The organism is Streptomyces sp. NPDC049597, assembly GCF_040675505.1.
Taxonomy (GTDB): Bacteria; Actinomycetota; Actinomycetes; order Streptomycetales; family Streptomycetaceae; genus Streptomyces.
The window spans coordinates 1-54,864 of sequence record NZ_JBFAOY010000035.1 but is presented as its reverse complement, the minus strand read 5'-3'; the positions used below and the strand labels follow the sequence as shown (position 1 = coordinate 54,864).

Genomic DNA, 54,864 nt, shown 5'->3' with positions numbered 1-54,864 from the left:
GCATGAATGAAGACCTCTTCATGTGTTCCGCTATGGTGAGGGTGTCAGCCGAGACGGCTCCGCCGTTCCCGGAGCCCGGAGAAGAGGTGTCCCGATGGTTCCCCCGACCCCGCCGACCACCGCGCCCGTGCTCACGGCGCGACCGGCCGCGCCGCCCGCCGCACCGCCGGGCCGGCCGCGCACCCGGCTGTTCGCCCTGGCCGAGGTCCGCTGGGCCGCGCTGTCCGCCGTCGCGTTCCTGTGCGCCCTGCCGCTCGACCTCGCCGGCGCGCCCGCCTGGGCCTGGGGACCGCTCTACGCCCTGTGTTACGCGGCCGGCGGCTGGCAGCCCGGTCTCGCGGGCCTTCAGGCCCTGCGCGCACGGACGCTCGACGTCGACCTGCTGATGGTGGTCGCGGCGATCGGCGCGGCGGCCATCGGGCAGTACCTCGACGGCGGCCTCCTCATCGTCATCTTCGCCACCTCCGGCGCGCTGGAGGCCCTCGCGACCCGGCGCACCGCCGACTCCGTCCGCGGTCTGCTCGACCTCGCCCCGGCCCGTGCCGCACGCCTCGCCGGCGACGACCGGTCCGAGGCGTGGGAGACGGTCGACGTCGCCGACCTGCGGGTGGGGGACACCGTCCTCGTACGGCCGGGAGAGCGGCTGCCCGCCGACGGCACGGTCCTCGACGGCGCGAGCGAGGTCGACCAGGCCACGATCACCGGCGAACCCCTGCCCGTGGACCGCCGCGCCGGTGACACCGTCTACGCGGGCACCCTGAACGGCACCGGCTCCCTGCGCGTCCGCGTCGACAAGGACGCCGCCCGGTCGGTCATCGCCCGCATCGTCGCCATGGTCGAGGAGGCGAGCGCCACCAAGGCGCCCACACAGCTCTTCATCGAGAAGGTCGAACAGCGCTACTCGACCGGTGTCGTGGTCGCCACGCTCGCCCTGCTCACCGTGCCGCTCGCCTTCGGCGCCGACTTCACGAGCACCCTGCTGCGCGCCATGACCTTCATGATCGTCGCCTCGCCGTGCGCCGTCGTGCTCGCCACCATGCCGCCACTGCTTTCCGCCATCGCCAACGCCGGACGTCACGGGGTGCTCGTCAAGTCCGCCGTGGCGATGGAGCGTCTGGGGGAGATCGACCGCGCCGCGCTCGACAAGACCGGCACGCTGACGGAGGGTTCGCCGCGCGTCGCCGAGGTGCGGGTGCTGCCGGACGCGGGTCTGACGCAGGACCGTGCGCTGGCCCTCGCCGCGGCCGCCGAGGTCCACAGCGAGCACCCGCTCGGCCGCGCGATCGTCGCGGCCGCGCGGGAACGCGGACTGCGGCTGCCGGGGGCGAGGGAGTTCGCGTCGACGCCCGGACGCGGCGTCTCGGCGAGCGTCGACGGCAGCACGGTGCGCGTGGGAAGCCCCGCCGCCCTGCTCGCCGAGGAGTGCGCGGCGGCCGTCCAGGTGGAGGCCGAGGGCCGTACGGCCGTCCTCGTCGAGGCCGACGGGGTGCCGGTGGCCGTGCTCGCCGTCGACGACCGGCTCCGGTCCGGGGCGCCGCAGGCCGTCGCCGCGCTCGCCCGCCTCACGGGCCGTACGCCGACGCTGCTGACCGGTGACAACGCCCGCGCGGCCGGCCGGGTGGCCGGCGAGGCCGGCATCGAGGACGTACGGGCCGGGCTGCTGCCCGAGGAGAAGGTCGCCGCGGTGCGCGCGTGGCAGGACGCGGGGGACAAGGTGCTGATCGTCGGCGACGGCGTGAACGACGCGCCCGCGCTCGCCGCCGCCCACACCGGCGTCGCCATGGGCCGCGCGGGCTCCGACCTGGCCCTGGAGAGCGCGGACGCGGTGGTCGTACGGGACGAACTGGCCGCGGTCCCGGCCGTGGTGGCCCTCTCGCGCCGGGCCCGCAGGCTGGTGGCGCAGAACCTCGTGATCGCGTCGGTGTGCATCGGCGTGCTGGTGGTGTGGGACCTGGCCGGTCACCTCCCGCTGCCCCTGGGCGTGGCGGGGCACGAGGGCTCGACGGTCCTGGTCGCCCTCAACGGCCTGCGTCTGCTGCGGGAATCGTCCTGGCGCGAGGCGGGGGCGTGACACACGTGCGCGCGGCGCGGCGGGACTCCGGCATGGGGGCTCGCCGTGCGACGGCCCCCACGCCGGCCGGGACGGGCCCAGGACCTCCGGCCCGCCACGCGGCTCCGCGGGCCCGCCCCGAAGGCCCGCCCGGTAGCCCGGGCCTCTGTCCGTGTCCGGGGCCCGCGCCGTCCGGCTCGGCGGTCCTGGGGCCCCTGAGGCCCCCGCGCTCACCGGTTCTGCGTGCTCCACGCCCCGAAGGCCCGCCCGGTTGCCCGGGCCTCTGTCCGTGCCCGTGGCCCGCGCCGTCCGGCTCGGCGGGCCTGGGGCCCCTGAGGGCCCCCGCGCTCACCGGTTCTGCGTGCTCCACGCCCCGAAGGTGCCCGCCCATTGCCCGAGCCTCTGTCCGTGCCCGTGGCCCGCGCCGCCCTCGCTGCCCGCCCGCCCGCGTCGCCGGGCTCGCGGGCCTCAGGCCCGTGCCCGGCCCGCCGCCCAGTGGGACAGCTCCTCCGGCGTCCTCGGCCCCGCCTCGTCGTGGCCCAGCAGGCCGTGCGACCTCAGCAGTTCTGCCACCGCCGTTCCCCACGGCCTCCGCAGGCGCGCCGCGTCCAGCAGGGCCTGGTCCGCGAGCAGCTCCGCGACCAGGCCCGTGCGCAGACCCGTCGGCGCGAGGACGGCCGCGTCGTCCGCCCAGCGCAGGGCCAGGTCCACGTCGTGGGTCGCCATGACCACCGTCGTACCGGACGCACCCAGCGTGCCCAGCACCTCCAGCAGCCGCTCCTGGCCGTGCGGATCGAGCCCCGCCGTCGGCTCGTCGAGAATGAGCACGCGCGGCCGCATCGCCACCGCGCCCGCGATCGCCGCCCGCTTGCGCTGTCCGTACGAGAGAAGATGCGTCGGCCGGTCCCGCAGCGCCATGATGTCCATCGCCGCCAGCGCCTCGTCCACCCGGGCGCGTACCTGCTCCTCCGGCAGTCCGAGGTTCATCGGGCCGAACGACACGTCCTGTTCGACCGACGCCGCGAACAGCTGGTCGTCGGGGTCCTGCACCACCAGCTGCACGCTCGTCCGCAGGCGGGTCAGTCCGGCACGGTCGTACGTCACGGGCTCGCCGTCCAGCCGGAGGTGGCCCGTCGCCGGGCGCAGTCCGCCGCTCAACAGCCGCAGCAGGGTGGTCTTTCCGCTGCCGTTGCGCCCCAGCAGAGCCGTGGAGCGGCCCTCCTGCAGCGCGAGGCCGACGCCGCTCAGCACGGCCGGCCCGTCCTCGTACGCGAAACCGGCGTCGACGAGCTCAACGATCACAGGACGAACCTTTCCAGCAGATGGGTGAGCAGCACGATGCCCGCCAGCAGCGCGGCCACGGCGGCGAGGAAGCGGCGCGACACGGACGCGCGCGGCACGAGGACCCGCAACGCGCCGTCGTAACCGCGCCCGGCGAGCCCGGCCTGCAGCCGGCCGGCCCGGTCGAAGGCGCGGACGAACGCGGTCGCCCCCAGCCCCGCCAGCGAACGCCACGCCGCCGCCCGGCTCGTGTGGCCGAGACGGGCGGCCTGGGCCTGGCGGACCCGGCTCATCGCGTCCATCAGAAGGAAACTGATCCGGTACATCACCAGCGCCACGTCCACCACAGCCGGCGGCACGCCCGCCCGCACCAGCCGGGGCAGGACGTCCGAGACCGGCGTGGTGAACGCGAACAGCAGCACCCCGAGCGACGCCGCCGAGGTCCGCAGCAGCAACGCGGCAGCGTGCTCGGGACCGTCGGGCGCCAGCGCCACCGGCCCCGCGGCGCCACCCACGGCGAACAACAGCGGCAGCGCCCCGGTGACACAGAACCCGAGGGGGATGCGGAAGGCCCGCCACAGCTGCCGGGGGGCGACCCCGGCCGGGCCCAGCAGGACGGCGAGGGACGCGACGGCCACCAGAACGGCGCCGGGCCAGGGCGGCAGGCACACGGCCGTCACCGTCAGCCCCAGGCCGAGCACGGCCTTCTCACAGGGATGGCGGCGGCGCCAGCGACTGCTGTGCGCCGCCGCGTCGATCGGCAGCATCGGCGCCTACGGCAGCTTCGCGGTGGGGGCGTCCCCGCTGCCGGCCGACGCCTCGGGCGCCTCGTCGGCGGCCTCCTCCCGGAGGGCGCCCGTGCGCGCCGCGGCCCGCTCCTCACCCTGCCTGCGTCCTCTGCGCAGGCCGAAGTAGTACGCCAGCACCCCTGCGCCGATCGCGGCCTGGAGTGCGAACAGTGCCGACTCGATCTCGCCCGACGGCGGCTCGTAGAGAGGGGAGAACCACGGCTCGTAGTCCGGTTCGAGTTCCGAGATCGCCGTTTCCGCCTGTGCGTCGGCGCCCGTGAACGGCTCCTCCTTGTCGTCCCCGAGCCCCAGGACGAGCGGCAGGACGGCCAGTGCCGCCACGGCCAGCAACAGCAGCGTATTGATCCTCGCGTTGCGGCTCATCGGACCACGGCCTCCTTCTTCTTCCCCGGGAGCAGGACGCCGAGACGGGCCAGGTCGCCCTTGCTGGACTGGCTGAGCAGCCGCATCACCAGCACGGTGAGCAGCCCCTCGCTCACCGCGAGCGGGATCTGCGTGAGCGCGAAGATGCCGCCGAACTTGGCGAGCGCGCCCACGAATCCGCTGCTCGGGTCGGGGAAGGCCAGCGCGAGCTGCACGCTGGTGACGCAGTACGTCGACAGGTCGGCGACGAACGCGCCGAAGAACACCGCCACCATCAGCGGGACGCCCGACCGCCGCAGCAGCCGGTAGACGCCGTAACCGGTCCACGGACCGACGATCGCCAAGGAGAACACGTTGGCGCCGAGCGTGGTGAGGCCGCCGTGCGCCAGCAACAGCGCCTGGAACAGCAGGGTGATGGTGCCGAGCACCGCCATGATCGGCGGACGGAAGAGGATCGCGCCCAGCCCGGTGCCGGTCGGATGGGAGCAGCTGCCGGTCACCGACGGGATCTTCAGGGCGGAGAGCACGAACGTGAAGGCGCCGGAGGCGCCGAGCAGCAGGGTGGACTCGGGGTGGGCCTTGACCTCGCGGGTCAGGGCACGTACACCGTGGACGACGAACGGGGCCGCCGCGACGCCCCAGGCGGCGGCGTGCAACGGGGGCAGGTACCCCTCGGCTATATGCATGGTCGGGAGACCCTCTCCAGCACCTCGTGGATGGACAGCGCACCCTGGCCGGTCTCCTGGCTGACGGGTCATGCCGCCCGTGACTCCGCCTTCCCAGGCACCGCGGTCCCCCGCGGTGGCCCAGTGACTTCCCCTGAGGGGTGGAGCCGGACTTCCCGATCACAGTGGCGAGGGCCGCACCGGTACCGCACCGGTTTCCCGAACACCAAGGCCCCGTGACAGTAGTGCCCGGACCAGCGACATCACAAGCCGCGCACGGGTGCACCGGCCCGCGGCCGGGTGAGCCGTTCGCCACACCCGGCCGCGCGAACCCCTCCCGTCACGCCTCTACTCCTTGCGGTACCCGTACGCCTCCGAGGCCGCCGCCTCCACCGCGTCCAGGTCGCCCCCGGCCGACGCGGTCACCACGGCGGCCACCGCACCCTCCACGAACGGGGCGTCCACGAGCCGGGTGCCGTCGGGCAGTTCGTCGCCCTCGGCGAGGAGGGCCTTCACCGTGAGCACGGCGCTGCCCAGATCGACCAGCACGGCCACCCCCGCGCCGCGGTCCACCTCCGCCGCCGCGGCACAGACCAGCTCGGAGCTGGTGCCGAGACCGCCGTCCGGCGTGCCGCCCGCCGCGGCGACGGGCGCGAGCTCCCCGCCGCCCGCGAGCCCGCGCGCCAGCGCGGCGACCGAGCGCGCCACCTCCGCGCTGTGCGACACCAGCACGATCCCGACCCGCTGGGCGGCGTCGCTCATCCGGCCGCCTCCGCGGTCTCGGCGAGCGCGGCCACCAGCAGCGCCGACGACGTCGCCCCCGGGTCCTGGTGCCCGATGCTGCGCTCACCGAGATAACTGGCCCTGCCCTTGCGCGCCTGCAACGGCACCGTCGCCAGCGCCCCCTGCTCGGCCGCATCCCTGGCCGCGGCGAACGAGTCCGTGCTGTCGCCGAGCGCCGCCACCGCCGGCTCCAGGGCGTCCAGCATCGTCTTGTCGCCCGCCTTCGCCCCGCCCAGCTGCGCCACGGCCGCGACACCCGCCCGCAGCGCCTTGGCCAAGTGCCCCGCGCTCACCTCGGCGTCGTCGCCGAGTGCCTTGCCGGCACGCCGCAGCAGCGTCCCGTACAGCGGCCCGGAGGCCCCGCCGACCGTCGAGATCAACTGGCGTCCCGCCAGCACCAGTACGGCTCCGGGCGCGGCCGGCGGCTCCTTGTCCAGGGCCGCGACGACGGCCGCGAAGCCGCGCTGGAGATTGGTGCCGTGATCGGCGTCGCCGATCGCGGAATCCAGCTCGGTCAGACGGTCGGCCTCACGGTCCACGGCCGCGGCGGCGGCCGCGAGCCAGCGGCGGAAGAATGCGGCGTCGAGCACGAGAACTCCTCGGTTCGGAAGATCGGTTCGGCAGGGGGCGGGGCGCGGGCTCAGCGTCCCCACCGCAGGGCGGGCGTCTGCACCGGCGCGTCCCACAACCGCAGCAGCTCCTCGTCCACCTGGCACAGCGTCACCGAGCACCCGGCCATGTCGAGCGAGGTCACGTAGTTGCCGACGAGGGTGCGGGCCACCGCCACGTCGCGCTCGGTGAGCACCCGTTGCACCTCGGCGTTGAACCCGTACAGCTCCAGCAGGGGAGTGCCGCCCATCCCGTTGACGAGGGCGATGACCGGGCCGGTGGGGCGCAGGTCGTCGACGACCGCTCCCACGGCGAAGTCCGCGATCTCCCCCGCGGTCATCATGGCCCGCCGCTCGCGGCCCGGCTCGCCGTGGATGCCGACGCCCAACTCCAGCTCGCCCGGGGGCAGATCGAAGGTCGGACCGCCCTTGGCGGGAGTGCTGCAGGCGCTGAGCGCGACGCCGAAACTGCGGGAGGAGGCGTTCACCTGGCGGGCGAGGGACTCGACCCGCTCCAGCGGGGCGCCCTCCTCGGCGGCGGCGCCCGCGATCTTCTCCACGAAAAGGGTCGCACCGGTGCCGCGCCGGCCCGCCGTGTACAGGCTGTCCGTCACGGCGACGTCGTCGTCGACCAGCACGGTGGCGAGCCGCACGCCCTCGTCCTCGGCGAGTTCCGCGGCCATCTGGAAGTTGAGCACGTCGCCGGTGTAGTTCTTCACGACGAACAGCACCCCCGCGCCGCTCTCGACAGCGGCGGCGGCCCGCACCATCTGGTCCGGCACGGGACTGGTGAACACCTCACCCGGACAGGCCCCGTCCAGCATCCCGGGCCCGACGAACCCTCCGTGCAGCGGCTCGTGCCCCGACCCGCCTCCGGAGACGAGCGCGACCTTGCCCGCGACCGGTGCGTCCCGCCGGACGATCACGCGGTTGTCCACGTCGACATTGAGGTCGGGATACGCGGCGGCCATCCCGCGCAGCGCATCCGCGACAACGGTCTCGGGGACGTTGATGAGCATTCTCAACGGTTCCTCCTGGGGAAAGTACCAGCTAGGGCCCTGAGCAGGCTTTTACCTGGTCGGCAGGTAGGTGGGGGTCGGTGGCTCCTGGCAGCCAGCGGCGTCGGGCGGTGTCAGGCGGGGCTGCTGCTGACTCGGCGCTGCTCTCCTGACTGTGCGTCAGGCATGTTTCCGTCCTGTCGTCGCCGCTGTGGCTGCCGCACCCAGTATCGAAGAGACGCGCACGAACGGGAAACGACGCGTCGACCGGATCCATGGATCCGCCACTCGGGGAATCCGACCCGATCTTGAACGAGACCGACGTGCGCGCCCCCGTGCAGGAATCCGTGCGGACGTGTCCGCACGGAGCCGGACCAGCTCTGCTCGCTCGTGGTCTGCCTCGGCTGACTCACCTGCTCGGCCGGTCCGGCTTCGCAGGCCGGGATTCATCCGCGGTACGAGAAGCTCTCCCCGTGGGTCGGTGCCTGTTCCCTGGGGGCTCGGCCGCGGGCCTCGGTCACGGCCCGGTGAAGGAGCCGGGACAGGCGCTGGTCGGCGTCGGGGGCGGTGAGCAGGACGCGCAGGGCATGGTCGAAGTGGTGGTGGCCGGGCCCGTGCCACCACAGCATGTCGGCGAAGCGGGCCAGTGTCGTCGAGGTACGGGCTCGGGCGAGCCGGTGGGCCCGGGCGTGGCAGGCCGCGCTGCGGCGTTTCAGGCGCCGGGAGTCGGGCCGCACGTGGCGGGCGGCGTCCACGACCGTGCCCACCAGCAGCGGACCGTAGGCGCGGTCGGCGGGGTCCGCGTCGGCGAGATCGGCGGCCAGCGGCCACAGAGTCTGGCGGGTGGTGTCGTCGACGGCGTCGTTGACCGCACGGGCGAGCGCGGCGAGCACCGGATGGGTGCCGGGCGGTTCGTCGGTGAAGCGGCCGGTGGCCAGCAGGGAGGCCGCCTCCATGAGGCACGCGCCGTCGTCGGGGTGGAGATGGGCGAAGCGGCCTGGGAGGGGGAGGCCGTCGGGGAGTCCGCCGCGTGGTGGCCTGCCCGGCGAGGGAGTGGGTGGGCTGGGCATCGTGGGCCTCCGTCGAGGTCACAGACCAGTGATGGCCTGCAGGATCAGGTAGAGGGCGGCGGCGGGCAGCCCGGCTCCGGGGAAGGTGAGGATCCACGCGGTGCCGATGGAACGGGCCACCTGCCAGCGCACGGCCGAGATGCGCCGGGTCGCGCCGGCGCCCAGGATGGCCGCGGTGATCGTCTGGGTGGTGGAGATCGGGGCCTTGAAGACGAACGCGGTGGTGTAGAGGACGGCCGTGGCGGCGCTCTCGGCGGCGAAGCCGCGCGGCGGATCGAGGTGGACGATGCGCCGGCCGAGGGTGGTGATGATGCGGCGTCCGCCGCTGTAGGTGCCGGCGGCCATCGCCGCGGCCACGGCCGCGATCACCCAGAGGGGTACGGAGAAGTCGTCCTGCCATCCCGCCGTGACCATGGCGAGGACGATGACGCCCATGGTCTTCTGCGCGTCCTGCAGCCCGTGTCCGAGGCCCATGGCGGCGGCTGACAGGGTCTGCGCCATGCGGAAGCGGCGGGTGAGGGGGCGCGGGGCGGAGTGCCGGAACGTCCAGAGGATGATCGTGTGCAGCGTGTAGCCGAGGGCGACGCCGACCAGCGGAGACAGCAGCATGGGCAGCAGGACCTTGTCCACGATGCCGGTCCAGTGCACGGTGGCGGAGGCGGCGAGGGCGGCACCGACCAGTCCGCCGATCAGGGCGTGGGAGGACGAGGTCGGCAGCCCCCGCCACCAGGTGAAGATGTTCCAGCCGATCGCGCCGATGAGCGCGCACATCACCAGCAGCAGACCCGACAGTTCCTCAGGCGCACCGATGATGCCGCTGCCCACGGTCTTGGCCACCTCGGTGCCCAGGAAGGCGCCGAGGAAGTTCATCACGGCGGCCATGGCCAGGGCGATGCGGGGTGTGAGGGCCCGGGTGGAGATGGAGGTGGCAATCGCGTTCGCGGCGTCGTGGAAGCCGTTGGTGAAGTCGAACGTCAGCCCCACGACGATGATCAGCACCACCAGAGTGAGCTCCATGGCCGGATCACCTTTCGCCACGCACACGGCCCCGGACGGCCACAGGCACCCTCGCCCTGTCTCCATCCTGCCGCGAAACCCCCGCGGGTGCCGGGCACGGACACGCGACACGCACACGGCCGATGAACACCGCTCGGCACGGAACGAGGTGAGACGGGGCCGGGTCGGACCGGCCGGAGGGGAACTGCGCCCTCACCCGGGTCGGCCTGCTGCCCGCAACGGGCATCCCCGTCACCGCGGGATTCGCGACACCGTGGACGTACACGCTGGTGCACCGCGCGCTCTCCTCCTGGGGCGACGCACTCGGGTTGGGCGTCCTGCCCGAACCCGACCTCTGGCACACCCTGTACGCAAATCTGATGGGCTCGGTCGTGATCGTCTGGGCCGCTCTGCGCACCGTCCGGCCGCTGCCGGTGCACGGGCTGTTCGACGGCGTCGCGCGCATCCTGTTCTCGGCGTGGATGGCGTACGCGCTGGCCCACGGCGCCTCGCGGATACTGTGGCTGTTCCTCACGGTCGAGGTGGCCTGGGGCATCGTCCAGCTGGTGCCGTGGCGGCGGAAACGACACACCGACCTGGTGGACGATCACGCCGGCCCGGCCGATGGGTACTCAGTCAGCTGAGCAGCCCACGAGCGGGTCGCCGCCGCCGGCGACCGGCGAATGGCGGCCGGAGACCCCTGGGCCTCCGTGGGCGGCCGCATGGCCCGGTGGCGGTCGGGGAACCCGACAGGCCCGTGGATCGGCGCGTTGCTGCTCACGCGCCGCGAACGTCGGCGATCCTTGTGCGGTCATGTGGATGCTGCTGTGGGCCGTCGTGGTGCTCGCGGCCGCGAACACACTCAACACCCTGCTCGCACCCGGCTGGTACGTGCCGGTCTGTGTGGTCACGGCCGTACTGCTCGTTCTGATCGCCCGCCGGTCCGGCCTCACATGGGACGAACTGGGGCTCGGCAGGGCCGCGGCCCGCCGTGGTCTGCGCTGGGGCCTGGTCCTGGCCGGAGCCGTTCTCGTGGTCTACCTGGTGGGCCTGGCCCTGCCGTTCACCCACGAGGCATTCCAGGACGACCGGGCCGCGGGGCTGTCTCCCGGAGAACTGGTGTACCGGGTGCTGGTCCGCGTGCCGCTCGGCACGGTGCTGCTGGAGGAAATCGCCTTTCGCGGCGTGTTGTGGGCCATGCTCCGGCGACGCTGGGGGCCGGTATGGGCCACCGTCGCTTCCTCGGTGCTCTTCGGGCTCTGGCACGTACAGCCCTCACGCGGGCTCACGCATGCCAACGCGGCGGCCCAGGCGGTCTTCGGAGCCGGCCAGGTCGGCGTCGCCCTGTCCGTGACCGCGGCGGTCGCCGGCACCGCCCTCGCCGGTGTGCTCTTCTGCGAGCTCCGCCGCCGCTCCGGCAGCCTCATCCCACCGATGGCGCTGCACTGCGCCCTCAACAGTCTGGGCTACGCGCTCGCCTGGGCGGCGAGTCGCTGGTGGGCCTGATCGCCTTTCACCGAGCCAGCCGCCACCACACCGACGGAACCTTCACCGGGATCGATGACCGGATGCTGCCCCACCGATCAAGAACGGCCACGGAGGCGAGGTCGCCGATCCTCACCGGCGTACTCGATCATCTGCGAGATCGGCCCCGGAGTGGTACGAAAGAGAGCGGGAAAAGCGCATGTGGTGCCCTGCGGTCGTGGGTCGGAGGTGCCGTCCGTGGAAACCGTCGACTGGCTGCTGTCGGCCGGTGAGCGCGGCAATCCCGCAACACGCCTGGACCGCCGGCGCCCCGACGGGACGGCATGGTCGGTCGGCAACGACGTTCGCCCCCTGGTCCACGGCGCGACGTACTTCGCCGAGCTGCTCGCCGCCGTCCGCGCCATGCGGGCCGGAGACCTGCTGCTGTTCACCGACTGGCGCGGCGATCCCGACGAGCGGCTCGCGGGCCCGGGGACCGAGATCGGCACCGTGCTGCGCGAGGCAGCCGAGCGCAACGTGGTCGTCAAGGGGCTGGTGTGGCGCTCCCACCTGGACAGTTTCCAGTTCAGCGAGGAGGAGAACCGCCACCTCGGCGAGGAGATCCGGGCGGGGGGCGGAGAGTACCTTCTGGACATGCGGGTGCGTCCCGGCGGCACGCACCATCAGAAATGCGTCGTCCTGCGCCATCCCGGGCGCCCCGAACTCGACGTCGCGTACGTCGGTGGCATCGACCTGTCGCACAACCGCAACGACGACATCCACCACGGCGGCGACGACCGCTCCCAGCCCATCGCCCGCGCGTACGGCCCGCATCCACCCTGGCACGACATCCAGCTGGCGATCCGGGGCCCCGCGGTCGGCGACATCGAAACCGTATTCCGGGAGCGCTGGACGGATCCGGCGCCCCTCAGCCGCAGCCCGCTGTCCCGGCTGCGCGAACTGCTGCACGGGGAGGACGTCCACGCGAACCCACTGCCCCCTCAGCTGCCCGATCCCTCGCCCTGCGGCACGCACATGGTGCAGGTGCTGCGCACGTACCCCAACCGGCTGCTGCGCGGCTACGACTTCGCCCCCGACGGCGAGCGCAGCGTCGCCCGTGCCTACCTGAAGGCACTGCGCCGTGCCCGGGCACTCATCTATCTGGAGGACCAGTACCTGTGGTCCCCGCAGGTGGTGGAGCACTTCGCCCGGGCGCTCCGAGCGAATCCGGAGCTGCGCCTCATCGCAGTCATCCCCTCAGTCCCCGAACAGGACGGCCCGCTCACGCTGCCGATGAACATGATCGGCCGCATCACCGCTCTGGAGACACTGCGGCGGGCGGGTGGTGAGAGGGTCGCCGTGTACGGGGTGGAGAACCACGCCGGGACACCGGTGTACGTGCACGCCAAGGTGTGCGTGATCGACGACGTGTGGGCCGCGGTGGGCTCCGACAACATCAACCTGCGCTCTTGGACGCACGACTCCGAACTCAGCTGCGCCGTTCTGGACGAGACGAGGGACCCCCGGGAGCCGCAGGACCCCGCCGGCCTCGGCGACGGCGCGCGCCCCTTCGCCAGGAACCTCCGCCTGACGCTCGCGCGCGAGCACCTGGACCAGGAGGAGCCGGCAGACCCCCAGGCGCCCGACGTCCTGTGCGATCCGGCGGGCGCCTTCGACGCCTTCGCGTCGTCGGCCGCCGCGCTGGACTCCTGGCACGAAGGGGGCCGGTCCGGTCCGAGGCCGCCCGGACGTCTGCGCACCTACCGGCCACCGGAACTCTCGGGGGTGCAGCGGCTTCTCGCGCTGCCGCTGTACCGCGTGATCATCGATCCGGACGGCCGCCCGCTGCGACTGCGGCTGCGCAAGGCGTTCTGAGGGGTCGGTGGGGCCGGCTCATGCTCTGATCATCCGGCCCGCCACCGCAGTGGTCGCGGCCGCCTGCTGCCGGCGGGCTCGGTCGCGCACCCCCGCCGTAATGTGCGCGACTACGAACTCGGGAATCTGACCTCGTCCGCCTCACGGCCCGATCTCGAACCGGGGTGGCTTGAGGCCGGAGACGCATCCCGTGTCCGGCGCGGTCGGCGAGTCGAAGAACGAGACGGTGACCGCCTGCGCGCACGGTGACTCGGCGAACGCCACATGGGCGGCGTAGGGGATCGTGACGACGGTGGCCCGGCTCAGCGTACGGGCTGCGTACGGCCGTTGTCCGCTCCGGTCTGGGAGTCGAAACCGCCCGACACGACGAGGGTGGGTATGTCGCTCCGCGTGACGTCCCGGATCGAGCGCGACGCCGCGGGGACCTTCCAGGTGTCGCAGTCCTCATGAAGGAAGGCGAGCTGCGGAGCCTGGGCCTGTACCGAACGGGGGAACGACGGGAACGCCTTCTGCCCTGCCCGGATCACGTCCTCCTGGCTCTCGTAGGGCACCCACTCGGGGCAGAAGACGCCGTAGGCGAGCCCGTGGGAAACCCTGCCCGCCGCCTGGGGGCTGACTTTGCCGCCCGCCCACTGCTGGGCGATCCGCTGCGGTCTGCCGTTTGCCAGTTCGTCGATGGAGCGGGGGACCCCGGGTGCCAGGTGGGTGGCGGAGGTCAGCCAGGTCACCAGGGCTCCGCCGTCCAGTACGACTTTCACCGGCTTCGGACTGCCGGGAACCGTGACGGTGGTGGTGACCGGACGGGCCTCGAACTCACCCACGAGGCGGTCGAACGTGGCTGACAGGTTCGGATAGCGGCGTCTGCACGCGGGCTGGTCCGCGCAGGCCTTGAACAGGCCGTCGAAGCCCTGCCGTGCGCTGCTCCAGGCCAGGGCCGAGCCTGCCTTGGACGGCGGCAGTATGCCGTCGATGCCGACCGACCGGATTCCCTGTGGGTGCTCACGCATGTAGATGAGCGCCAGGTCGGTGCCGTAGGAGATGCCGAACACGTTCCACTGCTTGATGCCCAGCGCGACGCGAGACCGGCGGTACTCTCGCGAAATGCGACCCCTTCGGTATTCCATCAACACCACATTGGACGGGTGCTGTGATCATCGCGAAATGATCGCGGACGAGGAATTGCACCGCCATGCGGTCGAGAACCTCAACCGGGCCGATGCCCTCCTCTTCGGCCGGGTGACTTACGACATGATGGAGGAGGCGTGGCGGCCGCCGGCCCAGGCAGGGGCGAGGCCTGATTGGACGGAGCCCTTCGCCAGGACGATCGACGCGGCAAAGAAGTACGTCGTGTCGAGCACCCTGGAGCGGGTCGACTGGAACGCCGAGCTCGTGCGCGGGGACGTGGGCACGGCCGTTCAGCAGCTCAAGCGGGAGTCGGGTGAGGGGCTGTTCGTGGGAGGTGTGAAGCTCCCGTTGGCGTTGGCGGAGTTGGGCCTGATCGATGAGTACGAGTTCGTGGTGCACCCCAGGCTGGTGGGCCACGGGCCGACGGTGTTCGCGGGGCTGTCGAAGCGTGTCGACCTGAAGCTCGTGAGCCGGCTGGAGTTCGGTTCGGGGGCGGTGGCGATGCGGTATGAACCCAGAAGGTAGCCACCGGGCTTGTCACCGCCCCCTCCCCGCTGGCGGCGTCTGTGAAGCGTTCACCCGGCGGGGCTGAGCGCTCAGCGGGGGTTGCGACGGCGACGGGTGTCGTTGCGGAGCGAGTGCGTAGGATCACCGGCATGGCACTGCGACCCGTCATGGTGAACATCAAGGCTCTTGATTGCCCGGCGGTCGGCCGGTTCTGGGCGGAGGCGCTCGGCTGGTGCGCCTACAGCCCCGGCGTGACCACCTACGTCGGCCCCGGCGGCGGCCTCGTCTGGCCGGACCCGGTCGCCGTCGGCATCGACGTCGTGCCCGTCCCGGAAGCCAGGACAACAACAAAGAACCGGGTGCACCTCGACCTCGCCACCACCTCTGCGGCCCATCAGGCGGAGTTGGTCGCGCGCCTCCAGGCTCTCGGTGCGACGCCCGCCCACGTGGGCCAGGGCAACGTGCCGTGGACGGTCCTCGCCGACCCGGAGGGCAACGAGTTCTGCGTGCTGGAGCCGCGGGAGACCTACCGGGACACCGGGCCGATCGCCGCGGTGGTGGTCGACTGCGCGGATCCGCGCGCCATGGCCCGGTTCTGGGGCGAGGCGTTGGACTGGACCCTGCACGACGTGACGGACGATCATGCGGTGTTCCGCTCCGCCAAGGATGTCGGCCCGTATCTCGAGTTCCTTCGCACGCCCGACGTGAAGACCGTGCCGGACCGCGTTCATCTCGACCTGCTGCCCTACGCCGGTGACGACAAGGCGGCGGAGGTTGCCCGGTTGCGGGCCCTCGGCGCCACCGACATCGACCTCGGCCAGGGCGACGTCCCGTGGACGTGCCTGGCCGACCCGGAGGGTCACGAGTTCTGCGTCCTCGCCCCGTCCTGACGCGGAGCCTCGGCGCCACCGACAAGTGAGCCCTGCACGCGGCGGGTGTCACGGTCGGTGGGGCGCGTTGCACGCGCCCCACCGGCTCGGCCGGCTCGCGCTGCTCGTGAGGCCGCGCGCGCACATGCGGGCCGGGGGTGTCCCCGACCCCGCCGTCGTTCGGCCGACCGGCGGCCGGAACCCGGTGTGCGGGGGCCCTGCCGCACCCGTCAGGTGAGCTTCGGGCCGGCCCGGCCCTTCGGCGGAGCGGCGGCGTAGGTCCGGTTCGCCCAGGCCCGGAAGTGCGGGGCGCGGGCGACGAGTTCACGGTAGGCGGCGGCCGCGTAGTGGTGGAGCGCTTCGGCCGTCACGTCGTCGACGCTGTCGCGCCGCCGGATCATCAGGTGCCTGAGCCACAGCGGCGTACCGGCCAGCGGTTTGACGACGACGCCGTCGACGGGCCTGTGGGTGGCCTGTATGGCGGAGACGCCGTGGCCGTCGGCGATCAAAGCCTGCAACTGGTCGAGCGGGCTGAACTCGTGCACGGCCGCCGGGGTGAAACCGGCCGCCCGGCACGCGTCGTAGAAGGCGCCCGGCCAGCCCACACCGTCGTCGGGCGCGACGAACCAGGTGTCCTCGGCCAGCTCCTCGAGCGGCACCTCCACTCGGTGCGCCAGCCGGTGATCGGCGGGCAGCGCGACGAAGACCGGCGCCGTGACGATGGCGCGGTGCGCGAGCGCGGGGGAGTGGCGCAGATCCTGCCCCGGGTAGTCGATGCCCAACGCGGCGTCCAGTTCGCCGAGCTCCACGAGCTCGACCAGCTCCCCGGTGGCGTACACACTGCTGATCGACATCGTCAGGTCCGGGAAGGCCCTGCGCATCGAGGCCACGAGGCTGGGCAGGACCGGCGTGTTCGTGGCACCGAGCCGCAGCGTGCGCGTCGTTCCCGGCGGCGTGGCGGTCCGCCGCCGGCCGACGGCGTCCGCACGGGCGAGGACGTCGCGGGCCTGGCTGACGACCTCGACACCGTACGCGGTGAGCTCCACTCCCGTGCTGCCCCTGGTGAACAGCCGCTCGCCCAGCGCCTTCTCTATACGCCGGAGCTGCGTGCTCATCGCGGGCTGGGTGTATCCCAGAGCCGTGGCGGCCCGCCCCACGCTCCCGGCGTCCGCGATGGCGCACAGCGCCCGCAAATGGCGTAGCTCCAGCTCCACTTGCACACACCTCGCCGGCCGGGGGACTGAGACGACTGGCCCATTATGAGCGGCTCCCCGTCCGTCCCGGTACGGCATGGGCGTCCCGGGTCGGCCCGGGGCGCTTCCCGGTGTTATGCCAGGTCCGGTTGATCTCCTATCCCCCAACTCGTTGTCCGCACAAGGCAGTCGTGGAAATCTCCCTGTGCGCCTTCGCCCTCCGACCGGGCGAACGGGCGGAGCCGCCCGGCCGGCGCAACCCCCCACCAGGAGTGTCGATGCGTAGAAGAACGCCTCCCTTGCTCGGCATGGCGTCCGCGATATGTGCGTCCGTGGCGCTGGCGATCATCGGAACCCTCCCCGGCTCCGCGTCCGGGGCAGCCGGCCGGCCCGCTCCCGAACCGGCCGTCACCTCCGCCGCGTCCACCGCAGCCGATCGGGCATGGACCGGGACCGGAAACGCCCCGACGGACCGCCAGCTCAGGCCGCTGAGCCCGGGCGAACTTCCCCCGCAGTCCGGCCCGGGATCAGGGAACGGACCGGCGCCGGCCACACGCACCACGCCGGCCACCGGGACCGCGGCCGCCTGCTCACCTTCGGACTTCGGCTCCCGTGACGGCGCGCAGCTCGTGAGCCTCGTCAAGTCCTCCACCGACGCGTGCCTGAACAGCCTGTTCAGCGTCGGAGCGGCCGATGCGCACAGTGTGTTCCGCGAGGCGAAGATGGTCACCGTCGCCGACGCGTTCCGCACCTCCGCGCTCGGTTACGGCGGAACCAACGCGGACGGCACCTACCAGCTGGTCCTCTTCCTCCGTGCCGGCTACTACGTCCAGTACCGCCATCCCGACGAGGTCGGCGAGTACGGAGCGCCCCTCAGGACCGCGATACGCGGCGGCCTCGACGCGTTCACCCGGAACAGCCACTACCTGGACGTCACCGAGGAACACGGCCGTACGCTGAGTGAGTCGGTCATCCTGATCGACAGTGCCGCGGAGGCGGGCCGCTACCTCGGACCACTTCAGCGGGTCCTGAGCGGCTACAACAACAGCTGGAACGCGTCGAGGAGCATGGTCGCGTCCGCCAACGCGGTGTACACGCCGCTGTTCCGGGGCCACCAGTTCCCCGACTTCGTCAGGGCCGTCACCGCCGATCCGAGCATTCTGCACACCCTGCACCGATTCGCCCTCGGCCACCTGGACCTGCTCGGCACCGACCGGGCGTACCTGACCAGCAACGCCGGAGCCGAACTCGCCCGTTTCCTCGGGGACGCCCCGCTCAAGGCCACGGCCCGCCCGCTCGTCAAAGGAGTGCTCGACGCCACCGGCATGACCGGGCCGACCGCCCGGCTGTGGCTGGCCACGGCGAACCTGGCCGACTACTACGACGCCGCAGCGTGTCGCTACTACGACATCTGCGGATTCAAGGACGAGCTGGCCAAGGTCGCCCTGCCGATCACCCACTCGTGCGATCCGGCCCACACCATCCGGGCCCAGGAGCTGACGGCCGCCCAACTGTCCGAATCCTGCGGCAGTCTGCGGAACCAGGACGCGTACGTCCACGACATCATCGCCGACAACGGTCCCGTGGCCGACGACCACAACACCACCATCCAGGTCGTCGTCTACAACAGCCGTGCGGACTACCAGATGTACGCGGGAGTCATGTTCGGCATCGACACCGACAACGGCGGCATGTACCTGGAGGGCGACCCCTCCCGCCCCGGAAACCAGGCCCGCTTCATCGCCTACGAACAGGACGGCCAGGTCTGGAACCTCAACCACGAGTACACGCACTACCTCGACGGCCGCTTCAACACCCACGGCGACTTCGCCGACTCGGTGGCCGTGCCCACCGTCTGGTGGATCGAGGGCTTCGCCGAATACGTCTCCTACAGCTACCGCGGCATCGACTACACCGCCGCGATAACGGAAGCCGGAAAGCACACCTACGACCTGAGCACCCTCTTCGGGACCACCTACGAGAACAGCAACCAGGCCAGGACCTACCAGTGGGGGTACCTGGCGGTCCGCTACATGCTGGAGAAGCACCGCCCGGACGTGCTGGCCATCCTGGCCAAGTTCCGCACCGGCGACTACAACGGCGCCTACGCCCTGTACGCCGACGGCATCGGCACCCGCTACGACGCGGACTTCGACGCCTGGCTCACCGCGTGTGCCGCCGGCGCGTGCCAGGGCGGCCCGACCGCGACGCCGTGCACCGGCGACGACACCCGGATGCTGGGCCGGAACTGCTCGCGCTCCGGCCGTTCGGCCCCGGCACGCGGCACCGACCACCTCTACCTGTGGCTCCCGGCCGGCTCCACCACCCTGACCGTCACCACCAAGGGCGGCACGGGCAACGCCGACGTGTACTACAACGCCGGTACATGGGCGTCACCGAGGGCGTACAGCGCCCGCTCCACCGGCACCGGCACCACTGAACGCCTGACGGTCACCAACACCAAGGCCGGGTACCGCTACATCAGCCTGTACGGCGTCACGGCCTTCAGCGGCGTGACGGTGACCACGTCGTACTAGGGTCCGTCTTCGCAGGACCCAGGCGGCCGCACCCGACGGGTGCGTACTTCCACCAAGGCACCGCCAACGCCGTCCGCACCCTTCGGCACACGGCAGGGCACTCCTGTCCGGTTCGGGTCGGCGCCGTCGCACAGCAGCACCTCCCGAGGCCCATGCCTCGACCCACAACAGGCCCCGCCGATCCGGCGGGGCCTGTTTCACGATCCGGACGGTCAGCGGCCGGCGGTGCGTGCGCCGAGAAACGAGCGGCGGACGCAATCGACCCCAGAACTGCAGCGCCCCGGTCGGGGGGAGTGCCGTTCACCGGCCCGCCAGACGCACGCGCCCCGCGGTGTGTCAGCGCATGAGAGAAGCACCGCCCCCGGCCGGCCGCAGGCCCGGTGCTCGGATCCGACCACCGGAACATCCCGCCCCCGGGGGGTATCTGACCTGGTGCCCGTCAAATCGGTGGCGACAAGTACCCGGCACCGCCGCATAGGTTCGCCTCTCACGGGCACGCGCATCGAAGCCACGGCGGACGGCCGAAGGCCTCGCCGGAAAACGACTTCCGAGGCGCGACAGGCGGGATGATGAACACCACGGACGGCAACGGCGGTACGGCCGCCGAGAAACGGATCGATGTTTCCACGGCCATGCGCCGTGCCTCCGACCAACTCGCCGAGTTGCTCCGGTGCGAGCCCGGCGCCGTGTCCGCGCTGCGTGCCACCGATGAGGGGTGGCACGCCGACGTGGAGGTCGTCGAACTCGAAAGAGTCCCGGACACCATGAGCGTCATGGCGTCCTACCGCGTCGAACTCGACGCCGACGGCCGACTCGTCGCCTACGAGCGCAGGCACCGGTATGCCAGAGGCCGGATCGACCGCCGCTGAATTCACGGGGCCCGGCCCGACCGGGAAGGAGGCCGGGTCCGAACCAGCTCATCGGATGGAGTTGTGCTGTGACTGTCGTCCAGCAAAGCAATGCAGCGACCAGTGGGAGCGGCTCGGGAACCCTCTACGACGTCCTCGAGCTCATCCTCGACCGAGGGCTCGTCATCGACGCCTTCGTGCGGGTCTCCCTGGTCGGAATCGAGATTCTCAAGGTCGACGTGCGGGTGGTCGTCGCCAGCGTCGACACCTACCTGAGGTTCGCCGAGGCGTGCAACCGGCTGGATCTCGAATCCGGGCGCAAGGCGCCCAGCCAGCTCACGGACATCGTCGGCGACATGACCGAGAACGGCGCGAAGGGCAAGTCGAAGGGCGCGCTGAGCGGGGCGGTGGAGGCTTTCACCGACACGATCAAGGGCAACCGCGACGAACCCGAGGAGGAGCCGCGCAAGCGCTCCACCCGCAGGACCTCTGCCAGTACGTCCCAGAGCCGGGGGGAGTGACCTGTGCCCACCTATGTGTACGCCATCACCCGGGCCGACCACCCGCTGCGCCTGGACGGCGTGTCCGGCGTCGGCGACCCGCCGGCGGACCTGCGCACGGTCACGGCACGGGACCTCACGGCCGTGGTCAGCGAGGCGCCGCCCGGTCTGCGGGCGAAGCGCCGCGATGTGATGGCCCACCAGAACGTGGTGGAGAGGCTGATGGGCGACGGCGCCACCCTGCCGATGCGCTTCGGCCTGCTCGGTCCCGACGACGATCAGGTGGCCGCCGTCCTCGAACAGGAGCAGTCCGGCTACCGCGAACGGCTCGCCGATCTGGAAGGCCACGTCGAGTTCCATGTCAAGGCGTCCCGCGACGAGGACGACCTGTTGCGCGAGATCATGGAGCGGAACGACGATATCCGCCGCCTCAACGAGCGCACACGGGACGATCCCTCGGCCCATCAGGAACGCATGGCACTCGGCGAGATGGTCTCGCACGCCGTCACGGCCCGCCGCCAGAGCGAGGCCGACGAACTGGTGGCCGTGCTGGAGGGGGCCGCCGCGCGGACCGCACGGGGCGAGGCCGCCACGAGCGTTTTCCTCACCGCGTCGTTCCTCGTCAGGGACGAGGAGGCGGCGGCCTTCACCCGGCTCGTCCGGGAGGAGGCGGAGCGGCGGGGGAAGACCTGCCATCTCACGCTCACCGGGCCCCTTCCCCCGTACAGCTTCGTCTGACCGTTCCCCCGGCGGAAGGTGGCAGGCCATGGGGCTCATCACCGGCCTCCTGACGTTCCCGTTCGCCCCCGCCCGCGGTACCGCGTGGGTCCTCGACCAGCTCGTGCTGGCCGCGGAGCGTGAGTACTACGACCCGGAGCCGGTGCTCAGGGAACTGGCGGCACTGGAGCTGGAGCTGACCGGCGGCCGTATCGGGGCCGAGGAGTTCGACCGGCGGGAGGACGAACTCCTCGACCGGCTGGAGGAGATCGAAGCCCACCGGAACGGCACGCGCGGCCCGTGACCGGGCCGTGCGGCCTGGCGCGGCGCGGCGTACCGCCGCGTGGTGTTCCGCGGTGCGGCGTTCCGCGGTGCGGAGACAAGGAGGTGCACGGACCATGACGGACAACGCCCGGCCGGGCGCAGGCCCGGCGAAGTACAGCACGTCACCGGGCGAGGCCCCGGCGGCGCGGAGGGGACGGACACCGTGACCCACCCGCTCGCCGGCCGCACGGCCGCGTCCCCGTACGGACAACAGGGCTCGTCGGCCAACCTCGCCGACATCCTGGAACGCGTCCTGGACAAGGGCGTCGTCATCGCGGGCGACATCCAGATCAACCTGCTCGACATCGAGCTGCTGACCATCAAGCTCCGCCTCCTCGTCGCCTCCGTGGACAAGGCGAAGGAGATGGGGATCGACTGGTGGGAGCACGACCCGTCGCTGTCCTCCCGGGCGGCGGCACCGCGGCAGGCCGCCCCGGACGGGCACCCGGCAGCGGCGGAGGCCGCCCCCGACGGGCAGGAGGCCCTGGCGCACGAGAACGAGCGGCTGCGGGCCGAAATCGCGGCACTTCGGGCGGCGGTGGGACTGCCCGAAGCGGCCACCGGCACGGACGGGCGCTCCACCACGGAAAGGCGGCACGAACAGTGAACACCGCGGCCCACACTCCCCTGAGCCCCCGGACCGGCGACGAGCTGTCGTACGTGTACGCCGTCGGCCGGGACCACGACGCGCTCGGGCGCACCGCCGCGCTCCTCGCCGGTGTGGACGACCGGCCCGTGGGCGTGGTGGCCCGCGTCGGCGGACTCGTCGCCCTCGTGTCGCGCGTTCCGGCCGTCGCGTACGGTGAACACGGGCTGAAGGCACAGCTGGAGGACATGGCCCGGCTGGAGGCGGTGGCCCGTGCCCACCACGCGGTGGTCGACGCCGCGTTCGCGGCGGCGACGGTGCTGCCCATGCGGCTGGCCACGGTGTACCTGGACGACGAGCGCGTGGCCGCGATGCTGGAGGAACGTCACCAGGAGTTGGACGCGCTTCTCCAACGGCTCGACGGCCACGTCGAGTTCGGGGTGAAGGTCTACGCCGACCCGAGCGGCGCTCCCGTGCCGGAGCCGGCCGGGGAGCCGGCGGCGGCGAGCCCCGGACGGGCCTACCTCCAGCAGCGGCGGGCACAGCGGCGGGCGGGCCGGGAAGTCCACCGGGCTGCCGCCGCCGTCGCCGCGGACGCCGCCCTTGCCGTCCGCGATCTCGCCTCGGAGCGTGTGGTGCACCGGCCCCAGCCGGGCGAACTGTCCGCCAGGAACGGGGAGAACATCGCCAACGAGGCCTACCTCGTGCCCGTGGACCGTGCCGGAGTGTTCCGTACGAGGCTGGAGGAGCTCGTCCGTGACACACCGGCCGTGCGACTCGAGGTCACCGGCCCCTGGGCCCCGTACTCCTTCGCGACCCCGGTCGCCGGCTCGGGCCCGGCACGATGAGCGCCGAGCCGGACCGGGCGGGTGCCTGCGCGACCGGCCCGCCGGTCGCCCTCATCGATCTGCTGGACCGCCTTCTCAACGGAGGAGCGGTGCTCACCGGCGACCTCGTCCTGTCCGTCGCCGACGTCGATCTGGTGCACATCAATCTGCGCGCCGTCATCCGGTCGGTCACGGCGGACGAACCCGGCCCGTGGTGAGGCGCGCCGGGCCGGCGGGGGAACACGTACGGCCACATGTGAGGAGGACCCAGTGAGCGGCGAAGCCCGCGCGATGGCCCAGCGTCTGGAGACGGACCCGGAGACGGTGGAACGGGACCTGATCAAACTCGTGCTCTCCCTCGTGGAGTTGCTGCGCCAGCTGATGGAGCGCACGGCACTCCACCGCGTCGACGAGGGGGATCTGAGCGAGGACCAGGAGGAACGCATCGGGATGACGCTGATGATCCTCCAGGAGCGGATGGCCGAGCTGTGCGACCGTTACGACCTCACCATGGACGACCTGAACATCGACCTCGGCCCGCTCGGCTCCCTGCTCCCCCGGCACACGGGCTGAGCCGCCCCGGCGACATGCCAGAACGCCTCCCCAAGTCCCGCTGCGCATAGTGGAGTTGACGAGACCTGCCGGGACGGCCCTCGGGAGGGGGGACAGGCGTTCTCTTTCGGATCACTCTCATGGGCGTGCGATAGGTTGCCTGCCATGACCGAACTCGGACCCGTCGCCTGGCCACCTGCCCCGATGAGGACGGAACGGCTCGTGCTCCGCGAGTCCGAGGCCCGGGACCGTGCGGCGTTCGTCCAGCTCTTCGCATCGCCCGAGGTGGGCACCTACCTCGGTGGCCCTCGACCACGTGATGAGCTCGAACGCGCGATGCCTGAGGTGCCCGGGCGGCGCCCAGGGCTTTTCGTGACCGATCTCGACGGGGCGATGATCGGCGTGGTCACGCTCGATCGGCGCGACGCAGAGCGTCCGGGGCACGTCCGTCCCGATGCAGGGGAGGCCGAGCTCGGCTACATGTTCCTGCCCAAGGCGTGGGGATGCGGGTACGCCGCCGAGGCGTGCGCAGCGGCACTCGACTGGTTCACCGACGCGTTTCCCGGCGAGCCGGTGGTGCTCTGCACCCAGACCGCCAACGACCGCGCGATGCGCCTCGCGTCGAAGCTGGGGTTCACCGAGGTGGAGCGGTTCGAGGAGTACGGCGCCGAGCAGTGGTTCGGCGTGTGGACCTCGGTCGCGCACTCCGGCTGAGCTCTCCCCGTTACACGGCAGGTGCACCTCAGCGCGTGGCGGCCCCCTGGAGTTCCGTGACCAGCTGCGGCGTGAGCAGGCCGCCCACGCGGTCGGACAGCACCCCCATCTCGTAGCCGATCATGCCGACGTCACTGCCCTCCGCCGCGACCACGCCCAGACAGCTCCCGTCCCGGACCGTGGTGACCAGCAGGAAGCCGCCGTACATCTCGATCATCACCAGCCTCACACCCCCGCCGCCGTGCCGGCCATTGGCCCGGGCCGCGCCGAGGGCGAGGCTCGTGATGCCGGAGACGACGGCGGCCAGGTGGTCGGCGCGGTCGCGGCCCAGGGAGTCGGAGGCGGCCAGGAGCAGCCCGTCGGACGAGACGGCGACCGCGTCGGCGACGCCGTCGACGGTCCGTACGAATTCGGCGATGAGCCAACTGAAGTTCTGCGCCTCGCCGGTGAGCGGGGTTCCGGCGGTCAGGGTCATGTGCTGTCCTTTCCGGCTGCCGCGCCGCGGGCTACGCCTTCGCGGAAGCCGCTGAGCACGGACCTGATCCGGTCCTTGCCCGGTGGTGGGTCGACGGGGGCGGGGGCGGCGAGCAGCGAGGGCGGCAGGGCCACGTACGCGGTGATGCCTGAGCCCTCGGTCTCGCGGAGCTCGACCTGTGCGCCGAGGCGGGCGGAGAGCCGGCCGACGACGTAGTGGCCGAGGAAGCGGGTGGGTGCGACGAGGAAGCTCTGCTTGCCGGAGAGACGGGCGTTGGAGCGGGCCAGTGCCTCGGCGGTCATGCCGACGCCGCGGTCCACGACAGCGAGGCAGTACTCCGCTCCGTCGCGCCAGCCGTACACCTCGACGGGATCGTGCGGCGGTGAGAAGACGAGTGCGTTTTCGATCAACTCCGCGAGCAGGTGGGACAGTTCGGCGACCGCGTGGCCGCGGATCTGGCACGGCTCGACGTCCACGGCCGCCACCCGCTGGTACTGCTCGACCTCCGACACCGCCGACTGGACGACCTCCAGCACACCGACCGTGCCCGTCCAGGTGCGCGGCGGCCCGTGCTCGCCGACGAGGACGAGCAGCGATTCGGCGTTGCGGCGCATCCGGGTGGCGAGGTGGTCGAGCTCGAAGAGCCCGGCGAGCGCGTCCGGGTCGACCTCCTGGCTCTCCAGCGTGGTGATGAGGCCGAGCTGGCGGCGGAGCAGACTCTGGTTGCGGCGCCCGAGGTTGGCGAGCGACTCGGAGGTGTTGCGGCGGAGGACGGCCTGCTCGGCGGCGAGGCCGACGGCCGTCCGCTCGACATTGTGAAGGGCCGCGGCGAGCAGGGCGATCTCCTGCGCGCCGTCGTGGAATCCGGGCTCCGGCCCAGGGGTGGGCGGCTCGGGTGTGAGGCGGGCGGCGGTGTCGTCCGGGTCGGCCCGCTGAATGCGCAGGACCGCCTCGGACAGGCGCGCGCCCGCCACCTCGTCCGCCTCCTGCGCGAGGGCGCCGAGCGGCCGTGTGATGGAGCGGGCCGAGAGTACGGAGAGGGCGGTGGCGAGCGCGACGATCAGCACGCCGAGGGCGAGGAAGCCCCCGAGCTGTCCGGTCGCCTCGTCGCTGAGCTGCTCCGCCCTGTCCCGTACGTCCGTTCCGACCCTCCGCTGGACGGCGTGCAGGTCGTCGACGAGCACGGTCATCGACCGCCACCACACATCCGGGTCGACGTTCAGCCGCGACCCGTCCGCGCCGGCGGCCGCGTGTTTCTCCAGGCCGGTGGCACGCCTGGCGTCGCGGGTCGCGAAGGCGCGGTCGAGCGCCCCCTGCTGGGCCTCGGTGGCTGACTGCGCGTACTGCGCGAGGGCGGCGACCCGGGCGGCCCGTACCTCGGTGAACGCCAGATACTCACCGCCTCTGAAGTGCCCGGCCGCGAAAACTCCGTTGAGTGAGCCGCGCTCCAGCGCCACGGATTCCTCGATGTCGGCGAGCGCCTGGAGCGCGTCCATCCCGTCCGCCAGCGCCCTGTCGCCGCGCGCCGCGTCGTCTCCGTCCGTCGACTGTGCCTCGATCAGCGCGGTGATGGCGGAGGTGTAGAAACGCAGGGTGGCCTCACGGTCCGCTGACCCGTCGTCGACCTCGGCCCGTACGGCGGCCAGACCCGTCAGCCGTGCCCGGGCTCCCTCCACCGCGGACGCGGTCTCGGGGTCGTTGTCGCCCTCGGCGAGCAGCACGGCGAGGTCGGCGCGGGCCTTGTCGGAGCGCAGGCGCTGCCCGTCGACGTCGTCGCGGTACTGGCGGGCGCCGCCCAGGAGGCCGTTGGTGAGGCCGCGTTCGCGCTGCAGATCGCGTACGAGCGCCTGGACCTGGAGCACGAGGTCCACCCGTTCCCGGGTCTCCCGCGCCGCGGACCAGTCTGCGGCGCGGTCCGCGACCGCGAGCCCGGTGAGTACGAGCAGCAGAGTCGTCGGCACGGCCAGCACGACGGCGACCCGCCCGCGGATGGTCTTCCAACCAGGCAGTGCGCGTGCGATGCGGCCGATCCACGGCTTGGCGTTCCCCGTCACACGACCGACGTTAGGGAACAGGCGTCAGGACACCGTTTCCCGTCCGTAAGCGGCCCGTTGCACCCCGCTCACCATGGTGCGGTCTCCCGGTGCGGGCCGTGCCATCTGTCCGTAACAGCAGCGGTCCGGCGTTTTCCGTCCGGCCGGTCAGTCATGGCCATCGGTCCTCCCGCCTCGGCGACCCGCGCAGGACGCCAACCTCGCACTCCCCGTCGGGAGTTGGGAAGCGGCTCTCCGCAGACACGAGAAGACCGTCACCTCGTACGAAGCAGCGGTCACACTGGTCGCTCCTGCTCTCGGCACGATCCGTTCGAAGACGGACCCTGGGCCGCGGACCCGTCCTCCAGCGCCGCCGCGGTGGCCCGGGCGAAGGCCTCCGGCTGGTCCAGCATGATGTTGTGCCCGCAGTCGGGGATCGCGACCACGGACACCCCGGCCGCGGCGAGCGCGTCGGCTCCCGCCACAGGGCCGTCCGCCGCGGGCAGCAGGAACGTGCGGGGGACCTTCAGGTCCAGCAGGAGCTCGCGCATCGTGGGGACCGTGCCGCGCGTGAGGTGGACCGCGCTGCGGTGCAGTGCCTCACTGCCGGCCAGACGCATCGTCGCCCACCAGTGGGCTCCGACCCGGTCGCGAACCTCCCGCCGGCCCCGCGTGAGGAACTCGGGCTCGGAACAGGCCGCGATGCCGCTGCTGCCCGATGCGCCGGGCACGCGCGGGAGGGGGTCGAGATTGGCGTCGACCAGTACCAGGCGGGACACCAGGTGCGGATGCCGCGCGGCCAGGACGATGGCGACCGATCCGCCCATGCTGTGCCCGATCACCTCCGCGCCGACGACGCCCGCCGGTGTCAGGGCGGCGGCCAGGGCATCGGCATGGGACTCCAGCGTGTAGTCGAAGTCCGCCGGCCGGTCGATGATGCCGTGGCCCAACAGGTCCAGCAGCAGCGAACGGCGGCCGGCCGGCAGGGGATGCGCCGCGACCTCGACCGGTGGCGGTCCCCGCCCGCAGCGCGCCGCCTGCCCACCACCTACCGGTCGCCGCCGTGCCCCCCCGCCGCCGCGCCCCTTGACGGTCGGCGACCACCCCCGGATACTGGCGGCCAAATCGATTTGGCCAAATCGATTTGGCTCTCCGTCCAGGGCCGGATCGCGGCTGAAATCCGAGCGTGCCGTAACGCCCGAACGGAGCCCGAACGTGTCCAGTCCCCGACAGACCCTGCCCGGTGCGGAACAACGATCACCCGCACCCGCCACGCCCCACCCCGTCGACGAGTCACGCTCCCTCGGCCGGATCGTGCTCTTCGGCATCCAGCACGTGCTCGTCATGGCCGCCACCCCGATCTCGGCGATCTTCCTGATGAGCGCGACCCTGCGCCTCGACCCCGGTCTGACCGTCAACCTGCTCTCCGCGGCCTTCGTGCTCTCCGGCGTCGGCTCCCTGATCCAGTCGCTCGGGCCGTGGAAGTTCGGGCCCCGGCTGCCGTTCGTGATGCTGCCCGGGGGCGCGCCGCTCATCCTCTTCCTCGCCATCGCCGAACAGCACGGCCTGCCCACGGCCACCGGTGCGGTGATCCTCACCGCCGTCTTCTCCTTCGTCGTGCTGCCCGTCTTCTCGCGGCTGCTCGCCTTCTTCCCCGCCCTCGTCATCGGCACGATGATCGTCATCGTCGGCGTCAACCTGGTGAAGGTCGGCGCGGTCCTCGTCACCGGCCGCCCGGGCGAGCCCGGCTTCGCCGACCCCGCGAACCTCGGTCTCGGCATGGCCACCATCGGGTTCACCGTCGCCTTCTACCTGCTCTCCAGCGGCATCCTGCGCCAGCTCGCCGTCATGCTCGGACTGCTCGCCGGCACCGGTCTCGCCGTGCTCATCGGCGGCATCGACCTCGGCCGCGCCGCCGAGGGCGGCCTGCTCACCGTGCCGCAGCTGATGCCGTTCGGCTCCCCGCAGTTCAACCTGGTCGCCGCGCTGCCGCTGATGCTCTACAGCCTCGCCTCCATGGCTGAGGCAACCGGCCAGACCGTCATCAACGCCGAAGCCGTCGGCAAGGAGATCGACAAGCGCGCCGACGTGCCCAAGACCGTGCGCGGCGACGCCCTCACGTCGCTCCTCGGCGGCTTCTTCGGTCTGCCGCTCATGGTCACCAGCGGCGAGAACATCGGGATCGTCCGGGTCACCGGCGTGCGCAGCCGGTTCGTGACCGCCGCGGCCGGCGTCGTCCTCGTCGTCATCGGCTTCCTCGCACCCGTGACCCGCGCGATCAGCGTCATCCCCTCCGCGGTCGTCGGCGGCACCGCCATGGTCGTCTTCGCCGTGATCACCGTGCTCGGCGTGCAGATGCTCGGCCGCTCCGACCTCGACCGGCACACCAGCACCTTCGTCTGCGCCGTCGCCCTCGCGCTCGGTTTGCTGCCGATCCTCGTCCCCGGCGTGTACGGCGGCTTCCCGCCGAACGTCCGCATCCTCCTCGAGAGCGGCGTCGCCGTCGGCGCGTTCGTGGCCGCCGTCCTCAACGTCCTCTTCCACCACGTCAGGCCGGGCATCGGCGCCCGCCTGTCCACCGCCCGCACGGAAAGCGACCGATGAACCAGCTCACGCACCACCTCCTCGACGGCCCGGGCCCGCTCCTGCTCGTACCGGACGCCGTCCTCCTGCCCGAAGGGCCCGCCGACGGCCACGCCGTCGTCGTCGGCGACGGCTCCTTCCTGGCCGTGGGGCCCGCCGGCGCACTGATGCGCACGCATCCGCACCTCGATCCGGTACGGCTGCACGGCCACCTCCTGATGCCGGGCTTCGTCGACGCCCACCACCACCTCACGCAGAGCTTCGGCTCCGCGCTGGCCTTCGGGGAACCCTCGGAGATCTTCCGCCGGCTGTGGGTGCCACTGGAGGGCGCGCTGGACGAGGAGTCGGCCTACGTGGCGGCCAAGCTGGCCGCGCTCGAAGCCCTGCGCGGCGGTTTCACCACCGTCGCCGACGCCGGGACGCGCGCGGGCGTCGACGTCGACGTGGTCGCGTCCGCCGCACGCGACGCCGGGATCCGCTGCGTGCTGGGACTGGTCTGCAACGACGCCGACGACGAGAACCCCGCAGTCCTGGACAGTGCCGAGAAGCACATCCTCCGCTACGACGGCGATCCGCTGGTCCACCCGTCCCTCGCCGTCTCCGTCCCCGAGGCGGCCACCGAGGACACCCTGCGGCGCACCGCCCGCCTCGCCGCCGAGTCCGGCGCCGTCGTCCAGATCCACGTCAACGAGCACCTGGCCGGCGTGGAACGCTCCCTCGTACGCCATGGACTGCGCCCGCTGGAGCACCTGCACGCCATCGGGGCGCTCGGGCCCCAGTTGCTCGCCGCGCACGCCACCCTGCTCACCCCGCGCGAGCTCACCCTGCTCGCCGACACCGGCACCGCGGTGAGCTACAACCCCGTCGCCAGCGCCTGGAAGGGCAACGCCGTCGCGCCCGCCACCGCCATGGCCGAGCGCGGCATCCGCTTCGGGCTCGGCACCGACGGCACCCGTGGCGACGGGTTCCGGCTCACCGAGGCGGCCGAGTTCGCCCAGCGGCTCGCGTACGGGCTGGCCACGGGCGACTCGTCCTGCGGCGCCGGCTGGACGTGGCTGGAGCACGCCACGCGCGGCGGCGCCGACGCCGTGGGCCTCGGCGGGCGCACCGGCACCATCGCCGCGGGCCTGGCCGCCGACTTCCTTCTCGTCGACGTCACCAACCCGGAGCTCGCGCTCTCCTGGGACCTGCCGTGGGAACTGGTACGGCGCGGCAACCGGGACCAGATCACCGCCGTGTTCGTCGCAGGACGCCTGCGGCTGTGGCGCGGCGGGCCCGTCGGCTGGGACGGCCCCGCACTCGTGCGCCAGGCCGCGGCGCTGTCCCGGGCCGCCGTGGGAAGGGCCGCCGTGACGCGCGTGCACCCCACGTCCACGACCGCACGGGAACGGAGCACGTCACGGTGACCGCCGAGACACTGGCGGTGCTCGCCGTCGCGGTCACCGCCGCCGCGTTCGTCCAGGGCAGCAGCGGACTGGGCTTCGCCCTGATCGTCGCCCCGGTGGCCGGCATCCTCGATCCGGGCCTGCTCCCGGTGTTCGTCCTGGCGGCGATGATCCCGCTCAACGTGTACGTCGCCTGGCGCGAGCGGGCCTCGCTCGATGTGCGGGGCGCGGGATGGATCACCGCCGCGCGGCTGGCCGCCACGCCGGGCGGCCTGGCACTGCTGTGGCTGATCCCGGACCGCAGTCTCGGCCTGTTCGTCGGCCTCGCCACCGTCCTGGCAGCCGTCGTGAGCCTGGCCGCGCCCGCGTTCACGCCCGGCCGGGCAGCGTACGTGGGCGCGGGCGCGGTGACCGGGCTGACGGAGACCGCCACGGGGGTCGGCGGCCCGCCCCTGGCGCTGGTCTACCAGCACAGGCCGCCCGGCGAACTGCGCTCCACCGTCGCCGCCTGCTTCCTGGTCGGCGAAGTAGCCTCACTGGCCCTGCTGTTCGCGACGGGGGAGGGGAACCCGGCGGATCTCGGGTGGGCGCTGGCCCTGGTGCCCGCGATCGCGGCCGGGGCGTGGCTGAGCCGCCTGGTGCACCACCGGCTCGACGCACGACGGATGCGTCTGCTCGTGCTCGTCTTCGCCCTGGTGTCCGGCCTGGTCCTGATGCTCGGGCTCTGACCGGTGCGAAGGGGCCGCGCGCCCCCGCCCGTTGCCCGCCGAGCCCCGGCCCCGTGCCGCCGGGCCCGGCGGCACGGGGCTCATGGCCCGGCCGTGCCCCGCACGGACGACGCTCGGGCGATTACGCGCGGCTCGGGCGCCGTCGCCACCGTCGCGGCGGCGGCGTCCCCGCGCAACCGGCCGAGCAGCAGCTCCACCGCGTCGGCCGCCGCCCGGTCCAGATGAAGGTCGACGGCGGTCAGCGGCGGCTCGCAGGTACGGGCGCGCAGACCGTCGTACCGGGTGACGACCATGACGTCGTCCGGGACGGTGCGCCCGCTGTCGCGGATCGCCCGGACCGCGCCCACCGCGAAGGCGTCCACCAGGGCACACACGGCGTCGATGCCGGGGTGCTCGGCGAGCAGGGCCGCGCACCGCTCGTAGCCGGCCTGCTCGCCGCCGGCCTCGGGCACGGTCGCCACGATCGGCGCCCACCCGCGCTCCCGTGCCACCCGCTCGAAGGCGGCGCGTGCGTCGACCGACGAGTGGCGCGCTCCGGAGCCGATGATCAGGGCCGGCTGCCGGGCCCCCTGCTCGTGCAGATGGGCCAGCAGCAGCTCCGCGACGAGGCCGCCGCGCAGATCGACGTACGGTGCGTCCTCGTCCGGTGACACGGGCCGGCCGAGCGCCACGTACGGCAGGCCGCGCTCCTTCAACTGCCCCGCCGCCGCGTCGTCCACGTCGGGCTCGACGACGATGGCCCCGTCGATGTCGACCGAGTACAGCGCGGACGTGGACTGCACGGGCGGCACGAGCACCAGCGCGTAGTCGTGCAGCAGGGCGCTCTCGGCGGCAGCGGCCGCCACCTCCATGTAGAACCCGAGCCGGGACGGCCCTCCGGCCACCGCGAACGGCATGGAGGAGGCGAGCGCGATGGCCCTGGCCTGCCCGCGCCGCAGCCGCTGCGCCCGCAGGTTCGGCCGGTAACCGAGCTCGGCGGCAACCTGCTTGATGCGTTCCCGCGTCCGGGGGTCGACCTTGCCGAGCCCGTTGAGAGCGTGCGAGACCGTCGTGCGCGACACCCCGGCGACCCGCGCGACATCGGCGATCGTCGGCGGCCTCGGGCCGGAACCGGTGGTGGGCATCTGCGCGGACGCTCCTCGCGTGCTGAGGACGGATGACACCCCCTATCTTCGCCGAAACGCCGCGGCGGCCGCCCCGGGCCCCCGGGACGGCCGCCGTGGTGAACCCCTACGACTCCTGCGTCAGCGGCTCGATCCACAGGGACCGGTAGCGCACCTTGTTCCCGTGGTCCTGGAGGCGGATGGCGCCCGCCGCCGGTCCCTCGGGCGCGCCCGCGCCGGTGATCGCCACGTCGTCGTGGACGGTCGTGCCGTTCCACACCACCGTGACGCGCGCGTCCTCGGTCTTGGCGCCCTTGTCGTCGAAACGGGCCGCGCGGAAGGTGATGTCGTACGTCTGCCAGGTCCCGGGGGGCCTCGCGGCGTTCACGTCCGCGGCCTTCTGCTGGTCAGGCCCACCTCGAGCCCCCGCTCGCGCAGCGCGTCGGCGTAGGGGCCGGCCAGATCCCGTGCGGCGGGCGTGCGGCGTACGACGTCCACGTCGCCGAGCGTGGTGTCCCGCACGGCCACGCCGTCGTGGTGACGGGCCGTCAGTACCGCCTGCCTCGCGCCCACTCGCGCGAACAGCGCCGCCCATTCCCGCGGGTCGTGCGCGCGGCGTGAAGCGGTCCAGCTGCTTCATGTACTGCTCGTGGGAAACCTGACCGGTGTGGAACGCCCAGGACTCGGGCGCCCCGTCGACGGCGTAGACGCCGTAGTGGACGAAGGATCCCAGCTTCGCGTCGCGGAACCAGGACCGCACGGGCATGGGGGCGACACCTCGGTCGCGGTGGCGGGAGGGGCGGCCGTGCGCCGCGCCGCGCCGACGCCATGCCGGAGGTGGGATCCGATGCGTGGGGCGCGCTCACCTCCACTGGTCGTTTCTCACCGGGAGTCGGAGACGGAGGCGCACCTTGCGCCGTCACACCGGGTGTCCCCGGATGACGGCGCGCGGCCCCTCACGCCGTCAGCGAGGCGATCGTGGCGTCGAGATCCGATTCCTTCGGCCGGTTGTGGGGCAGCTTGGCCAGGACGTGGGCCATGCCGCAGGTGTCGGTGAGGGCGGAGAAGACCAGGCCGCCCGCGATGCCCGCGGACAGCAGCCGGGCCGCGGGCCGCACCCGGCCGAGGGCGAGACCCGCCAGGACCAGCGAGCCGGCCGCCAGTCGGACCTGCCGCTCCATGGCCCACGCGGTCCGCGCCCCGGCCGGCCGGTGCAGATCGTGACCGAGCTCGGCCCAGCCGTCGGTCCCCCCGGTCAGTGTCGCCGCGGTGATGCCGTGCCCGGCGAGGGTGTCGCACGCCTGGGCCGAGCGGGCGCCCGAGGCGCACACGACCAGCAGATCGCCGCGCTCGGCCGCGGTCTTCAGCGCGGGCAGCGCCCGGTCCAGACGGTCGAGAGGGATGTTGTGGGCGCCGGGCAGATGGCCCGAGGCGTACTCGCCCGGTGTGCGCACGTCGACCACGGTCAGCTCGTGCAGTCGGGGGCGGGCCTCGGAGGGGGTCAGGGCGGAGCTCGGCATGGTCGATCCCTCTTCCTTGTCTTCCATGTGTTCCTGGTCGGACGTACACCCCACTGAACCAGGTGTCCAGGGGACGTCCGGCGCCGGGACCCGTGGCTCCGGCCGAGATCCGCCCCAAAGACCCTCCGGACTAGGAAGGCCCGTCCGACGGCAGGTCGCGGCTCTGCGCCAGTCGTTCGCCGAGTCGCCCGCGCAGCGTGCGGGCGAGCGCGGTCGTGGCCGCGGTCAGGAAGACGAAGGTGTAGAGGATCTGGATCATGGTCACCACGCGCGCCGTCTGCCCGGAGGGCGTGATGTCCCCGTAGCCGACCGTCGCCAGGGTGGTGACCGTGAAGTACAGAGCGTCGACCCGGGTGGCGAGACCGTCGAACTGGCCCGGCTGCTTCGCCAGTGCGTAGTACGCGCCGGCGAAGATCGTGATCGACAGGCACATCAGCAGCGGGATCACGATCCCGGGCCTGGCCCGCGTGCCGCCGACGACGACGTCGCGGATCTGAACGAGCAGCAGAACGCCGACGCCGGTCAGCGCCAGGACGAAAACCGTCCAGCTCGCGACCGGGCGGTGCGGGCCGATCTCGTCGAGCGGCAGCACGAAGTACGCCGAGGTCATGGCGGTCACGGCGACGACAGCGAGCAACCGCCACCGTGCCGGCGTCGAGCGGCCCGGGCCGCTCGACGCCCGGCGCGGGCTCGGCGTGTCCGTCATGGTGCCTCCCGGAACCGGCGTCCGCACCAGTCAACGCCCGTGCCGCCCCGACACGCCCCACCTGCTGCGGAAACCGGGTGAGACCGGCCGTCGCGGGCCCGCCGCCGTCACCCGTCCGGATTCCTCCGCATGGCGCAGGGGGCTGCGTCGCCGGACGCTCGAAACCCCGCACGCGGCCGCGTACGGGGACCCGGCGCAAGGAGTGATCATGGTTCAGCAATCGTCCCCGGTCGGCACCAGGCCGCCCGCACCGGACCCGGCCGAGGGCTGGGTGACCGGCGGAGTCGTCTTCGCCGGCGTCCTCATGCTGTGCGGCGGCATCCTGGCCGTGCTCCAGGGCATCGCGGGGATCTTCGAGGACGACTGGTACCTCACGGTCGGGGACTACGCGTATCGGGTCAGTCTCACCGGCTGGGGCTGGATCCATCTCATCGTCGGCGTCCTCGTCGCGGCCACCGGCGCAGGCGTCCTGAAGGGCGCCGAGTGGGCCCGGGTCACCGGCATCCTGCTCGCCTCGTTGAGTCTGATCACGCAGTTCCTCTTCCTGCCGTACGCCCCGATCTGGGCGGTGATCATGATCGCGCTGGACGTGTTCGTGATCTGGGCGCTCGCCGCGTACCGGAGCCGCGGCCGGGTGATGTGACGGACGGTGTCCGCCGCAGGTCCGGCGAACTCACCGTCGCTCGCGCTGAGTTCGCCGGACCGTCCCGCCCGCCGGGCCGGCTGCGCGGCCCACGCGCCGGGCGCGGACCGGGCGCGATCCGCCGCGACAGATCGGTCCGAAGGGCTGCGACGCACGCCGGTGGGGAGGGAATATGGGAGGTATCCCGCCATCCGGTGTGAGGACGTGAGCGAACGGCCGTGCCTGTGCATCGTGACAGGGGAAGGAGCGATTGTGGGCAGCGCTGACCTGTTCCGTGCCGGCCTCGCAGCAGACCGCCGTACGGACGCCGCGCTGTCCCCGCCGGGCGGGCTCATGGACGTGCTCGCGGTCGCCGCCGTCGTCCTCGACTCACAGGGCCGCATCGTTCTGTGGAGCCCGCAGGCGGAGCAGCTCCTCGGCTACACCCCGCAGGAGGCACTGGGGCAGTACGCCGCGCAGCTGCTGGTCGCCGACGAGCACTTCGACCTGGTGCTGAACCTGTTCCAGCAGGTCATGGAGAGCGGCCAGGGCTGGGAGGGCGTCTTCCGCGTGCGGCACAAGGACGGCTCCACACGGCTGCTGGAATGGCGCAACATGCGCTTGCAGGACGACCTCGGCGGCTACTACGCCCTGGGGCTCGCCACCGACCAGCCGACGCTGCGCCGCGTCGAGCGGGACCTGGCGCTGTCGGTGCGCCTGGTCGACCAGTCGCCGATCGGACTCGCCGTGCTCGACAGCGACCTGCGCTACGTGGCGGTGAACCCCGCCCTGGAACGGATCGGGGGGAGGCCCGCCGGCGCCCTCATCGGCCGCAGCATCCCGGAGACGCTGCCGTTCGGCGACGCCGACAGCCTGGAGGCCGCCATGCGAGAGGTCCTCGCCTCCGGTGCGCCGCTGCTGGACCGGCATGTGCTCGGCCGGGTCCCCACGGACCCGGCCGGTGAGCGCGCCTGGTCGGTGTCCATGTACCGGCTGGAGGACCCCGGCGGACGCGTGCTCGGGATCGCTCTCTCCGTCGTCGACGTCACCGACCGGCACCGCGCGGCCACGGAGGCGGAGCGGGCGCGCCGGCGCCTGGCCCTCGTCGCCGACGCCTCCGTACGCATCGGGACGACCCTCGATCTGGAGCAGACGGCCCGCGAGCTCGCCGACGTGGCGGTGCCCGAGCTGGCGGACGTGGCCGCCGTCGACGTCCTCGACAGTGTCCTGGCCGGCCCCGACGGCCGTCCGGACCGCAGGGGCGACGACGAGCCGATGCTGATCCGCGCCCTCGCGGTCGCCGCCGCCTACCCCACCGTCGCGGTCGACGCCGCCGACCGCCCCGGTGAACTCGCCCGGTACGACGCCGGACGCCTCGTCACCCAGTGCGTCAACACCGCACGCCCCGTCACCATCCCCCGACTCGGCGAGCAGGACCTGCGCGACATTGCCCGCGACAGCCAAGCCGCCGGAATCCTCGCCGAGGCCGGTGTGCACTCCTACATGGCCGTGCCGCTGATCGCCCGTGGCGAGGTCCTCGGCGCGCTCGACCTCAAGCGGGCCCGCAACCCGGACCCGTTCACCGAGGACGACGTCCTGCTGGCGACCGAGTTCGCCTCACGCGCCGCCGTCTGCATCGACAACGCGCGGTGGTACCGCCAGCAGCGCCAGACCGCGCTCACGCTCCAGCGCAGCATGCTGCCCGAGACGCCCGAGCACCTCGTCGGCCTCGAAGTGGCCTCCCGCTATCAGCCGGCCCGCGCGAACAGCGAGGTCGGCGGCGACTGGTTCGACATCATCCCCCTGGACAGGGAACGCACCGCCCTGGTCGTCGGCGACGTGATGGGCAGCGGGATCAACGCCGCCACCGCCATGGGCCGGCTGCGCACCGCCACCCAGACGCTCGCCCGGCTCGCCCTGGACCCCGCCGTCGTGCTGCGCCACCTCGACGAGATCACCGCCGGACTCGACCCGTACATCGCCACCTGCATGTACGCCGTGTACGACCCGCACCGCGCACAGTGCTGCATCGCCAACGCGGGCCACCTGCCCCCGGTCCTGGTGCGCAGCGGATGCGCGCCCCGGCTGCTCGACCTGCCCACCGGCACCCCCCTCGGCGTCGGCGGCGTCGCCCTGCGCAGCATCACCGTGGGCATCGACCCCGGTGACGTGCTCGTCCTGTACACGGACGGCCTGGTCGAGACGCGCGACCAGGACATCGACGTCCGGCTGAACATGCTGCTCGGCCTGCTCCAGACCGCCGACGCCACGCTCGGGGAGACCTGTGACCGGCTGCTGCACGCCCTGCGCCGGCCCGACGCCTCGGACGACGTCGCGCTGCTCATCGCCCGCGTGACCGGCTCGTAGCAGCGGCTGGCCCGCGTGCCGCGGGGTGCCGGGCGCATCCACCGGACACGCCCGGGGGCGGTGATGACACGATGGCGGAGCGGTGCCGCGCTGATCACCGCAGGTCCCCCGTAGGCAAGCACGACGCGAACGAACAAGGAGGACGGGCCGTGCCCGCTCCCCGGATGAGCACGACACCTCTGCCAGGCATCGGAGTCCAGTACGACCTCACCACCCGCGAGCACCGGCACCTGTCGGTCATCGCCCACCGCGACGGCACCCGCTCGGTGAACGTCTACCGGCCCGACGACCCCGACGCCTGCGAGCAGTCCGTGCATCTGACGAGTGCCGAGGCGGCCTCGCTCATCGACGCCCTGATGCCCGACCACCACAGCTCCAACGTCCTGCACACCACCGACCTCGGCCTGGTCGCCGAGCGCGTCGAGGTGTCCGCACACTCCGTGTGGAACGGCCGTGTGATGGGCGAGATGCGGCTGCGCACCGAGACCGGCGCCTCGGTGGTGGCCGTACTGCGCCGGGCCGAGGCCATCCCCTCGCCCGGACCGGACTTCCGGCTGGCCGGCGGGGACACGCTGATCGTCATCGGCACCCGCGAGGGCGTCGAGGCGGCCGCGGCGATCCTCGGACGGGAGTGACCGGTGCACTCCGCGGTATTCCTCATCGAGTTCGGCGCGATCATCCTCGGCCTGGGACTGCTGGGCAGGGTCGCGGGGCGGCTGCGGTTCTCGCCGATCCCGCTGTACCTGCTCGCCGGTCTCGCCTTCGGCACGGGCGGCCTGCTGCCCCTCGGCGCGAGCGAGCAGTTCGTGGCGATCGGCGCCGAGATCGGCGTCATCCTTCTCCTGCTGATGCTCGGCCTCGAGTACACGGCGAGCGACCTGGTCTCCAACCTGAGGACGCAGTACCCGGCCGGCCTCGTCGACTTCACGCTCAACGCCCTGCCGGGCGCGGCGGCGGCGCTGCTGATGGGCTGGGGCCCGGTGGCGGCCGTCGTCCTCGGCGGCGTCACGTGGATCTCGTCGTCCGGCGTCATCGCCAAGGTGCTCGGGGATCTGGGCCGGCTCGGCAACCGGGAGACCCCGGTCATCCTCAGCATCCTGGTCCTCGAAGACCTGGCGATGGCCGTCTACCTGCCGATCATCACCGCCCTGCTCGCCGGCGTCGGCCTCGCCGCGGGCAGCGTGACGCTGGCGATCGCGCTGGGCGTCGCGGGCGCGGTGCTGTTCGTCGCCGTCCGCTACGGGCGGCTCATCTCCCGCTTCGTCAGCAGCGACGACCCGGAGAAGCTGCTGCTGGTCGTGCTCGGCCTCACCCTGCTGGTGGCGGGCATCGCGCAGCAGCTCCAGGTCTCGGCGGCGGTCGGCGCGTTCCTCGTCGGCATCGCACTGTCGGGCGAGGTGGCCGAGGGCGCGCACACGCTGCTGAGCCCGCTGCGCGACCTGTTCGCCGCGGTGTTCTTCGTCTTCTTCGGACTGCACACCGACCCGACGAGCATTCCGCCGGTGCTGCTGCCCGCCCTGGTGCTGGCCGTCACGACGGCCCTCACCAAGATCGCCACCGGATACTGGGCGGCGAAGCGCGCGGGTGTCGGGCCCAAGGGCCGCTGGCGCGCGGGCGGCGCGCTGGTGGCGCGCGGCGAGTTCTCCATCGTCATCGCGGGCCTCGCGGTCTCGGCGGGGATCGAGCCGTCGATGGGTCCGCTGGCGACGGCGTACGTCCTGATCCTGGTGGTCGTCGGACCGCTGACGGCGCGTTACACGGAGCCGGTCGGCCTCTGGCTGACGTCCCGGCGCCGCCGGCCCGTCACCGAGCCGGTTCCCGAGCCGGTCAAGGTGGAGGCCCGCGACTGACATCGCGCGCCGGCCCGGCGGTGGCCGTGGCCCGGGTCCGCGGCCCCGCGGCCACCGCCGAAGGCCCACGGCGCGTCCGGAGGTCCGGGCCTTCGCGTCCGGCTTCCCGTTCGTCCGGACGGCGGCCCGGAGCCCCGCGCGTCCCACGGGAATCGGATGTCGCTGTCGATCAGAGCGCGCCCCACAGGTGGGCCCTGGTGCGCAGATGGTCGTGCACGAGCGCGAGCGGGGGATGGACCAGGGCCCCCGCGCGGACCGCGAGATAGAGCGTGTTGAGCGGTGGTGCGGCCGGTTCGTGGAGGAGCTCCACCGACCCGGCGGCGACGGCCGGTTCGGCCAGGTAGCGGGGGAGCGCGCTGACGCCCGCACCCGCGACGACGGCGGCGAGCACGGCCCGCAGATCGGGGACGGTCACGGCGACGCCGTTCGGCGGACGCCGGCCGAACTCGCTCAGCCAGTAGCGCCTGACGATCGGCAGGTCGTCCGCGTACGCGACGAGGGGCAGGTGGGCGAGCGCGCCCGGCGGGTCGGCCGCCAGCCGCGCGGGGTCGACGGTGCGGGCCAGCGTCGGCGGTCCGACCAGGACGAACTCCTCGTCGACGAGCGGTGTGGCGACGATCTCCTGCTGCGTCGGGCGCACGGCGGACACCACGAGGTCGACGCGCCCCGCCGACAGGGCCGCCAGCAGGTCCGCGGCGAGTCCCAGCGTCACCTGCAGGCGCAGCCCGCGTGTGGTGAGCGGGGCCAGCGTGGGCAGCACCCGCAGGGCCATCAGCTCGGCGGCGCCCGCGATGCGTACGGTGCCGACATGGGCGGCGCCGTCGCCCGAGGTGTCCAGCGCGGCGCGGAGCTCGTCCAGATGCGTGCCGATCCGTGCGGCGAGATCGGCCGCGCGTGCCGTGGGCGTCGCCCCCTTGCGGGAGCGTACGAACAGCGGCTCGCCCAGCTCCTGTTCCAGCCGTGCCAGCTGGCCGCTGACCGCGGGCTGGGTCAGGCCCAGCCGCTCGGCGGCCGCGGAGAGGGAGCCGCAGCGGTAGATCTCCAGGAAGGTCGACAGCAGATCCAGCGCGGGCACGCAACCCTCTTTCCATAAGGGAACTTATGACCTCCATGATGCCCGCGGATGGCGTCGGGTGAAAGCTGTTGTTGTCCGCTTCGAGGCCTCAACAACCGACATCCATCAGCGAAGGACCCATTCCTCATGTCGAAGATCCTTATGGTCGTCTCCGGTGCCGACAGCCTGGAACTGGCCGACGGCTCCGCCCACCCGACCGGTTTCTGGGCCGAGGAGGTCGCCGCGTCGCACGAGGTGCTGCGCGCCGCGGGCCACGACGTGACCATCGCGACGCCGGGCGGCGTGCGGCCGACCCCCGACCCCATCAGCCTGGACGCGCGGGGCGGTGTCGAGGAGGAGGACGCCCGCCGCCTCACCGCCTACCTGGCGGCCATCGACGCCGACCTCGCCGCGCCGCTCGACCTGGCCAAGGTCTCCGCGGACGACTACGACGCCGTCTACATCCCCGGCGGCCACGCGCCGATGACGGACCTCGCCGACAACGCCGACCTCGGCCGGCTGCTGAACGACGCCGACCGCGGCGGCAGCGTCGTCGCGGCCCTGTGCCACGGGCTGGCGGCACTGCTGAGCGCGCGCAGGGAGGACGGCTCGTTCACCTTCGCCGGCCGGGAGGTGACCTCGTTCAGCGACGAGGAGGAGCGCCAGGGCGGGCTCGGCGACCGGTCGCCGTACTTCGTCGAGTCGCGGCTGCGCGAGTTCGGCGCGAAGGTGACCACCGGCCCGGCGTGGTCGAGCACCGTGGTCGAGGACGGCAATCTGATCACCGGCCAGAACCCGCAGTCCAGCACGGACACGGCGCGACGCGTCGTGGGCGCGCTCGCCACGCGCTGACACGGCTCAGCCGGCGTCGGGAGCGGGCTCCAGGGTGAAGGAGTGTCCGGCCGGGTCGGCGTAGACGCGCGCATGACCCGGGCCGGGCCCGGCGCCGTTGTCCACGGGCACCGCCCCGAGGCTCACCGCCTCGCGCTCCGCCGCGTCGAGGTCGGCCTCCGCGACCCGGATGTACAGATGGGACTGCTGGGAGTCCTCGGGGCGCGGCCAGCTCGGCGGCGCGTACCCGTGGTCGCGCCGCACGGCGAGCACCACACCGTCCTGCCCGCCCACCTCCACGAGGTCCGGATCGTGTCCGGCGCGGACCTCGGCGTGGAGCAACGCGGCGTAGAAGTCGGCGAGTTGGCGGGGCTCGGCCGAGTCGAGGACGAGAACTGCTGTCTTCGGAACCGTCATGCGCTCCGCCTACCCCGGCCATCCCGCCGCACACGACGGGGCGGCCGGGCGGTGCCCGATGCTGAACGTCGCCGACGTCGGCGGCCGGGCGGGCGAGGAGGTCAGCGGCCGGACCTCTGCCTGGGGTGCGCCGCAGTGCGCGGGCGAGGCGGTGTCCGCCTTCGAGTGGGCGAAGCCCGCCCGGTCTCCGCGGCGCTCCCTGCCATGGCATGCGGTGTATGCGCTCGTGCGAGGAATCGCCCCGGGATGCGGCACCGGTGGGTGGCACCCGAGAGCGTGTGTCGGCCGTCGTCCGGCGGGGAGGGGGGAGCCGGACTGCCCGGGTCGGCAGTCGTCCGCCGCCGGGCCTGGGGCGGCGCTGCGCCGCGCTCACCGGTGGGTGGCACCCCGAGACGTGTGCCGGCCGTCGTCCGGCGGGGAGGGGGGAGCCGGACTGCCCGGGTCGGCAGTCCTCCGCCGCCGGCCTGGGGGGCGACACTGCCCCGCCCTCCCCGGTGGGTGGCACCCCGAGACCGCGTGCCGGCCGTCGTCCGGCCGCGGAGTCGAACTATCCCGGGTCGGCAGTCGTCCGGCGGCGGCGCTGCGCCGCGCTCACCGGTGGGCGGCACCCCGAGACCGTGTGCCGGCCGTCGCCCGGCGGGGGGTGCCGGACTGCCCCGGTCGGCAGTCGTCCGCCGCCGGGCCTGGGGCGACGCTGCCCCGGCCCGCTCGCCCGCGGCTGCCGCTCGGGTACGGAGTGCGTCGCTGCGGGGTTACCGTTTGCCCGAGCGGGCACCATGCAGGGCACAGCCGTGCGGTGGCACGGGAGGCGTGGGCTGCACCGTGGCGACACGGTCACGCACAGTGCTCGCCGGGCTCGCCTCCTGCCGCCGCAGGGGGGAACATGGGTTCCGGGACGCGGCCCCGCCAGGGTCCGCGGATCCCGGTGACAGGTCCCAGCCGAGCCCCCGACAGCCGGACATGGTGATGAACGACAAGACGACCCCGGCCCGGTCCGCGACCGCAGCGCAGAGCGCGGCGGTGTTCGGCGCGCCCTGCTGGGTCAGCCTCATGGCCCGTGACCTCAACGCGGCTCAGGACTTCTACGGGGCGGTGCTCGGATGGGAGTTCCGCAAGGGCAGGCTCGGTGAGGACTTCAGCGTCGCCCTCTCCGACGGCGCGCCCGTCGCCGGTATCGGCGCCCTCGCCCCCCGCCTGACCGTCGCCGTCGCCTGGACGCCGTACTTCGCGGTCCAGGACGCCGACGAGGCCGCCGGCCGGATCAGGGAACGCAGCGGCACGGTCGCCGTCGGCCCCCTCTCGCTGGCCACCGGCCGCGGCCTGCTCGCCGCGGACCGCGACGGCGCGGTGTTCGGCATCTGGGAGGGCGAGCTGGTCAGGGACTGGCCCGCCTGGCAGGACAACGCGCCCGCCTGGATCAGGCTGCTGGCCAGGGACGCCTTCGAATCCGCGATCTTCTACGGCGAGATCCTCGACTGGGCCTCCGACCGTGCCGGCTGCTGCGAGGTCAGCTACGCGGAGGACGCGGTCCTCCTCCACCGCTCCGGACGCGTCCTCGCCCGCCTCACCTCCGGCGCCGACGGCACCGCGATCAACCCCCTCCTGCACCCGCGCTGGCACGTCCACTTCGCGGTGAAGGACGTCGAGGAGACCGCCCACACGGCCCGCAGGCACGGGGCGACGCTGCTCGGCGAGCGCTCCACGGCGCGGGGGATGGAGGCAAGCCTGCGCGACCCGGACGGGGCGATCTTCACGGTCAGCTCGCTGGACGACGCGGTCCCCGGTCCCGACCCCTCCCTCGTCGGCCCGTAGAGCCCCTCGTCCCGGCCCGCAGAGCCGCGGAGCCGTAGAGCCCCGTACCGCTGAAGCACCGGCAGACGCAGGAAGGCCCGCCATGGAACGAGCCGCCGTCTTCGACGTGGACGGGACCCTCGTCGACACCAACCATCTGCACGTCGTCTCCTGGTGGGAGGCATTCCGGCAGTCCGGCCACCGCGTCGCCATGCACGACATCCACCGCGCCGTCGGCCTGCCCGGCGGCGACCTCGTCGCCCACCTGCTCGGCGACGACCGCGACCGCGACCAGGACGAGACCGTCAAGGCCGCCCACAAGGCCCTGTACGCGGCGTACTGGGACCGGCTGCCGCCTCTGGACCAGGCGGGGCAGCTGCTGCGCACGCTCTCCCGTTCCGGCTGGACCGTCGTGCTCGCGAGCTCCGCGTCGGGCGCCGAGCTCGCCGCCCTGCGGCGGGCCCTCGACGCGGACGACGCCATCAGCGCCATGGCGAGCGCCGAGGACGTCGCCGAGGGCAAGCCCGCGCCCGAGCCGGTCCAGCAGGCGCTGGAACTCGCCGGGGTGCCCGCCGAACGGGCCGTCTTCGTCGGCGACACCGTGTGGGACATGCGGGCCGCCCGGCGCGCGGGCGTGCTCTGCGTCGGCCTCCTGTGCGGCGGCATTCCCCGCGCGGACCTCGTCGAGGCGGGCGCGCACGCGGTCCACGACGACCCGGCGGATGCGCTCCGCTCGCTCCACACCGGCCCGTTCGCCGAGATCGTGCGCCGCACCACGGGTTGATCGCTGCCCGTCACGACGCGTCGATCCGCCGAGGTCGTGCGCCGGCCCACGGGCTGATGCGCGTGCGCACCCCCACGCGCGCCGACCCGTCGGCGGCCCCGCGCCGCACCACGACCCGCGCGGCAAGGCCGCCCGGGTGGTCAGTGCGCCCGGTGACCGGCCAGGGGCGCGGTGGCCTCCCCGCTGCCTTCCCGTACGCCCTGCAGGAACTCCCGCAGAGCGTCCACCGAGGTGTGCTCCGGTCGCCACTCGAGCTCCTCCCGGGCACGCGAGGAGTCCATCAGAGGCAGCCGCAGCACGGCTTCGAAGAGCTGCGGCGAGGCGGGCACGAGCCGCATCGCCCAGGCCGCGGCCAGCGCGGCGTGCACGGGCCCCTTCGGCACCCGTACCACCCGGGCGTCCAGCAGCTCGCCGAGCACCCGCGCGTCCACCACCGGATCGGCGGTCAGGTTGAACGCTCCGCGTGCGTCGAGGAGGACGGCCATGAGGTAGGCGCGTGCGGCGTCGTCCGTGTGCAGGACCTGGAACCGGAGCCCTTCGATGTCCGGCACCACGGGCACCAGCGACGGCCTGATCAGCGGTCCGGGCAGGAAGCGCCCCGCGAAGATGCGGCGCTGCTCGCTCGCGGAGCTCTCCTTGAACAGGAAGCCGGGGCGCATCCGCACCACCCGCACCTGCGGATGCCGCTCCTCGAAGGCGTCGAGCACCCGCTCCAGATAGGCCTTCTCACGGCAGTACGCGGCACCGGGCACGCCATGCGTCGGCCACGACTCGTCGACACCCGGCAGCGACTTGGGCCCGGGTGCGTACGCGCCCACCGACGAGGCGTGCACCAGCACCGGTACGCGGGCCGCGGCGACGGCGTCGAAGACCCGCAGCGAACCGAGGACGTTGCTCTGCCAGGTGGTGCCGGGGTCGTGCGTGGGCTGGAACCGCCAGGCCAGGTGCACCACCGCGTCCGCGTCCTCGAAATGCCGGGCGAGGTCCGCCGCCGCGTCGTCGGCGGACAGGTCGGCCGTCGCCCACTCCGTCCGCGACAGCCGCAGCTCCGGCATGCGCCGGGCCAGTCCGAGGACCGACGCGACACGCGAGTCCTCCGAGAGCGCCCGCACCACACTCGTGCCGACGTTCCCCGTCGCCCCTGTGACCACCACTCGCAGCCCTGTCGTCGTACTCATCGGGCCTCCGTCGTGCCGTCGTTCCGCAGTCGGATGTTCGGTCGCTTCCGGGTCCCCGCGGCAGCACAACCGAAACAGGTGGGACACGAGTGACCGGGATGAAAACCGCCGATGCGGGCACACGGGGATCACGGCCGGGCGACGACCGCCCGCACGAGACCCGAGGTGGCGACGATGGTGACAGCTGCGACGCCGGAGAGGATGCTCCCGCCCCGGCTGCTGCGCACCCCGGGCGTGTACGCCCCGCAGACCGACACCTTCCTGCTGGCCGACGCGCTGGCGCGGGAGACGCTGAGGCCAGGGGCCGACGTACTCGACGTCGGAACCGGCAGCGGAGCCCTGGCGCTCGCGGCCGCCCGGCGCGGCGCCCGGGTGACCGCCGTCGACACCTCCTGGCGCGCCGTGCTCACCACCCGCGTCAACGCGGCTCTCGCCGGTGAGCGCGTCGAGGTGCTGCACGGCGACCTCCTCGCCCCGGCGGCCGGCCGCCGTTTCGACCTGATCGTCGGCAACCCGCCGTACGTGCCCGCGCCGGACACCCGGCCGCCGCGGCGAGGCCCGGCCGTCGCCTGGGACGCGGGCCCCGACGGGCGCGCGGTACTGGACCGGATCTGCGACGGCGCCGCGGAGCTGCTGCGCCCCGACGGCGTGCTGCTGCTGGTGCACTCCGCGCTGTGCGGCGTGGCGCCCACACTGGAGCGGCTGCGCCGCACAGGGCTCGAACCGGTCGTCACCGACCGCGAGTGGGTGCCCTTCGGGCCTGTCCTGAGGTCCCGCGCCCCGTGGCTGCGCCGGCAGGGGCTGATCGCCCCTGGTGAGGACAAGGAAGAGCTGGTGATCGTCCGTGCCCACCGGATCTGAACGACCCTGCCGCATCACGCCGACCCGCGACGGCCCGCTGCTCGTCGAGGGTCCGGTCGACGTCGTCCTCGAGGACGGCGCCGTCGTCACCTCGGACCGTTTCACGGTGGCGCTGTGCACCTGCCGCCGCAGCCGGTCCTACCCCTGGTGCGACACCAGCCATCGACGGAAGGCCAAGGAGTGAGCGCCGTGCAGCAGGCCCCCACACCCCTCGGGCGGGGCACGACGGAGCGGGAACTGCCGCAGGCCCGCGGAGAGCTGTCGGGCGCCGTCCTGGACGCCCTGCGGACCTCGCCCGCCTTGGCGCGCCTTCCGGGCACCTTCGAGGCCGAACACGCCGATCCCCTCGGGGACGATCTGCAACTCGCGCTCTACGCCTGCTACGAGCTGCACTACCTGGGTTTCACCGGCGTCGACCCGGCCTGGGAATGGGACCCGGACCTGCTGCGGCAGCGCGCGGCCATGGAGGAGAACTTCCTGTGCGCCCTCCGCGCCGGCACCACCGGCCACCCGGACCTCGACGACGCGCTCGAGGCGCTGCTCGTCGAACCGGTCCGCGGCACCGGCGTCAGCCGGTACCTGCACGACGAGGGCTCGCTGTGGCAGCTGCGCGAGTACGCGGCCCAGCGCTCCCTGTACCACCTGAAGGAGGCCGACCCGCACGCCTGGGTCATCCCGCGCCTGCGCGGCCGGGCGAAAGCGGCGTTCGTCGCCGTGGAGTTCGACGAGTTCGGCGGCGGCCGGCCCGAACGCGTCCACGCCCGGCTCTTCGCCGACCTCATGGCCGATCTCGGCCTGGACACCGCCTACGGCCGTTACGCGGACGCGGCGTCCGCGCAGATGCTGGCGACGGTCAACCTGATGTCCCTGCTGGGACTGCACCGCGCCCACCGCGGCGCTCTGGTGGGGCACTTCGCCGCCGTCGAGATCACCTCCTCGCCCGCCTCCCGCCGCCTGGCCGCGGCGATGCGCCGCACCGGGGCGGGCAGTGCCGCCGAGCGCTTCTACGACGAGCACGTCACCGCCGACGCCGTCCACGAACAGGTCGTGCGCCGGGATGTCATCGGCGGACTCCTGGAGGACGAGCCCTCCCTCGCGCCGGAGGTCGCGTTCGGGATCGCCGCGACCGAGTTCGTCGAGGACCGCTTCGCCGAGCAACTGCTGGGCGCCTGGCGGCAAGGGGCCACCAGCCTGCGGACGCAGGTGTGAAATGACATGGCGCCGCCGCGTGCTGCGGTCCTGCAGTGACGGGCCGCTACCGAACGTGATGGTCCGCGTGGCGGAAAGGGGCGCCCCGGATCACAATGAGGCACCGGACGGACGTCGTTCCGCCGCGTGGCTGGGGGCCGCAGAAACCGGGAGACCACGATGCTGATGCCCGACACGAGCGTCATCACCAGGCTGATTGCCCGCTACCGGGCCCAGGAACACCACCTCCTCGCCGCTCCGCACGACGAGCACGCCCGAAGACGCTTCGAGGACACCGCGTACACGCTGTGCGTCCTGATGTGCGAGCGCACGGCCCGCGAGGCGGTGCTGGCGGCTGAACGCTATGTGCACCGTCATATCCGCTCCGGCGCGCAGCCACGGGGCGAGCGCGCGGCGTCCGGCGGCTGCTGACCGGACGGAACGTCGGCAGCGGCCGGCCGGACCGGCGAGGGAAAGCCGACCCGGACCAGGAAGGACCAAGGTGCTCGAAGTCCGCAGAGCGCTTCCCGAGTCCGTCGTCGGCCTCGTGCGCCGGCGCAAGGAACCCGTCGTCACGCAGACTCTGCGCTCCACCGCGGCGGCGACCATCTCCTACGTCGTCGCCCTGTACGCGGTCGACAGCACCGCTCCACCGCTGACGGCCCCCCTCACGGCGCTCCTCGTCGTGCAGGTGACCCTCTACTCCACGCTCACCACCGGCATACGGCGGGTCAACTCGGTGGTCGTGGGCGTGCTCATCGCCATCGGGTTCAGCGTGCTCGTCGGACTGAGCTGGTGGAGCCTCGGCCTGATCATCCTGGCCTCCCTGGTGGTCGGACACTTCGTGCGCGTCGACGAGTTCGTCCCCGAGGTCGCGATCAGCGCCATGCTCGTGCTCGGCGTGACCCAGGTCGCCGACACGGCCTGGGACCGGGTGCTGGAGACGCTGATCGGGGCCGTGGTGGGTCTGCTGTTCAACGTCGTGTTCGTACCGCCCGTGTGGACCGAGACGGCCGGTGACTCCATCGAGGACCTGGCCCGGCGCATGCGGCGGCTCCTGCTCCTGATCGGCGAGGAACTGACCCACCCCACGCCTGTCGAACGGGCCGCCGCCCGCCTCCACGAGGCCCGGCGGCTCGACAACGACGTCGCCGACGTCGACGCGGCCCTGCGGCAGGCGGAGGACAGCCTGCGGCTCAACCCCCGGGTCAAGGAAGGGCTGCTGCACCGCATCGTGCTGCGCACCGGACTCGACACGCTGGAGATCTGCGCGGTCGTCCTGCGGGTCCTTGCCCGCACGATCACGGACCTCGCCAAGGAGCGCAGGGACGAGGCCCTGTTCACGCACGAGGTGGGCGTCGCCCTCCAGGAACTCCTCGGCCATGTCGCCGACACGCTGGTGAGTTTCGCCGTGCTCGTCACCGCCACGACCAGCGGCAGCGCGGACGCCGCCGAGGCCCGGCTCACCGGAGAACTCGCCGCGGCCCGCACCAGCCGCGACAATGCCGCGGACCTGCTGCTGCAGGGTATGCAGGAGGTGCCCCGCCACTGGCAGCTCTACGGCGCCCTGCTGACCGAGATCGACCGCATCCTCGACGAACTCGACCTCGACCACCGCTCCCGGCGCCTGATGGAGGAGCTCGACCGTCACACCAGGGAGCAGCGGGCGCGCCGCCCGAAGCTGTCCGCACTGCTGGACCGGGCGCGCAACCGCAGGCAGCGCAGGACTCCCGCCCTCTGAGCGGACGCCGGGCCTGCCCTCTTCGCCGTCGCCGCGTGCGCAAGTGCCCGGCGGAGATCGGCAATCCACCGCCCGGTCACTGTTCCGTCAGGGCGGGGCGGCGGCAGCGGAGGTCCGGCGCGGCAGCCCGGTGGGACGAGGGAATCAGCCCTCGGGAGCGGACCGCACGTCGATCACGAAACCGTCGGCGGGGCGGGTGGGGATCCGGCTCAACGAAATGGACAGATCCTGTGGCGGCACCTCGTACACGAGCCGCGCCAGCCGCACGGCCAGCGTCGCCAGGAGCGCGATCGTGACGTCCTCGCCCGGACAGCGGTGGCCGGTCGCCGCGTCGCCGCCGCCCTGCGGGATGAACGCGTACGGGTCGGCGGGAGGGCCGGCGGCGAAGCGGGCCGGGTCGAAGGCGTACGGGTGGGGCCACAGCGCCGGGTCGTGCTGGTGCCCGTACACGTCGAGGACGACCAGCGTGCCCTCGGCGATCTCCGTGTCCTCGTAGCGCACGTCCGCCGGCGCCAGCCCGGCCACGAAGGGCACGAACGGGTAGAACCGGCGCACCTCGTGGGCGAACGACTCGGCGTACGCCGGATCGCCCGTGCGCAGTGCGTCGCGGTGCTGCGGCCAGCGGTGCAGCGCGTGCGCGGCGAACGTCAGATACCAGGCGACGGCGACGGTCGGGCGCACGATGTTCAGCACTTCCACCGCCGCCGTGTGCGTGTCGAGACGTCGTCCGTCCGCCTCGTGGTGCAGGGCGACGGCCCGCAGGGCCGAGCCGCGGGGCGCGCCGTCCTCGTCCGGGACGGCGTCGTCGCGCACCGCCTCGATGAGCTCCGCGATCCGCGCCTCCTGCCGGATGCGGGCCTGGCGCGCCCGCCAGTGCCTGGGGCCCGCCGTGGCGAAGCCGTCGACCATGGCCGCGAGGTCGTCCGCCACGGCCGGGACCTCGTCGTCGCCGAGCGGCATGCCCGCCCACGAGCAGGCCGCGCGGGTGATCACCCGCGCGGCCTCGGTGAACAGCTCCGTCCGCGTCGTCGTGGCCCAGGACCGGGCCGCGAGGTCCCACTCCGTGCCGGCGCGCTCCGCGAGAGAACCCACGGCCGCCTCGTCCTTGAGCAGGGACACCAACAGCGCCTTGCGCACCCGGTGGCTCTCGCCGTCCAGAGTGTGCACTGCCCCGCGTCCGAACAGCGTCTCCACCACGGGGCCGGGCAGCGCGGCGCGGCGGACGACGTGCCGTTCGTCGTAGAAGAAGCGGGCCGCGTCCACGCCGTGCAGCACGATGGCACGGCGGCCGAGGAAACGGGTGTGGACGGGCGCGCCGCCCTCCCGGCGGAGCAGGTCCGGGAGCCAGGCGTAGCCCTGGGTCAGAGCGGAGAGCGTGGCGTCGGGGCGCAGTGTCTCGCGGAGGTCCATGCGCTCAGAGTTCCCCGTCGAGCGGGTGAAATGCCCGCTTTTGCGGCATTACCGCTCATGCGGCGTCCCGCATGACCTCGTTGCGCAGCTGGTCGCAGCAGCGGCTGATGAGCCGGGACACGTGCATCTGAGAGATGCCGAGCGTCTGGGCGATGCTGCTCTGTGTCATGTCGCGGAAGAAGCGCATGTAGAGGATGTTCTGCTCCCGCTCGGGGAGGTTGCGCAGGCCGGGTTTGACCGCCTCGCGGTCGACGAGGACGTCGATCGCGGGATCGGCGGAGCCGAGCGTGTCGCCGAGGGAGTAGCCGTCGTCCGCGCCCGGCAGCTCGGCGTCCAGGGACAGGGTCGTGAAGCTCTCCAGGGCCTCCAGGCCGAGGAGCGCGTCCTCCTCGCACACGCCGGCGCGTTCGGCGATCTCGGCGACCGTGGGGGAGCGGCCGGAGATGGTCTGGGTCAGGTCCTGGCGCGCGAAGCGCACACGATTGCGCAGGTCCTGCACCCGGCGGGGTACGTGCAGGGCCCACATGTGGTCGCGGAAGTGGCGCTTGACCTCGCCGACGACGGTGGGGACGGCGAAGCTCTCGAAGGCGCCGCGCGAGGGGTCGTAGCGGTCGACGGCCTTCACGAGGCCGAGTGCGGCGACCTGTTGCAGGTCCTCGAGGGATTCGCCGCGGTTGCGGAACCGGCCGGCGATACGTTCGGCCATGGGCAGCCAGGCCGCCACGATCTCCTGCCGTAGTTCCTGTCGCTCCGGGCCGTCGTCGAGCTCGGCCATCCTCCGGAAGGCGTCTGCGGTGTCGGGGGCATCGGAGTGCGAGTGCTTGCCTTGTGCCAGCGTGCGCATGATGTCGGGTCTTCCTTGCAGGGTGTGGTGCCTTGAAGGATTCGACTCACCCGCAGAAGCGGCCCCTGGGCCGGGCTCCCGCACCCGGAGCGTCGGCTCCCGCGGGGTGTGCTCCGTCCGAAGCACAACACGCGGCTGCCCGGGACTTCACGCCCAAAACGTGTCACACAGGGCGCTTTTCTCGCCAGAAAGACGGGGTCACAGGGCGGCCGGCGACCGCACCGGCAGGTGGTACACGGCGAAGGCGTGCCCGATGACCGGCTGGGCGACGTTGCGCACCTTCACTCCGCCCGCGGTCAGGCCGTGCTCGGTGCCCAGATGCGCGTGCCCGTGCACCGCGAGGTCGGCACGGCCCTCGTCCACCGCCTCGGCCAGCAGATAACTGCCCAGGAACGGATAGATCTCCGGCGGCTCCCCGGCCAGTGTGTCCGGTACGGGGGAGTAGTGCGTCAGCGCGATGCGCGCGGCACAGCCGCGGTCCTCCAGCTCCAGCAGCGAACGGCACAGGTCCGCCGCGCACCGCCGGGTGTAGCGGACGAACGCCTTCATCTCCGGCTCGCCGAACTCGCCCGCGCTGCGCCCCGCGAACCCGCCGCAGAAGCCTTTCGTACCGGCGATCCCGAGCCGGGTGCCGTCGATGTCCAGCACGGTGCACGAGCCCTCGAGGACCGTGACCCCGGCCCGCTGGAGGACCGTGGTGACCTTGTCCTCCTGGTCGCTGTGGTAGTCGTGGTTGCCCAGCACGGCGACGACGGGGACGGGCAGACGCTCCACCTCCTCCGCCACCACCTGCGCCTCCTCCACCGTGCCGTGGCGCGTCAGATCGCCGGCCAGCAGCAGGACGTCGGCGCTCCCGCCGAGAGTGTCGAAGGCCGGACGCAGCGCACCCTGGCTGTCCGGGCCCAGATGGATGTCTCCGACGGCGGCTACGCGAATCACTCCAGCTCCTCGGGGCGTTCGGGGGCAGTCGCGCCGGCGATGACCAGATCGGCCCGCACCGGCAGCCCGCCGAGTTCGGCTTCGGCGATGCGCAGGATCTCGGCCCTGCACGACGCGCTGGACACGGTGCCGTTCAGGTGCACGTATCCACCACGCATGTCGATCTGGACGCCCAGTTCGGCGACGTCCTCCTCCGCGAGCCGCTCGCGCAACCGCGCGATGCGGTACTCGGATGCCTCGCGGCCGCTCATGGCACACCTCCCGGACCGCCGGTCCGCGGCGATATCACGTCGAGCCGTTCCAACAGATACAAGAACGCGTCCGGCATCGGGGAAGCCGTGTGTTCCCGGCGCAGCGCGTCCCAGTCGACGCGCTCGCGCAGCGCCCGCGCGACGGGCAGCAGCCGGCCGAAGTCGCAGTGGTGCTCGGACAGTGCCGCGAGTCTGCTGCTCATCAGGTCCGTCGGCGCCAGTACCGGCATGTGCACGGAGTCCACCGGCAGGATCTCCGCCCGGTCCAGCATCTCCTTGGTGACCGGACGGTGCGCCAGCTCGAAGATCAGGTCGATCTCCTCGCCGCCCGTCCTCGCCTTCATGAGCCAGTCCTCCGGTGGGGACACGACTTCGACCCCTCCCTGGGTGAGGGCCCGCACGACGCCCTCCGCGTCCTTGCGCCGCAGACAGAAGTCGGAGTCGTGCTGCAGGCGCAGCGGCACCCCGTAGGCGTACACGGCGACGCTCCCGACGAGGGCGAACGGGTAGCCCGACGCCTTGAGCAGCCCGGCCACCTCTTTGGTGGCCTGGAGGATGGCCTGCGTGTGGTCCTCGGGCAGCGGCTCGGCTTCGGTCCGGGTCGCCGGGGCCGCCGCGGTGTCGCCCGCACCCGCGACCCGGCCCGAGACGGGCCGCACATGCGCGGTGCGGGGAGTTTCCTTGATGGGGTTCATCGCCGGTGCTCCGATCCAACGTCGGGAACGTCATGTACCCCTTCGGCGGCTGTCGATCCATGGTCGCACCTGTCCGGGTGGAATTCGCGGGGGACCGGTGTGCCCGGGCGGCGGGAGGGTACCCGCACGGACCTCCGGTACGGCCGTTCCCACCGGCCCGTCGGCGCGCGCCGCACCGACGGGAGCAGTGGCGCGGCGGCCCGCCGGGCAACAGTCGAAGAGCCGGAAGGCGCCGGCACGAGTGTCGAGGAGGCGGGAGCCCATGGGTCCGGAGGCCACCAGAGGGGCCGGAGATCAGGCGGCCACCGGAGACGATCGGTTCGCTGTGACGACCGAGCGGCGGGCGGACGCCGTCGTGCTCACGCTCAGCGGTGAACTCGACCACGACACGGCCGAGCCACTGCGCGAGGCCCTGGGCCTGCACATACGCCAGGGAGCCCGGCGCATCCTCGTCGACTGCGGCCCGCTCGGCTTCTGCGACTCCACCGGCCTGAACGTCCTGCTGCACGCGAGGCTGGCCGCGCTGGAGTCGGGAGGCCGCATCGAACTCGCCGCACTGCGCCCGCCGGTGGCACGGATGTTCGAAATCACCGGAGCGTACTCGGTCTTCCAGGTGTACGCCGGCGTCGAGGAAGCGCTGGCGGACGAGCGGCCGGCATAACGGGGGGCCCGAATGAACAACACGACCCTCCGCGGCCCGGGGCAAACCCGCAGGCTGGCGCTGTACGGCACGAAGGGCGTGGTGACCCGGTGCCGCGACTTCACGCAGGACGCGCTGTACGACTGGGGGTGGACGCAGGCCAGGGACCTGATAGGACTCGACGACGAGAACGGCGAGGTCGTCGAGGACGTCCTGCTGCTCGTCTCGGAGATCGTGACCAACGCCTGCCTGCACGCGGGAGGACCGCGTGAGCTCGTGCTCCACCAGTCCGGGCCGCGGCTGCGGATCGAGGTCGCGGACGCCAGCCCCGAACCGCCGCGCCGCCGCATGCCGAAAGACCTCGCGCAGCCCGGCGGCCACGGCCTGATCATCCTGGAACGCCTCGCCCGTACCTGGGGCTCCGAGCGCCGCGGGCCGGGCAAGGTGGTCTGGGTCGAGGTACCGGTCCCGCCGCCCGCACACCGCAGGGGAGCGGCCGGAGGGGCGGGACCGGTGAGGCGTGACCCCCCGCCGTGATCCGAGGTGTGACCCCCCGCCGTGATCCCCGGAGTTGCCGTGATCCCCGGAGTTCAGGCGATGCCCGGGC

58 protein-coding genes, 3 pseudogenes and 1 riboswitch are annotated in these 54,864 nt (G+C 72.8%); of the genes and pseudogenes, 33 read left to right on the top strand and 28 right to left on the bottom strand.

Features of this window, described 5'->3' with window-relative positions; translation table 11 throughout:
• The first annotated feature begins 94 nt into the window (after positions 1-94).
• On the top strand, positions 95-2,071 hold the full coding sequence (locus tag AB0K02_RS29110; RefSeq protein ID WP_365995530.1) for a heavy metal translocating P-type ATPase: 1,977 nt from the start codon (positions 95-97) through the stop codon (positions 2,069-2,071).
• Between the two features lie 447 nt (positions 2,072-2,518).
• Here AB0K02_RS29110 and AB0K02_RS29105 read toward each other — a convergent pair whose 3' ends face one another.
• The 9 genes from AB0K02_RS29105 to AB0K02_RS29065 form a co-directional block, all read right to left on the bottom strand.
• Positions 2,519-3,352: an ATP-binding cassette domain-containing protein gene (locus tag AB0K02_RS29105; RefSeq protein ID WP_365995529.1), complete on the bottom strand. Its 834-nt coding sequence runs from the start codon at positions 3,350-3,352 to the stop codon at positions 2,519-2,521.
• Positions 3,349-4,098: a cobalt ECF transporter T component CbiQ gene (gene cbiQ / locus AB0K02_RS29100; protein ID WP_365995528.1), complete on the bottom strand. Its 750-nt coding sequence runs from the start codon at positions 4,096-4,098 to the stop codon at positions 3,349-3,351. Before cbiQ ends, AB0K02_RS29105 begins: the two co-directional genes overlap by 4 nt.
• Before the next feature lie 6 nt (positions 4,099-4,104).
• Positions 4,105-4,503, bottom strand: coding sequence for an energy-coupling factor ABC transporter substrate-binding protein (locus tag AB0K02_RS29095; protein WP_365995527.1), 399 nt, complete (start codon positions 4,501-4,503; stop codon positions 4,105-4,107).
• On the bottom strand, positions 4,500-5,189 hold the full coding sequence (locus tag AB0K02_RS29090) for an energy-coupling factor ABC transporter permease (RefSeq protein ID WP_365995526.1): 690 nt from the start codon (positions 5,187-5,189) through the stop codon (positions 4,500-4,502). The genes AB0K02_RS29095 and AB0K02_RS29090 overlap by 4 nt, the downstream gene beginning before the upstream one ends.
• A 28-nt stretch (positions 5,190-5,217) precedes the next feature.
• Positions 5,218-5,436: riboswitch (cobalamin riboswitch) on the bottom strand.
• Between the two features lie 80 nt (positions 5,437-5,516).
• Entirely contained in the window at positions 5,517-5,930 is a 414-nt protein-coding gene (locus tag AB0K02_RS29085; RefSeq protein WP_365995525.1) for a PTS fructose transporter subunit IIA, read from the bottom strand.
• The gene (gene dhaL / locus AB0K02_RS29080; RefSeq protein WP_365995524.1) at positions 5,927-6,541 is read right to left on the bottom strand and encodes a dihydroxyacetone kinase subunit DhaL; all 615 of its coding nucleotides are present in this window, start codon (positions 6,539-6,541) and stop codon (positions 5,927-5,929) included. Before dhaL ends, AB0K02_RS29085 begins: the two co-directional genes overlap by 4 nt.
• Positions 6,542-6,591: 50 nt before the next feature.
• Positions 6,592-7,584, bottom strand: a complete 993-nt coding sequence (gene dhaK / locus AB0K02_RS29075; RefSeq protein WP_365995523.1) for a dihydroxyacetone kinase subunit DhaK — start codon at positions 7,582-7,584, stop codon at positions 6,592-6,594.
• A gap of 419 nt (positions 7,585-8,003) precedes the next feature.
• On the bottom strand, positions 8,004-8,627 hold the full coding sequence (locus AB0K02_RS29070) for a hypothetical protein (protein ID WP_365995522.1): 624 nt from the start codon (positions 8,625-8,627) through the stop codon (positions 8,004-8,006).
• A gap of 18 nt (positions 8,628-8,645) precedes the next feature.
• A complete protein-coding gene (locus tag AB0K02_RS29065; protein ID WP_365995521.1) occupies positions 8,646-9,644 on the bottom strand; it encodes an inorganic phosphate transporter in 999 nt (332 codons plus the stop codon).
• Positions 9,645-9,850: 206 nt separating this feature from the next.
• On the opposite strand from AB0K02_RS29065, the gene AB0K02_RS29060 reads away from it, so the two are divergent.
• From AB0K02_RS29060 to AB0K02_RS29050, 3 genes are all read left to right on the top strand, one after another.
• A complete protein-coding gene (locus tag AB0K02_RS29060) occupies positions 9,851-10,267 on the top strand; it encodes a hypothetical protein (RefSeq protein ID WP_365995538.1) in 417 nt (138 codons plus the stop codon).
• 175 nt (positions 10,268-10,442) lie between these two features.
• On the top strand, positions 10,443-11,129 hold the full coding sequence (locus tag AB0K02_RS29055) for a CPBP family intramembrane glutamic endopeptidase (RefSeq protein ID WP_365995520.1): 687 nt from the start codon (positions 10,443-10,445) through the stop codon (positions 11,127-11,129).
• 216 nt (positions 11,130-11,345) lie between these two features.
• Positions 11,346-12,962 carry a phospholipase D family protein gene (locus AB0K02_RS29050; RefSeq protein WP_365995519.1) on the top strand — a complete coding sequence of 539 codons (1,617 nt, stop codon included), beginning with the start codon at positions 11,346-11,348 and terminating at the stop codon, positions 12,960-12,962.
• A gap of 141 nt (positions 12,963-13,103) precedes the next feature.
• On the opposite strand, the gene AB0K02_RS29045 is transcribed toward AB0K02_RS29050, so the two are convergent.
• Both AB0K02_RS29045 and AB0K02_RS29040 read right to left on the bottom strand, forming a co-directional pair.
• Positions 13,104-13,226, bottom strand: a complete 123-nt coding sequence (locus AB0K02_RS29045) for a hypothetical protein (RefSeq protein WP_365995518.1) — start codon at positions 13,224-13,226, stop codon at positions 13,104-13,106.
• A gap of 38 nt (positions 13,227-13,264) precedes the next feature.
• A complete protein-coding gene (locus AB0K02_RS29040) occupies positions 13,265-14,086 on the bottom strand; it encodes an alpha/beta fold hydrolase (RefSeq protein ID WP_365995517.1) in 822 nt (273 codons plus the stop codon).
• A 37-nt stretch (positions 14,087-14,123) separates the two neighbouring features.
• Between AB0K02_RS29040 and AB0K02_RS29035 the strand changes: the two genes are divergently transcribed.
• Positions 14,124-14,612: a dihydrofolate reductase family protein gene (locus tag AB0K02_RS29035; RefSeq protein WP_365995516.1), complete on the top strand. Its 489-nt coding sequence runs from the start codon at positions 14,124-14,126 to the stop codon at positions 14,610-14,612.
• Positions 14,613-14,743: 131 nt separating this feature from the next.
• Positions 14,744-15,484, top strand: a complete 741-nt coding sequence (locus AB0K02_RS29030; RefSeq protein WP_365995515.1) for a VOC family protein — start codon at positions 14,744-14,746, stop codon at positions 15,482-15,484.
• A 209-nt stretch (positions 15,485-15,693) separates the two neighbouring features.
• On the opposite strand, the gene AB0K02_RS29025 is transcribed toward AB0K02_RS29030, so the two are convergent.
• The gene (locus AB0K02_RS29025) at positions 15,694-16,677 is read right to left on the bottom strand and encodes a LysR family transcriptional regulator (protein WP_365995514.1); all 984 of its coding nucleotides are present in this window, start codon (positions 16,675-16,677) and stop codon (positions 15,694-15,696) included.
• A gap of 257 nt (positions 16,678-16,934) precedes the next feature.
• On the opposite strand from AB0K02_RS29025, the gene AB0K02_RS29020 reads away from it, so the two are divergent.
• The 10 genes from AB0K02_RS29020 to AB0K02_RS28975 all read left to right on the top strand — a co-directional run bounded on the left by AB0K02_RS29020 (position 16,935) and on the right by AB0K02_RS28975 (position 24,261).
• Positions 16,935-19,193, top strand: a complete 2,259-nt coding sequence (locus AB0K02_RS29020; protein WP_365995513.1) for a M9 family metallopeptidase — start codon at positions 16,935-16,937, stop codon at positions 19,191-19,193.
• Between the two features lie 566 nt (positions 19,194-19,759).
• Positions 19,760-20,062 (top strand): gas vesicle protein, encoded by a 303-nt coding sequence (locus AB0K02_RS29015; RefSeq protein ID WP_365995512.1) that lies wholly within the window; start codon positions 19,760-19,762, stop codon positions 20,060-20,062.
• A gap of 68 nt (positions 20,063-20,130) precedes the next feature.
• Positions 20,131-20,562 carry a gas vesicle structural protein GvpA gene (locus AB0K02_RS29010; RefSeq protein ID WP_365995511.1) on the top strand — a complete coding sequence of 144 codons (432 nt, stop codon included), beginning with the start codon at positions 20,131-20,133 and terminating at the stop codon, positions 20,560-20,562.
• A gap of 3 nt (positions 20,563-20,565) precedes the next feature.
• Positions 20,566-21,279 (top strand): GvpL/GvpF family gas vesicle protein, encoded by a 714-nt coding sequence (locus AB0K02_RS29005; RefSeq protein WP_365995510.1) that lies wholly within the window; start codon positions 20,566-20,568, stop codon positions 21,277-21,279.
• A gap of 28 nt (positions 21,280-21,307) precedes the next feature.
• Positions 21,308-21,562, top strand: a complete 255-nt coding sequence (locus AB0K02_RS29000) for a gas vesicle protein GvpG (RefSeq protein ID WP_365995509.1) — start codon at positions 21,308-21,310, stop codon at positions 21,560-21,562.
• Between the two features lie 183 nt (positions 21,563-21,745).
• Complete coding sequence (locus AB0K02_RS28995; protein ID WP_365995508.1) at positions 21,746-22,189, top strand: gas vesicle protein; 444 nt, start codon at positions 21,746-21,748, stop codon at positions 22,187-22,189.
• Entirely contained in the window at positions 22,186-23,016 is an 831-nt protein-coding gene (locus AB0K02_RS28990; protein WP_365995507.1) for a GvpL/GvpF family gas vesicle protein, read from the top strand. Before AB0K02_RS28995 ends, AB0K02_RS28990 begins: the two co-directional genes overlap by 4 nt.
• Positions 23,013-23,213 carry a gas vesicle protein gene (locus AB0K02_RS28985; protein ID WP_365995506.1) on the top strand — a complete coding sequence of 67 codons (201 nt, stop codon included), beginning with the start codon at positions 23,013-23,015 and terminating at the stop codon, positions 23,211-23,213. The genes AB0K02_RS28990 and AB0K02_RS28985 overlap by 4 nt, the downstream gene beginning before the upstream one ends.
• A gap of 73 nt (positions 23,214-23,286) precedes the next feature.
• Positions 23,287-23,568 carry a gas vesicle protein K gene (locus AB0K02_RS28980; protein ID WP_365995537.1) on the top strand — a complete coding sequence of 94 codons (282 nt, stop codon included), beginning with the start codon at positions 23,287-23,289 and terminating at the stop codon, positions 23,566-23,568.
• A gap of 144 nt (positions 23,569-23,712) precedes the next feature.
• The gene (locus AB0K02_RS28975; RefSeq protein WP_365995505.1) at positions 23,713-24,261 is read left to right on the top strand and encodes a GNAT family N-acetyltransferase; all 549 of its coding nucleotides are present in this window, start codon (positions 23,713-23,715) and stop codon (positions 24,259-24,261) included.
• A 28-nt stretch (positions 24,262-24,289) separates the two neighbouring features.
• Here the strand turns inward: AB0K02_RS28975 and AB0K02_RS28970 are convergent, their stop codons facing one another.
• The 3 genes and pseudogenes from AB0K02_RS28970 to AB0K02_RS28960 form a co-directional block, all read right to left on the bottom strand.
• Positions 24,290-24,736 carry a roadblock/LC7 domain-containing protein gene (locus AB0K02_RS28970; protein ID WP_365995504.1) on the bottom strand — a complete coding sequence of 149 codons (447 nt, stop codon included), beginning with the start codon at positions 24,734-24,736 and terminating at the stop codon, positions 24,290-24,292.
• On the bottom strand, positions 24,733-26,790 hold the full coding sequence (locus tag AB0K02_RS28965; RefSeq protein WP_365995503.1) for a nitrate- and nitrite sensing domain-containing protein: 2,058 nt from the start codon (positions 26,788-26,790) through the stop codon (positions 24,733-24,735). Before AB0K02_RS28965 ends, AB0K02_RS28970 begins: the two co-directional genes overlap by 4 nt.
• A 275-nt stretch (positions 26,791-27,065) precedes the next feature.
• Positions 27,066-27,773: pseudogene (locus AB0K02_RS28960) on the bottom strand (alpha/beta hydrolase); the annotation flags it as partial.
• A gap of 211 nt (positions 27,774-27,984) precedes the next feature.
• On the opposite strand from AB0K02_RS28960, the gene AB0K02_RS28955 reads away from it, so the two are divergent.
• The 3 genes from AB0K02_RS28955 to AB0K02_RS28945 are packed head-to-tail and all read left to right on the top strand — an operon-like array spanning position 27,985 to position 31,465.
• Entirely contained in the window at positions 27,985-29,373 is a 1,389-nt protein-coding gene (locus AB0K02_RS28955; RefSeq protein ID WP_365995502.1) for a uracil-xanthine permease family protein, read from the top strand.
• Complete coding sequence (locus AB0K02_RS28950; RefSeq protein ID WP_365995501.1) at positions 29,370-30,758, top strand: amidohydrolase family protein; 1,389 nt, start codon at positions 29,370-29,372, stop codon at positions 30,756-30,758. The genes AB0K02_RS28955 and AB0K02_RS28950 overlap by 4 nt, the downstream gene beginning before the upstream one ends.
• Complete coding sequence (locus AB0K02_RS28945) at positions 30,755-31,465, top strand: sulfite exporter TauE/SafE family protein (protein WP_365995499.1); 711 nt, start codon at positions 30,755-30,757, stop codon at positions 31,463-31,465. The genes AB0K02_RS28950 and AB0K02_RS28945 overlap by 4 nt, the downstream gene beginning before the upstream one ends.
• 80 nt (positions 31,466-31,545) lie before the next feature.
• Here the strand turns inward: AB0K02_RS28945 and AB0K02_RS28940 are convergent, their stop codons facing one another.
• From AB0K02_RS28940 to AB0K02_RS28920, 5 genes and pseudogenes are all read right to left on the bottom strand, one after another.
• The gene (locus tag AB0K02_RS28940; RefSeq protein ID WP_365995498.1) at positions 31,546-32,589 is read right to left on the bottom strand and encodes a substrate-binding domain-containing protein; all 1,044 of its coding nucleotides are present in this window, start codon (positions 32,587-32,589) and stop codon (positions 31,546-31,548) included.
• A 106-nt stretch (positions 32,590-32,695) separates the two neighbouring features.
• Positions 32,696-32,971: pseudogene (locus AB0K02_RS28935) on the bottom strand (DUF1080 domain-containing protein); the annotation flags it as partial.
• Positions 32,972-32,976: 5 nt separating this feature from the next.
• A pseudogene (locus AB0K02_RS28930) lies at positions 32,977-33,334 on the bottom strand (alpha-L-fucosidase); the annotation flags it as partial.
• Between the two features lie 190 nt (positions 33,335-33,524).
• Positions 33,525-34,088 (bottom strand): rhodanese-like domain-containing protein, encoded by a 564-nt coding sequence (locus AB0K02_RS28925; RefSeq protein ID WP_365995497.1) that lies wholly within the window; start codon positions 34,086-34,088, stop codon positions 33,525-33,527.
• 130 nt (positions 34,089-34,218) lie between these two features.
• Entirely contained in the window at positions 34,219-34,794 is a 576-nt protein-coding gene (locus tag AB0K02_RS28920; protein WP_365995496.1) for a potassium channel family protein, read from the bottom strand.
• A 208-nt stretch (positions 34,795-35,002) separates the two neighbouring features.
• Between AB0K02_RS28920 and AB0K02_RS28915 the strand changes: the two genes are divergently transcribed.
• The 4 genes from AB0K02_RS28915 to AB0K02_RS28900 all read left to right on the top strand — a co-directional run bounded on the left by AB0K02_RS28915 (position 35,003) and on the right by AB0K02_RS28900 (position 39,633).
• The gene (locus AB0K02_RS28915) at positions 35,003-35,437 is read left to right on the top strand and encodes a hypothetical protein (RefSeq protein WP_365995495.1); all 435 of its coding nucleotides are present in this window, start codon (positions 35,003-35,005) and stop codon (positions 35,435-35,437) included.
• Between the two features lie 312 nt (positions 35,438-35,749).
• Positions 35,750-37,783, top strand: coding sequence for a SpoIIE family protein phosphatase (locus tag AB0K02_RS28910; protein WP_365995536.1), 2,034 nt, complete (start codon positions 35,750-35,752; stop codon positions 37,781-37,783).
• A gap of 164 nt (positions 37,784-37,947) precedes the next feature.
• Positions 37,948-38,418, top strand: a complete 471-nt coding sequence (locus AB0K02_RS28905; protein ID WP_365995494.1) for a TrkA C-terminal domain-containing protein — start codon at positions 37,948-37,950, stop codon at positions 38,416-38,418.
• A gap of 3 nt (positions 38,419-38,421) precedes the next feature.
• A complete protein-coding gene (locus AB0K02_RS28900; RefSeq protein WP_365995493.1) occupies positions 38,422-39,633 on the top strand; it encodes a cation:proton antiporter in 1,212 nt (403 codons plus the stop codon).
• A 169-nt stretch (positions 39,634-39,802) separates the two neighbouring features.
• On the opposite strand, the gene AB0K02_RS28895 is transcribed toward AB0K02_RS28900, so the two are convergent.
• Entirely contained in the window at positions 39,803-40,708 is a 906-nt protein-coding gene (locus tag AB0K02_RS28895; protein WP_365995492.1) for a LysR family transcriptional regulator, read from the bottom strand.
• A gap of 126 nt (positions 40,709-40,834) precedes the next feature.
• On the opposite strand from AB0K02_RS28895, the gene AB0K02_RS28890 reads away from it, so the two are divergent.
• Positions 40,835-41,539 (top strand): type 1 glutamine amidotransferase domain-containing protein, encoded by a 705-nt coding sequence (locus tag AB0K02_RS28890; protein ID WP_365995491.1) that lies wholly within the window; start codon positions 40,835-40,837, stop codon positions 41,537-41,539.
• A gap of 6 nt (positions 41,540-41,545) precedes the next feature.
• Here AB0K02_RS28890 and AB0K02_RS28885 read toward each other — a convergent pair whose 3' ends face one another.
• Complete coding sequence (locus AB0K02_RS28885; protein WP_365995490.1) at positions 41,546-41,935, bottom strand: VOC family protein; 390 nt, start codon at positions 41,933-41,935, stop codon at positions 41,546-41,548.
• Between the two features lie 966 nt (positions 41,936-42,901).
• Between AB0K02_RS28885 and AB0K02_RS28880 the strand changes: the two genes are divergently transcribed.
• Both AB0K02_RS28880 and AB0K02_RS28875 read left to right on the top strand, forming a co-directional pair.
• Complete coding sequence (locus AB0K02_RS28880; RefSeq protein WP_365995488.1) at positions 42,902-43,747, top strand: VOC family protein; 846 nt, start codon at positions 42,902-42,904, stop codon at positions 43,745-43,747.
• 82 nt (positions 43,748-43,829) lie between these two features.
• Entirely contained in the window at positions 43,830-44,510 is a 681-nt protein-coding gene (locus tag AB0K02_RS28875) for an HAD family hydrolase (protein WP_365995487.1), read from the top strand.
• Positions 44,511-44,650: 140 nt separating this feature from the next.
• On the opposite strand, the gene AB0K02_RS28870 is transcribed toward AB0K02_RS28875, so the two are convergent.
• Entirely contained in the window at positions 44,651-45,688 is a 1,038-nt protein-coding gene (locus AB0K02_RS28870; RefSeq protein ID WP_365995486.1) for an NAD-dependent epimerase/dehydratase family protein, read from the bottom strand.
• A gap of 174 nt (positions 45,689-45,862) precedes the next feature.
• Here AB0K02_RS28870 and AB0K02_RS28865 point away from each other — a divergent pair, with 174 nt between their 5' ends.
• From AB0K02_RS28865 to AB0K02_RS28845, 5 genes are all read left to right on the top strand, one after another.
• Positions 45,863-46,549, top strand: a complete 687-nt coding sequence (locus AB0K02_RS28865; RefSeq protein ID WP_365995485.1) for a HemK2/MTQ2 family protein methyltransferase — start codon at positions 45,863-45,865, stop codon at positions 46,547-46,549.
• Positions 46,533-46,733 (top strand): CDGSH iron-sulfur domain-containing protein, encoded by a 201-nt coding sequence (locus tag AB0K02_RS28860; RefSeq protein ID WP_365995484.1) that lies wholly within the window; start codon positions 46,533-46,535, stop codon positions 46,731-46,733. Before AB0K02_RS28865 ends, AB0K02_RS28860 begins: the two co-directional genes overlap by 17 nt.
• Before the next feature lie 5 nt (positions 46,734-46,738).
• Positions 46,739-47,758, top strand: a complete 1,020-nt coding sequence (locus AB0K02_RS28855) for an iron-containing redox enzyme family protein (protein WP_365995483.1) — start codon at positions 46,739-46,741, stop codon at positions 47,756-47,758.
• Positions 47,759-47,917: 159 nt separating this feature from the next.
• Positions 47,918-48,169: a DUF5133 domain-containing protein gene (locus AB0K02_RS28850; RefSeq protein ID WP_365995482.1), complete on the top strand. Its 252-nt coding sequence runs from the start codon at positions 47,918-47,920 to the stop codon at positions 48,167-48,169.
• A 70-nt stretch (positions 48,170-48,239) separates the two neighbouring features.
• Complete coding sequence (locus AB0K02_RS28845; protein WP_365995481.1) at positions 48,240-49,478, top strand: aromatic acid exporter family protein; 1,239 nt, start codon at positions 48,240-48,242, stop codon at positions 49,476-49,478.
• Between the two features lie 144 nt (positions 49,479-49,622).
• On the opposite strand, the gene AB0K02_RS28840 is transcribed toward AB0K02_RS28845, so the two are convergent.
• From AB0K02_RS28840 to AB0K02_RS28820, 5 genes are all read right to left on the bottom strand, one after another.
• Complete coding sequence (locus AB0K02_RS28840) at positions 49,623-50,888, bottom strand: cytochrome P450 (RefSeq protein WP_365995480.1); 1,266 nt, start codon at positions 50,886-50,888, stop codon at positions 49,623-49,625.
• 55 nt (positions 50,889-50,943) lie between these two features.
• Entirely contained in the window at positions 50,944-51,732 is a 789-nt protein-coding gene (locus AB0K02_RS28835) for an RNA polymerase sigma factor SigF (protein ID WP_365995479.1), read from the bottom strand.
• A gap of 198 nt (positions 51,733-51,930) precedes the next feature.
• Positions 51,931-52,671: a metallophosphoesterase gene (locus tag AB0K02_RS28830; protein WP_365995478.1), complete on the bottom strand. Its 741-nt coding sequence runs from the start codon at positions 52,669-52,671 to the stop codon at positions 51,931-51,933.
• Positions 52,668-52,922, bottom strand: coding sequence for a BON domain-containing protein (locus tag AB0K02_RS28825; protein ID WP_365995477.1), 255 nt, complete (start codon positions 52,920-52,922; stop codon positions 52,668-52,670). The genes AB0K02_RS28830 and AB0K02_RS28825 overlap by 4 nt, the downstream gene beginning before the upstream one ends.
• The gene (locus tag AB0K02_RS28820) at positions 52,919-53,617 is read right to left on the bottom strand and encodes a nucleotidyltransferase family protein (RefSeq protein ID WP_365995476.1); all 699 of its coding nucleotides are present in this window, start codon (positions 53,615-53,617) and stop codon (positions 52,919-52,921) included. The genes AB0K02_RS28825 and AB0K02_RS28820 overlap by 4 nt, the downstream gene beginning before the upstream one ends.
• Positions 53,618-53,942: 325 nt before the next feature.
• Here AB0K02_RS28820 and AB0K02_RS28815 point away from each other — a divergent pair, with 325 nt between their 5' ends.
• Positions 53,943-54,278, top strand: a complete 336-nt coding sequence (locus AB0K02_RS28815; protein ID WP_365995475.1) for an STAS domain-containing protein — start codon at positions 53,943-53,945, stop codon at positions 54,276-54,278.
• Positions 54,279-54,290: 12 nt separating this feature from the next.
• Positions 54,291-54,794, top strand: coding sequence for an ATP-binding protein (locus tag AB0K02_RS28810; protein ID WP_365995474.1), 504 nt, complete (start codon positions 54,291-54,293; stop codon positions 54,792-54,794).
• Positions 54,795-54,864: the final 70 nt, after the last annotated feature.

What these genes read in the sequence shown, in the direction of transcription:
- AB0K02_RS29110 (WP_365995530.1), top strand. Translation starts at nt 95, where the DNA reads ATGGTTCCCCCGACCCCGCCGACCACCGCGCCCGTGCTCACGGCGCGA.
- cbiQ (WP_365995528.1), bottom strand. Translation starts at nt 4,098, where the DNA reads ATGCTGCCGATCGACGCGGCGGCGCACAGCAGTCGCTGGCGCCGCCGC.
- AB0K02_RS29095 (WP_365995527.1), bottom strand. Translation starts at nt 4,503, where the DNA reads ATGAGCCGCAACGCGAGGATCAATACGCTGCTGTTGCTGGCCGTGGCG.
- AB0K02_RS29090 (WP_365995526.1), bottom strand. Translation starts at nt 5,189, where the DNA reads ATGCATATAGCCGAGGGGTACCTGCCCCCGTTGCACGCCGCCGCCTGG.
- AB0K02_RS29085 (WP_365995525.1), bottom strand. Translation starts at nt 5,930, where the DNA reads ATGAGCGACGCCGCCCAGCGGGTCGGGATCGTGCTGGTGTCGCACAGC.
- AB0K02_RS29070 (WP_365995522.1), bottom strand. Translation starts at nt 8,627, where the DNA reads ATGCCCAGCCCACCCACTCCCTCGCCGGGCAGGCCACCACGCGGCGGA.
- AB0K02_RS29065 (WP_365995521.1), bottom strand. Translation starts at nt 9,644, where the DNA reads ATGGAGCTCACTCTGGTGGTGCTGATCATCGTCGTGGGGCTGACGTTC.
- AB0K02_RS29055 (WP_365995520.1), top strand. Translation starts at nt 10,443, where the DNA reads ATGCTGCTGTGGGCCGTCGTGGTGCTCGCGGCCGCGAACACACTCAAC.
- AB0K02_RS29040 (WP_365995517.1), bottom strand. Translation starts at nt 14,086, where the DNA reads ATGGAATACCGAAGGGGTCGCATTTCGCGAGAGTACCGCCGGTCTCGC.
- AB0K02_RS29035 (WP_365995516.1), top strand. Translation starts at nt 14,124, where the DNA reads ATGATCGCGGACGAGGAATTGCACCGCCATGCGGTCGAGAACCTCAAC.
- AB0K02_RS29030 (WP_365995515.1), top strand. Translation starts at nt 14,744, where the DNA reads ATGGCACTGCGACCCGTCATGGTGAACATCAAGGCTCTTGATTGCCCG.
- AB0K02_RS29020 (WP_365995513.1), top strand. Translation starts at nt 16,935, where the DNA reads ATGCGTAGAAGAACGCCTCCCTTGCTCGGCATGGCGTCCGCGATATGT.
- AB0K02_RS29015 (WP_365995512.1), top strand. Translation starts at nt 19,760, where the DNA reads ATGATGAACACCACGGACGGCAACGGCGGTACGGCCGCCGAGAAACGG.
- AB0K02_RS29000 (WP_365995509.1), top strand. Translation starts at nt 21,308, where the DNA reads ATGGGGCTCATCACCGGCCTCCTGACGTTCCCGTTCGCCCCCGCCCGC.
- AB0K02_RS28985 (WP_365995506.1), top strand. Translation starts at nt 23,013, where the DNA reads ATGAGCGCCGAGCCGGACCGGGCGGGTGCCTGCGCGACCGGCCCGCCG.
- AB0K02_RS28980 (WP_365995537.1), top strand. Translation starts at nt 23,287, where the DNA reads ATGGCCCAGCGTCTGGAGACGGACCCGGAGACGGTGGAACGGGACCTG.
- AB0K02_RS28975 (WP_365995505.1), top strand. Translation starts at nt 23,713, where the DNA reads ATGACCGAACTCGGACCCGTCGCCTGGCCACCTGCCCCGATGAGGACG.
- AB0K02_RS28970 (WP_365995504.1), bottom strand. Translation starts at nt 24,736, where the DNA reads ATGACCCTGACCGCCGGAACCCCGCTCACCGGCGAGGCGCAGAACTTC.
- AB0K02_RS28950 (WP_365995501.1), top strand. Translation starts at nt 29,370, where the DNA reads ATGAACCAGCTCACGCACCACCTCCTCGACGGCCCGGGCCCGCTCCTG.
- AB0K02_RS28940 (WP_365995498.1), bottom strand. Translation starts at nt 32,589, where the DNA reads ATGCCCACCACCGGTTCCGGCCCGAGGCCGCCGACGATCGCCGATGTC.
- AB0K02_RS28925 (WP_365995497.1), bottom strand. Translation starts at nt 34,088, where the DNA reads ATGCCGAGCTCCGCCCTGACCCCCTCCGAGGCCCGCCCCCGACTGCAC.
- AB0K02_RS28920 (WP_365995496.1), bottom strand. Translation starts at nt 34,794, where the DNA reads ATGACGGACACGCCGAGCCCGCGCCGGGCGTCGAGCGGCCCGGGCCGC.
- AB0K02_RS28915 (WP_365995495.1), top strand. Translation starts at nt 35,003, where the DNA reads ATGGTTCAGCAATCGTCCCCGGTCGGCACCAGGCCGCCCGCACCGGAC.
- AB0K02_RS28905 (WP_365995494.1), top strand. Translation starts at nt 37,948, where the DNA reads ATGAGCACGACACCTCTGCCAGGCATCGGAGTCCAGTACGACCTCACC.
- AB0K02_RS28890 (WP_365995491.1), top strand. Translation starts at nt 40,835, where the DNA reads ATGTCGAAGATCCTTATGGTCGTCTCCGGTGCCGACAGCCTGGAACTG.
- AB0K02_RS28885 (WP_365995490.1), bottom strand. Translation starts at nt 41,935, where the DNA reads ATGACGGTTCCGAAGACAGCAGTTCTCGTCCTCGACTCGGCCGAGCCC.
- AB0K02_RS28880 (WP_365995488.1), top strand. Translation starts at nt 42,902, where the DNA reads ATGAACGACAAGACGACCCCGGCCCGGTCCGCGACCGCAGCGCAGAGC.
- AB0K02_RS28875 (WP_365995487.1), top strand. Translation starts at nt 43,830, where the DNA reads ATGGAACGAGCCGCCGTCTTCGACGTGGACGGGACCCTCGTCGACACC.
- AB0K02_RS28870 (WP_365995486.1), bottom strand. Translation starts at nt 45,688, where the DNA reads ATGAGTACGACGACAGGGCTGCGAGTGGTGGTCACAGGGGCGACGGGG.
- AB0K02_RS28865 (WP_365995485.1), top strand. Translation starts at nt 45,863, where the DNA reads ATGGTGACAGCTGCGACGCCGGAGAGGATGCTCCCGCCCCGGCTGCTG.
- AB0K02_RS28850 (WP_365995482.1), top strand. Translation starts at nt 47,918, where the DNA reads ATGCTGATGCCCGACACGAGCGTCATCACCAGGCTGATTGCCCGCTAC.
- AB0K02_RS28840 (WP_365995480.1), bottom strand. Translation starts at nt 50,888, where the DNA reads ATGGACCTCCGCGAGACACTGCGCCCCGACGCCACGCTCTCCGCTCTG.
- AB0K02_RS28835 (WP_365995479.1), bottom strand. Translation starts at nt 51,732, where the DNA reads ATGCGCACGCTGGCACAAGGCAAGCACTCGCACTCCGATGCCCCCGAC.
- AB0K02_RS28825 (WP_365995477.1), bottom strand. Translation starts at nt 52,922, where the DNA reads ATGAGCGGCCGCGAGGCATCCGAGTACCGCATCGCGCGGTTGCGCGAG.
- AB0K02_RS28820 (WP_365995476.1), bottom strand. Translation starts at nt 53,617, where the DNA reads ATGAACCCCATCAAGGAAACTCCCCGCACCGCGCATGTGCGGCCCGTC.
- AB0K02_RS28810 (WP_365995474.1), top strand. Translation starts at nt 54,291, where the DNA reads ATGAACAACACGACCCTCCGCGGCCCGGGGCAAACCCGCAGGCTGGCG.